This window comes from Micromonospora sp. NPDC007230 (assembly GCF_042869115.1).
In the GTDB taxonomy this organism is placed as follows: Bacteria; Actinomycetota; Actinomycetes; order Mycobacteriales; family Micromonosporaceae; genus Micromonospora.
In genome coordinates this window covers 112,348-166,964 of record NZ_JBIAFE010000005.1, presented here as the reverse complement: position 1 = coordinate 166,964, position 54,617 = coordinate 112,348, and the positions used below count along the sequence as shown (strand labels likewise).

Here is a 54,617-nt window from a genome sequence, read left to right as displayed (position 1 = left end):
GGTACTGCGCGTACGGCAGCACCGCGTGGGTCTCCGCGTCGAAGAAGTCGGTGTACCAGACGTTCAGCAGGCCCAGCAGCGCCGGCACGTTCCGCTCCACCGGCGTGGTCCGGAAGTGCTCGTCCACGGCGTGGTAGCCGGCCAGCATCTCGCGGAACCGGGTCGGCCCGATCGCCAACATCAGCGACAGGCCGACCGCCGACGGCAGCGAGTACCGGCCGCCCACCCAGTCCCAGAAGCCGAACATGTTCTCCGGGTCGATGCCGAAGTCGCGGACCCGCTGCTCGTTGGTGCTGATCGCGACGAAGTGCCGGGCGATCGCGGAGTCGTCGGCGTCCAGCCCGGCGAGCAGCCAGCGGCGCGCCTGATCGGCGTTGGCGAGGGTCTCCTGGGTGGAGAACGACTTGGAGACCACGACGAACAGCGTGCTGGCCGGGTCCAGGTCGGTGGTCTTGTCATGGATGTCGGTCGGGTCGATGTTGGACACGAACCGGCAACTGATCCCGGCGTCCCGGTACGCCTTCAACGCCTCGTACGCCATCACCGGCCCGAGGTCCGAGCCGCCGATGCCGATGTTGACCACGGTGGTGATCCGCTCGCCGGTGTATCCGCGCCAGGCGCCCGACCGGACCCGCTCGGCGAACGCCGACATCCGATCCAGCACCCGGTGCACGTCGGCGACCACGTCCTGCCCGTCCACCACCAGCGACGCGTCGCGGGGCAGGCGCAGCGCGGTGTGCAGGACGGCCCGGTCCTCGGTGGAGTTGATGTGCTCCCCGGCGAACATGGCGGCGATCCGGTCGGTCAGCCGGACCCGCTCGGCGAGCGCGGTGAGCAGGCGCAGCGTCTCGTCGGTGAGCAGGTTCTTGCTGTAGTCCACGTGCAGGTCGGCGACGTCGCCGGTGAGCCGCTCACCCCGTTGCCCGTCGGCGGCGAACAGGTCCCGCAGGTGGGTGCCGCGCAGTTCCTCGGCGTGCTTGCGCAGGGCCTGCCATTCGTCCGTGGTGGTGACGTCCACAGCCATCGGGTCGATCTTCTCCTTCACGACGTGGTCTGCCAGCGGGCCGTTGTCGCCCCGCTGCCGGCGACCACACCAGCCTGCCACCCGGCGCAGGCGCGCGCGACGGGACCGGCCATCACCCATCCCTTGGAACGCGCGCCGCGCCGCGCCGGTTGGGACGCCTGTTCGACACGCCGCTTACGGGGAGACAGCGGGAAGTAGCCGAACGTACGCTCCGATCGCCGGCCGTAGCGGTGAGGAGGCCCCATGACGACGGTGATCGGTCCGCGACCTCCGTCCGACGAGGACGAGCCGGCCGACGGTGGGGCGGAATCCCCGCTGCCGGAGCTGGAGGACGGCCACTGGATGCACCGGGCCACCGAGATCGCCCACACCAGCTTCGGGGCGGTGGCCCGCCGGCTGCCCGCCCTGGTCCGCGAGGCGGTCGCGCTGGCCTGGGCGACCAGCCGCCGGGACACTCTCGCCTCGATCGGGTTGAACGTCGCCGCAGGCGTGCTCACCACGCTGGGGCTGCTCGCCACCACCGGGGTGCTCCGGCAACTCTTCGCCGCCGGTCCGACCCCCGACCGGATCCGCGCCGCCGTGCCGGCCCTGGTCCTCGCCGCGCTGGCGGTGACCGTACGCGGCGCATTGACCGTCGCGGCCGGCTGGGCGCAGGCCCGGCTGATCCCGCAGATCAACTATCAGGTGGAGCTGCGGCTCTTCGAGGCCACCACGGCGATCGAACTGGCCGCCTTCGACGACGCCGGCTTCGCCGAGGAGATGGATCGAGCCCGGGACCGGGGCATCGCGGAGGCCGCCTCGATCGTCGACGACACGGTCAACCTGGTCACCGGGGTGGTGGGCGTGCTCGCCACCGCCGCCGCGGTCACCGTGATCCAGCCGGTGCTGCTGCCGTGTCTGCTGCTCGCCGCTGCGCCGGAGGCAGTGACCGCGGTCCGGATGGCCCGCCGCCGACACCTCGACTGGCTGGGCCGGATCACCCGGCGCCGTCGGATGTGGATGCTCGCCCACCTGATGGCCGACCGGCACACTGCCGTGGAGATCCGCGCGTACCAGATGCGGGAGTTCCTGCTCGCCGAGTACCGCCGGATCATCGGCCTGGAGACCCGGGCCGAGCTGCGGCTGGCCCGCGCGCAGAGCGCCACCCGCGCGGCCGGCCTGTCGGTCACCGGGATTGCCGCATTCGCCCTCTACGCGGTCCTCGGCGGCCTGCTGTTGACCGGAGTGGTGGCCCTCGCGGCCGCCGCGACCGCGTTGCTGGCGTTGCAGTCCGCCCGGGCCGGGCTGCGGACCGCTGTGTTCGCCACCAACTCGCTCTATGAGGACGCGCTCTACTACCAGGACTACCGGGACTTCGTCGACCGCGCCCGGCAGCGGGTGCCGGCCGGCGGCGATCGGGACGTCGACGCCGTCGAACGCATCGAGCTCGACCAGGTCACCATGCGCTACCCGGACACCGATGTCCCGGCCGTGGACGGTGTCAGTCTCACCATCCGCCGGGGAGAGGTGGTCGCCCTGGTGGGCGAGAACGGGTCCGGCAAGACCACCCTCGCCAAGCTCATCGCCGGCCTCTACCGGCCCACCGAGGGGATGATCCGCTGGAACGGTGTGGACCTGGCCGAACTGGACCCAGGGCAGGCCGGCGCCCAGGTGGCGGTGATGAGCCAGGACTGGTGGAAGTTCCCGTTCACCGCCAGGCAGAACATCCGGATCGGCCGGCACGACCGGGCCGCCGACCGTCCCGGCCCGACCGTCGAGGACGCCGCCCACGGCGCCGCCGCCCACGACATGATCACCGGCCTGCCGTTCGGGTACGACACGCTGCTCGACCGGCAGTTCAAGAACGGTCAGGACCTCTCCGGCGGCCAGTGGCAGCGGCTGGTGGCCGCCCGCGGCCTCTACCGGGACGCCCGGCTGCTGATCTGCGACGAACCCTCGGCGGCCCTGGACGCCCGGGCCGAACACGCCCTCTTCCAGCACCTGCGGCGGCACCCCGACCGCGCCGTGGTCCTTATCACCCACCGGCTGGCCAACGTCCGGCACGCCGACCGGATCTTCGTGCTGGACCACGGCCGCCTCATCCAGCAGGGCAACCACGACGAGCTGATGGCGCAGGACGGGCCCTACCGGGAGCTGTTCGAACTCCAGGCCGCCGGCTACCTGGCCGAGGCGGGGGAGGGGCCGGGCTGACCGGTTGACCTCGAGTGCACTCGAACTCCTAGGGTTGCCGGACCGGCCGCCGCCCGGTCAACGCGGCGTACCCCTTCAGGAAGGAACAACCCTGTGCGCTACCGCGTTCTCGGCGGCACCGGCATCCAGGTCAGCACCCACTGTCTCGGCACCATGATGTTCGGCGCGGTCGGCAACCCCGACCACGACGACTGCGTACGCATCGTCCACGCCGCCCTCGACCAGGGCGTGAACTTCGTGGACACCGCCGACATGTACTCCGCCGGCGAGTCGGAGGTCATCGTCGGCAAGGCGCTGCGCGGCCGGCGGGACGACGTGGTCCTGGCGACCAAGGTGCACTTCCCGATGGGGGAGGGACCCAACCGGGGCGGCAACTCCCGGCGCTGGATCGTCCGGGAGGTGGAGGAGAGCCTGCGCCGGCTGGGCACCGAGTGGATCGACCTCTACCAGGTGCACCGGCCCGACCACACCACCGACGTGGAGGAGACCCTCGGGGTGCTCACCGACCTGGTCCGGGCCGGCAAGATCCGTGCCTTCGGCTGCTCGACCTTCCCGGCCGAGGAGATCGTGGAGGCGCACCACGTCGCCGAGCGGCGGGCGCTCGGCCGGTTCCGCACCGAGCAGCCGCCGTACTCGATCCTGGCCCGGGGGATCGAGACCGCGGTGCTCCCGGTCTGCCAGCGGTACGGCATGGGCGTGCTGGTCTGGAGCCCGCTGGCCTCCGGGTTCCTGTCCGGCCACTACCGGCAGGGCCGCACGGTGGACCTCACCGCCGGTCGGCCGGCGCTCACCCCGGCCCGCTTCGATCCGGCGCTGCCCGGCAACGCGGCGAAGTACGCCGCCGTCGAGCAACTCGTCGCGCTCGCCGACGAGGTCGGCTGCACCCTGCCCGAGCTGGCCGTCGCGTTCACCGTCGCGCACCCCGGGGTCACCTCGGCGATCATCGGGCCGCGCACCATGGAGCAGCTCGACGGGCTGCTCAAGGGCGCGTCGCTCACCCTCGACGACGCGGTGCTCGACCGGATCGACGAGATCGTCCCGCCCGGCACCAACCTCTACCAGCCGGACGGCGCCTGGTCGCCGCCCGTCCTCACCGACCCGGCCCGCCGGCGCCGCCCCCTCGCGGATCGCGCCGCCGCCTGACCACCCGGCCGCCGCCGGCTGATATCCATCGACCGGCGCGTCGGCGTGCGCCACACTGACGGTGTGGATCATCGTGATCTGGTCCGGGTGAGCAAGCGGATGTCGCTGGCGCTGCGGCACCGCCCGGACCGGTTCGGCCTGACGCTCGACCGGGCCGGCTGGGTGCCCGTCGCCGACCTGCTCGCCGCGCTGCGGATCAGCCGCGTCGACCTCGACGCCGTGGTCGCCGGCAACGACAAGCAGCGCTTCGCCGTCGAGCGCGGACCCGACGGCGTCGACCGGATCCGGGCCAGCCAGGGCCATTCCGTCCCGGTGGACCTCGGCCTGACACCGACCCCGCCGCCGGACCGGCTCTACCACGGCACGAGCGAGAGCGTCCTGCCGGCGATCCGGGTCGAGGGGCTGCGCCGGGGCCGCCGGCACCACGTACACCTGTCGCCGGACGTGGCGACCGCCCGCCGGGTCGGGGCGCGCCGGGGCGGTGCGGTGGTGGTGCTGACCGTGGACGCCGCCGCCATGGCCGACAACGGCTACCGCTTCTACCGCAGCGCCAACGGCGTCTGGCTGACCGACCTCGTCCCCGCCGCCTACCTCACCGTGTGACCCGAGGTGGCGGTGATGGGGTGGTGGACGACGCCGTCGAAGAGGCAGAGGTCGGCGGCGCCGACGAGGGTCAGGCCGCCCACCGTTCGGCGAGGAAGTCGGCCAGCACCCGGGTGTGCGTGGAGAAGGCCAGCTCGACCGGCTCGGTGAGGACCAGCCACTCGGTGGCCTCCTCGGTCGGCGCCGACGGCGGCAGGTCGCCGACCGCCCGCTCGGGCAGCACGCCGAAGACCATCATGGTGCCGCCGGCCGGCGCGCCGTGCACCGCGAACAGCCGCGCCTGCTCGGCATCGGCCAGCAGGCCGGTCTCCTCCCGCAGCTCCCGGACCAGCGCCTCCGACCACTCCTCGCCGTACTCGATGAAACCGCCGGGCAGGGCGAGCTGCCCGCGGGCCGGCTCGATGTCCCGGCGGACCGCCACCACGCCCAGGCCGGTCGGCGTCCGGACCGGCAGCACCGCCACCGCGACCGGCAGCGGGTTCCGCCACACCGTCCCGCCGCAGGCCGCGCAGACCCGCGGCCAGCCGGCCTCCGCCGAATAGGCGGCGCCGCAGTACGAGCAGTGCGAGTACGGTGTGACGGTCACGCCGCAGCACGTTACCCGCCTGGCTCGTGAGCCGTCAGGCTTCGGCCCCGACGGGGCTGCGGCTGAGGGAGGATCTGGTGGTCGCGGGGCGGGGCGTCCCGGTGAGACGCCCCGCGACGGCGGGTCGGGCCGTCAGCCGCCGAGCCGGGCGGCCACCGCGCTGCGCAGCTCGGGCAGCCGGTCGTGCAGCAGGCCAGGACATTGAGTGTTGTTGAAGTCCTTGTGTCCGTAGATCTCGCTGGACGGGATGCCGTACTGCTGGCAGGTGAACGCGCAGAACCACACCAGGCTGTCCCAGAGTGCCTTCGGTGGCTGCACGTCGAGGTAGATGCCGTCGTTCTCGATGCCGATGGCCTGGCTGTTCTGCCCGACGCAGTGCGCGCCCTGGACCATGGTCTGCCCGTGCAGCAGCGCGTACAGGCTGCCGTGCCGGCCCTCGGTCAGGTAGCCGCCACGGCTGTTGGTGAAGTGCTGCCCGGAGTCGAGCCAGCCGTTGGTGTCCATGTGCAGGTTCTGAATGTCGCGCGAGTTCCGGTAGGCCTGCGCCAGGCTGTAGTCGGTGGTGTTCGGGAACGCCGTGTGATGGATGATGATCTTGTTGGGACGGCTCTGCACGACGCTGACGTTGGTCGAGGGCGGGCGGGCGCCCCAGGTCGCGCAGTTGGCGATATCCGGCTGGTCGACCCGGGTGGCGACGGCGCGCGCGTCGCGGTCGTCGCCGAACTGGGTGAACGCCGTGGCGCCGGCCGCGGCGCCGAGCAGGACCGCGCCGCGCAGCACGGCCCGCCGGGGGACGGGGACGGACATCGGGGCCTCCTCAGGGGTACGGACGCCGGTGGCGGGGCTGCTCCCGGGGCCCGGCGCGGCGTCAGACACGCCGCGCCGAGCGGCCGAAAGGGCGCCCGCCACCGGATCGGGTCAGCAGGGTCCGTTGCAGGCCAGCACCTTGAGCCGGTCCAGGGTGCCGTTCCAGACGTTCTGGTCGCCGGGGAAGACGCCGGAGTCAGCCCACTGCCAGAACGAGTACGTCCCCCAGCCGGCTGGCAGGGTGCCGACGCTGCTGGAGTAGCGCGCGATCCAGAGCGGGTTGTTCGCGGCGAACTGCGAGGTGTTCCCGGTGCAGGTGGTCCACCAGTCGGTGGTGGTGTAGATGGTGGCCCACCGGCCCGTGCGGGCGTAGTACTGGTTGACGAACGAGGCGATCCAGCTGCGCATCGAGGCCTGGCTCAGCCCGTAGCAGGTCGCACCGTACGGGTTGTACTCGATGTCCAGGGCGCCCGGCAGGGTCTTGCCGTCCTTGGACCAGCCGCCGCCGTGGTCGACGAAGTAGTTGGCCTGGGTGGCGCCGCTGGATACGTCCGGCCGGGCGAAGTGGTACGAGCCCCGGATCATGCCGACGTTGTACGAGCCGTTGTACTGCTGAGCGAAGTACGGGTTGGTGTAGCCGGTGCCCTCGGTGGCCTTCACGTACGCGAAGCGGGCGCCGTTGTTCCAGGCGGCGGACCAGTTGACGTTGCCCTGCCAGCTGGAGACGTCCATGCCGGGCAGGCCGGCCGGCGCGGCGCTGGCGGGCGTCGCGCCGAGCAGGGCCGAGGCGGCCAGGGTGACGGTGGCGAGCACGGCCGTGGCGGCCGTACGTAGCGCCGATCGCAGGGGACGGTTCATCTTTCCCTCCCGGGGGGTCTGCCGCTCGCGGCGGCGGGAGTTGGTGAAAGGAACTGTCAGTATTACGTCACAGGATGGAGACAAATTTCAATAGATACATGGAAGATCATCTGTTGAATTTCTCGCGGCGCGGATCCACGGTGGGACGTCCACCTGCTCGACACCACCGATCAGCCGGTCGCGCGGTCCGGCGATCACCGGCTGGCTCATTCGATAGGCGGAGACGGCCGGGGTGCGAGCCGTCGTTGGTCGCATCCGGCGACAACCGACGACCAATGTGCCCCGCGACGTGCCGCTCTAGCGTCGTTCCCATGACTGGTAACGAGATTGACCGAAGGCACCTTCTCCGGCGTACGGCCGGCATGGCCGCCGGCGTGGGGGCGCTGGCCACCGCCGGAGCGCTGGGCTTCAGTGGCGCGGCTGTCGCGGGTGAACGGCCGTCCGCCCACCAGCCGGGCTACCACCCGGTCGTCGGCGCTTGGCGTGGCCTGGTGACGCTACCGCACGAGGTCGAAGTGGGGCTGTTCACCTTTCTCCCCGGCGGCTTCTTCCTGTCGTTCGCTGACGGAATCCACATCGCGACCGGCCGATGGGTCGCCGCCGGACGAAGTACCGTGAGGTTCTCCCTGTGGCAGGTGCTGCCGGAGGATCTGAAGGGGCTGCCACCTCGCTACCACGGGGAGGTCCAGGCAACGCACGAGGCTCAGGTGAACGGCGACACGCTGACCAGCGTCGGTACGTGGCGCGGTCTCGACATCGACGGAAAGGAGACCGGGCGCGGGCCGGTGTATGCCACGGCGATTCGCTTCGGAGTCGAGCCCTTCTGAGGGTGACGCTCCGGCGGCGGACTGACGTGGTCAGCGCACCAGGCCGGCGTGGTGCGCCAAGATCGCCGCCTGGACCCGGTTGGTCAGTTGCAGCTTGGCCAGCACCCGACTGACGTGGCTCTTGACGGTGGCCTCACTGAGGTGCAACCGCTTGCCGATGTCGCCGTTCGACAACCCTTCGCCGACGGCGGTCAGGATTTCCCGTTCCCTGTCCGTGAGGACGTCGATCCGGCGCAGCGCGTCGCGTCGGTGTGGGCTGCTCGGTTCCGCGAACCGGTGCAACAGACGGCGGGTGACCCGCGGCGACAGCATCGCGTCGCCTGCGACGGCGCTGCGTACCGCAGCGGCCATCTGGTCCGCGGTGGCGTCCTTGAGCAGAAAGCCCACCGCGCCGTGGCGCAGCGCCGTCTCCACGTACTCGTCCAGCTCGAACGTCGTCAGCACGACGACCTTCGGCGGGTCCAGGGAGCGGGCGAGCGCCGCGGCGGCGGCGAGGCCGTCGGCGCGCGGCATCCGGATGTCCATCAGCACCACGTCCGGCTGGTGGATTCGCGCCTCTCGGACCGCCTGGTCGCCGTCCTCGGCTTCGCCGACGACCTCGATGTCGTCGTACGCTGCAAAAATGGTCCGCAGCGCAGCCCGGACCAGCCATTCGTCGTCGACGACCAGCAGTCGGATCACCGCTCCACCTCCGCTGCCTCCCTCGCGACCGGGATGCGGGCCCGCACCTCGAAGCCGCCGTCCGGCAGCCGGCGGGTGCTCAGCGTGCCACCGACCAGCCGGACCCGCTCGCTGATTCCGAGCAGGCCGTGCCCGCCGCGGGGGGCGGCCGTGGCGGCCACCGCGCTGGCCCCGTTACGAACTGCGAGGCTCACGCCGTCATCGTCGGACGCCACGACCACCGTGGTCCGCGCGGTGCGTGCGTGCCTGTGCACGTTCGTCAGGGCCTCCTGCACCACCCGGTACACCGCCTGCTCGACCAGCGCTGGCGCCCGTAGGCCGTCCTCGACGGACAACTCGACCGTCAGCCCGAGGGCGCGGGACGCGTCCACCAGGTCCGCCAGGTCGGCGACTCCCGGCTGCGGCCGCAGCGGCGCCTCGCCGCCGTCGCGGAGCACACCGACGAGGGTACGGAGTTCCTCCAACGCCGCCCGGCCGATGTCCTGGATCTGGCCCGCGACCTCCACCGCGCCCCGTCCCTCCGCCGCCGCGAGCGCGGTGGCGTGCAGCACCATGAGCGACACCCGATGGGTGACGACGTCGTGCATGTCCCGGGCGATCAGTGCCCGTTCCTCGGCGCGCGCCTGCTCGACGAGCAGCCGCTCCTGCGCTCGCCGCGATGCCACGAACAGGCCGGCCAGGGTCGGCAGGATGCACATGGCCAGACTGATCGGAAGGCTGGCGTCCGCGCCGTACGCCAGCCACATCGGCATCGACACCGCCGCCACCATCGCGACCGTGAGCGCTACCCGCAGCCGCAATGATCGGACATATGCCCCCACCGCGTATTGCGCCACCGGCACGGCCGGCCAGGCACCCGCGACGAGCCAGCAGGCCACGGCGCCGGCGTACAGCAGTAGTGGCCGGCGCCGGCGGTCGAACACAGCCAGGCCGCTGGCGACCGCCAACGCCACGGCGATCCACAGCGGGGCCGGGCGGTTGAGGACCGGGGAACCGTCGAACAGGCCGGACTGCAGGTCTCGCCACATCCCCGGTAGGACGCACGCCGTGGCGAGCACGCCGTCCACCGCCCGGCCAGGACGCAGCCATGGAGCCCGGCCGGTGAGCATGGCCTGAGTCTAGGCAGGACAGCCGCTGACGGGCTTCCGCCGATCGATGTAGTCGAAAGATGTGCCGCACTGCTGGGCCTACCGACCATGGGTGCGCGGCTCCGGGCACATCGCGCGATGTCGACCCCATCCGTCAAAACCTAGCGTCGGGGCATGAAACCCATCTCCCGCGACCTCGCCCGCCCGCTTCAATGGGCCTTTGCCGCCTTCGCCGCTCTGGCCATCGGGTTGCTCCTGCACGGCTCGGACGCGACCGTCTTCCGGGTGATGGCGCTGATGGGATACGGCGCCGGGGCGATCCTCTCCCTTGTCGCCGCGCTGCGGTGGCACCGTCTGGGCCGGCGGCTGGCGATCGGCCTGCACCTGGCGCTGGCGCCGCTGCAGTTCGTCTTCAGCATTGCCGAGTCGATCGCACTTGTCGGCATCCTGTTCTCGTTGGTGATCCTCGCCCGATGCAGGCCGCGCTTCCCGTTGCTGTCGCCGCGGGCCCGCAGGATCTGGTTGGCCCTGCATGTGGGGTTCAGCGTCGGGTGGCTCGGCGTCGCGCTCACGATGACCGCCCTGGCCGTCATCGGCTGGGTCGCGGATTCCCACGCCATGCGACACGGCGCGTACGAGGTGTTGCATGTGATCGACCTGGCCGTCGCGATTCCGTCGATGGCGCTGTCGATCATCACGGGCCTGGTCGTGTCGCTCGGTACAAAGTGGGGGCTCGTCCGGTACTGGTGGGTGCTGGCCAAGTTCGTCATCGCGGTGAGCATCCCGCTGGTCGCCGGCACCGTCGAGAGCGCACTGGCCGACGACCTGGCTCGCCGTACCGTCGATCCGGTCGGCCAGCCCGGTGCTGTCGGCATCGCGCTGACGGCCTGCCTCGGCAGCTTCACCATCGCGCTGTGGGCCTCGACCGTCCTGTCGGTCGTGAAGCCCTGGGGCCGAACCCGCTGGGGGCGGCGGGCCGTGGCCGTCCGGGCCGACTCCGCATCCTCGCCGCGTCATCCATTGTCGGTCCCGGCACCGCCGAGCCGTGATGCCAGCGTCGCCAGAGTCGACGGCGCGGTGTCGACCGCACCGTGATCGCGGGAGCGAGGGGAACCGCGGCAACACCGGCCATCGACCGATTCCAGCGGGCACTCTCGATGCGTTCGGTGGGAGAAAGGCACGGCCGGCGTGTCGATCCCGGCGCCGGCCGTTCGTATGGAGGGTGAAGGGGCCGACGGTCGCGCTGGCCGAGGTGGCCGGGCCGGCCGCCGCGCTGGCCCAGGTGGACGGCCTGGACCTGGCCGGCTACCACGTCTTCCACGCGGTCCGCGCCGACCTGCTGCGCCGCCTCGGTCGCGCTGGGGAGTCGGTCGCGGCGTACGACGCGGCGATCGCGCGGACCGACAACCACGCCGAGCAGGCCCACCTGCGACGGATCCGCGACCTGCTGCTTCCGTGAGCGCCCCCGGCGCCCCGCAGCCGGTCCGCCGTCCGGACAGGAGGGTGGGGCTGCGCGGGAATCCTCGGCCCCGCAGAATCGTCCGGTGCGGCGCGGCGTGTGGAAATGGAGTCTCGTCACCGTCGTGACCCTGCTGGGCGCCGGCGGCACCGCCTGGGTCTGGCTCCGGTACGACTTCGAGAAGGTCAACTGGCTCTGGGGTGTGGTCGCCGGGGTCATCGCGGTCTACGTGGTGGTGGACCAGCTCTTCGCCGGGCGGGAGGCCGCCCCGCCGACGGCCTGGGTGCACCGGCGGGCCGCCGCCGACGAGCTCGCCGAGCTGATCCGGCGGGAGCCCACCGAGCAGATCCTGCTGCGCGCGGTCGACGAGCCGTACCCGCTGCCGGTGGCCTGGCACAACGCCCCGGAGCGGCTGATGCCGTCCTGGCGCTCGATCGGCCGGTCCGCCGACGCCGGACCCGTCGACCTCACCGGGCGGGACGGGACGCTGTGGGAGTGCTACCGCTCGGTGCCGTCGGGGCGCCTGCTGGTGCTGGGACCACCCGGATCCGGCAAATCGATCATCGCGCTGCGGCTGGTCCGGGAGTTCGCCGCCCGGCGCGACCCGGAGGCGCCGATCCCGGTGCTGCTGCCGGTGGACTCCTGGGACCCGGGCGCCGAGGGGTTCCACGACTGGCTGGCCGACCGGATCACCCGGCGGTACCCGTATCTCGCCGCAGGCCACTCCCGCCGCGAGGCGGTGGTGCGTGACCTGCTGCTGGCCGACCTGGTGGTGCCGGTGCTGGACGGCCTGGACGAGCTGCCCGAGGACCGGCTCAGCGCCTGCCTGGCGGAACTCAACGAGCTGCCGACCCAACGGTTCGTGCTGACCTGCCGCTCCGCCGTCTACGAGACGTACCTGATCCAGGGCGAGCGGCTGCGGGCGACCGCCGTGGTGACCCTCGCGCCGCTGACCGCCGCGCAGGTCGGCCGGTACCTGCGGGACGCCGCGCCGCTGCACCAGGTCGGCAACTGGTCCACGGTGGCCGACCGGCTCGACGCCGACGCCGAGCTGGCCGCGGCGCTGTCCACCCCGTTGCTGGTTGCCCTGGCCCGAACCGCGTTCGACCAGCCCGGCACTGACCCGCGCGAACTGCTTCCGCTGGCCGCCGAGCGCGGCCGGCGTTCGGTGGAGGACGAGGTGCTGTCCCGCGCGGTCGACGCGGCCCTGCGGTCGCGGCGGGGCGGGCAGGGCCTGCGCCGCTGGGAACCGGACCGGTCCCGCCGCTACCTCGCCCAGCTGGCCAGCCACCTGGAGTCCCTGGACAGTCGCGAGTTCCGCTGGTGGCAGCTCCCCGTCGCGCTCCCGCGTCCGTTCTGGGTCGCCTTCGACGGTCTGCGGGCCGCTGTCGCGGCGTGGCTCGCCCTGTCGCCGGTCGGGGAGGCGCTCGGCGCCCTCGCCGCCGTGACCGGTCACGCCCAGGTCCGGGAGCTGCTGCACGGTGTCACCGCCCGGCCGTCCCTGCTGGTGGTCCTGGCGGCCCTGGCGGCGGCCGTCCGGTCGGCGCTCCGCGACGACCCGCACCACGGCGTGCCGCCGGTACGGCCGGTCTTCACCGGCGGGTTTCGGGCCCTCCTCGAGGGACTGGTGGCCGGACTGGTCGGCGGTGCCTTCTGGGGCGCCCTGGCCTGGCCGCTGTTCGTGGCGATCGGGCCGCCGCCACGGCTCGGCACGATGCTCGGCGCCGTACCCGTCGTGGCGGACTGGTCGGTGCCGACCCAGTGCGCCCTGGCCGTGGGGGTCGGCTGGTGCGGGTTCACCGTCGTCCGCTCCGCGCTGCGCGTCGACCTGTCCGCCCCGGCTGCGGAGTTGAGCGCGCTCAGTCCCGCGGGGACGCTGCGGGCGGATCGCGCGGCGACGATCGCGGCGCTGCCGCTGACCGCCGTCCGCGCCGTGGCGCTGTGGTTCCTCGGCCTCGCCGCCCTGTGGCTGGCCGGCCTGTCCGACTTCCCGCCGCCGGTGGCACAGGGGTACGCCGGGCTGGGCCTGGGCCTGGGCTGGTGGCTGTACCGGCGGGGCGGCAGCGCCTGGTTCCGCTTCGGCGTGGCCCGGTTCGTGCTCGCCGCGCGCAACCGGCTCCCGTACCACCTGCTGGCCTTCCTCGATCACGTCGACGCGGTCGGTCTGCTCCGGCACGGCGCGGGTGCCTACCGGTTCCGGCACGGTCGGCTGCAGGCCCGGCTGGCCGCCGGGTCGGTGGCCGGCCGGCGCGGCAGCCGGCTGCGGGAGGACTTCGCCGTCGAACTCGCGGGGGCCGGCTACTGGCCGGAAGCGTTCCAGACGTTGGCCGCCGTCGCCGACACCCGGGCGGCCAACATCGGGCTCGACGACGATCGCACCGGGGTGGCCCTGCGCCGGGCGGTCCTGGTCGGGGCGGCGGCCGGGCACTGGAGCGGCCTGGCCGACCTGCTCGCCCAACTCCCGGCGCCGCCGGCCACCGGGGCGGCCCCTACCCCGGTTGAGGAGCAGCGGCGGGTGATCGCCGAGCTGGTCGGCCGGGACGCCCCGGTGCGGGAACTACTCGCCGCCGCCGACGAACTGGCCACGCGGGAGGAGCGGAGCGGGCGGCCCGAGCCGGCCACCGCGGAACTCCAGGCGGTGCTCCGGTACGCCGCCGGCGACGTGGCGGCGCGGGACGCGTGCGAACGGTTGGTCGACGCCGTGCGGTCCGCCGGACTCGACGCCGAGTGGTCCGCGCCCCTGGCCGCCGGGCTGCTGGCCGGGCTGACCCTCGCCGACGGGCAGCCGACCGAGGCGGTGGCGATCTGCCGGTACGACCTGTACTTCGCCGACCTGCTGCCCGCCGGGTCGGACCTGCTCACGCTCGTCGAGACCTGGCGGTGGTCGGCGGCGGTGCTACGCCGGGTCACCGACGAGCGGGCCGAGACCTTGCGGCGGATCCGGGTCGCGGTCAGCGCCGAGCGCGGGCGCGGCAACCGCCCGGTGCTGACCCGTCGGGAGGTCGCCGAGATCGGCCTGCACGCCTGCCATCGGCTGATCGGGCATCCGATGTTCGGGCCGCTGGCGCTCGGCGTGGCGTACCGGCTCGCCAGGGTGCTCCGGGCCCCGGACATCGTGGCACTCACCCTGCGCCGTGCGGTCCCCATGTGGCACGACGGCTGACGGTCACGCGGCGAATGCTTCGGCAGGAAAACCTGATGTCTAAGACGTGATTCAGATTTCCGCTACGAGTACATTGGCGTGGTGCCCAACGGAGTGCAGGCCCAGGTGCCGGTGTTGTACGTCGCGGACGCCGACGCCGCGCGACGGTTCTACGAGGTCTTCGGCTACGCCGAGCTGCGCACCGGGGGCGACGGTGAGTCCCGCTGGTCCTATCTGCAGTGCGGGGAGCTGACCCTGCTGCTGGCCGCGATCACGCCGCGCCTGGTCACCGTCGAGCTGCCCCTGCTCATCTACCTCTACGTCGACGACCTCACCGCCACGATCGACCGGCTGACCGCCGCCGGGTACGCCGTCGAGCGGTCCGGCTACCCGGAGCACGCCCCCGGCGGTGAGTGCCGCACCACCGACCCGGACGGCAACGTGGTCCTGTTCGGGCAGCGGCGGGCGGTCCCCGAGCAGGCCCGCAGCCCGGCGGCCGACAAAGAGGTCCGGTTCTCGCTGATCCGCGAGGCCGCCGAGCGGGTCCGACAGCACGGCGGCGCGCCGGCCCGCTGCCAGATCGGCGGCCCACGCGGCGAGGCGTGCCCGGAGCCGGCCGAGGTGAAGCTCGCCGACTCGTGGGGCGACACCGTGTGGGGCTGCCTGGCGCACGCCGACGAGGCCCTGCTCAACGCCCGCGGCGCGTTCCTGGCCACCGAGGACGGGCAGGGACTGGGCGCGTTCCTGCGCAACCGGCAGGCGAGCCCGACAGCCCGGACCGGAGCGGCTCGGCGTCAGCGCCGCCCGTCCTGACCCAGCTCCGACGCGCGTTCTGTCGAGGCCGCCTTCGGGGCGGCAGACTCAGTTGACGTCGCGTTCGGGGCGGCCTCGGTCGACGCCGGCTTCGGGGCGGTGGCGTCCGTTGATGTCGTGTTCGCGGTGGCCTCGCTGGACGTCGCCTTCGGTGCGTCGCCTGAGGAGTCGCGGGGGGAGCCGGCTGCCTGCTGCGGGACGATGGGGATGGCGGTGAACGGCTCGAAGATCCGGTCGAAGTTCCGCCGGTCCCGCATGAGCCCCGCGGTCCACTCGGCGGCGGCCCGCTGCTCCGCGGCCATGTGCCGCCGCGCCCGGGCCAGCTCCTCGTTGATCGCCTCCGTCTCCTCGCGTCCCGGGGGATCGTCGACCATTTCGTCGAGGATCGTCATCCACCGCCGGTTCAGCTCCTCGGCGTACCGGGCCCGAGCCAGGTACAGCTCGTACTCGCACTCCAGCTCGATCATGCGGTCCAAGTGCGGCCGCAATGTCTCCCGGACCCGCTCGTCGTGGCGAACCCACCACACCTCCGGCCGGCACTGGATCGTCACGCCACCGTGCGTGTACCGCCATCGCTTCGGATCCTGCTCGGTCAGGGCCTTCTGCAGGGCCACCTCGAGGTCGCCCGCCCGGTGCGGGGCGAAGTCGCGCGCGCAGTCCGCGGCCGTACGTCGCAACTGCTGAATCACCTTGGGCGTGAAATGGCGCACGTACCAGATCGGCACATCGGGCCGCTCGCCCGTGATCGACCAGATGAGCACGGCCCGGACGGTGAACGTGAACACATGCCCCTTGGCCGCGACGGCGATCGGGTGGGACAGCTCCCGGTGCTCGTGCGTCTCATCGGAAGGGTGAGACGGCACATCCCCGTCCGCCGCCGCCCACAACCTCTGCAGCACCGGAAGCAGCCGCGCCCACGTGCTACGCACGCCCGCCTTCAGCCGGGGGCCGGCCCACCCCGCCCAGTCTCGACCCCGGTCGATCCACGGTGGCCGCCGGCCCGGCGAAGGCGCCTTCCCGCCCGACGCGTCGGTCATCTCACCCCTCCTCAGCACCGGGCCGGGCGGCCCGGTGCCACCGTCCGCCTGGCGGTGACTGGTTGAGGGGCGCCGCGCCGTCGGCGCGGACCAGCCGGACGCGTCGACGGTGGCGAACGTCAGCCCACGCTAACAAGGCGGGGGCACAACGGCTCGCAGCCGCGCGGACGGACCGCTCATCGCCCATGAGCTCTCCGCTGCGGGCGCATTCTTCGCCAACATGATCATGGCTTTATGATCATCATCTGTTGGTGCCGTCGGCCGGCAGTGGACGACCAGCGCCGACGAAGGATCGGGGATGGCCGCATTCAACCTCCTCGCCGGGGCTCGAGAGCAGCGGCTCCTGGCCACCGCGTGCCAGGCTTCGAGGTGCGTCTTCTCGGGCGTTCTTGGGGCGGACGGTGCCGGTCAGTCAGCCGAGCCGGGAGGAACCACCCAGGCCGTTGGTTGACCCGTGATCGCCGTGATCATGTCGAAGTCGCCGTCGTAGTGCAGCACGGTAGCGCCATGGCGTTCGGCGGTGGCGGCGACCAGCAGGTCCGCCATCGACAGGGCGCGGTGGTTGCCCTTGTGAAGCGCCTGGACCTGGACGTCGATCGCCCGGTCCCAGATCTCGTCCGGCATGGCCAGCCAGCGGAAGCCGCCGAGCAGCCAACGCGCGCGCTGCGCCTCCTTGGCCGTACGGGCGCTGTGGATCACCTCGATCTCGACCGCGCCGCACACTGCCAGCAGCCCTCTGTCTGACAACTCATCGAGCACGGGAGCGACGGCGGGCTTGGGCCAGCGGGCGAGCGCCGACTTGTCGAGGAGGTAGAGCTCCCGGCTCACGCTGCGTCCGGCTTGGCCGCGCCCGTTCCACCGGTCAGGTCAGGAAGACCGCCGGTCTTGAGCCAGTCGGCGAACTCGCGCCGCTTCTCCCGGTTGACCACCGCCTCAAGAGCGGCGTTGACCGTCGCCTTCTTCGTCGTGGTTCCGAGGATCTTCGCCGCTTCCGCGAGCAGGTCGTCGTCAACGTCCAGGATCGTTCGTGACACGGTACAGACCTCCCTGTCGGCAGCCAGTCAGCGCCGATGATATCAAAACGACCTGCAGTTGATATCAGTGCAGCACTGATTCAGACGAGCGCGTCGTAGTCGGGAACTGGCCAGGGGACGGTGTAGCGGCGCTGCTCTTTTGCCCGTCCGAGCAGCTTCTGGAGGTACGCCAATCGCTCGATTACCGACGATCTCCATCGCTCGCCTCCGTGGCCCCTGTGTGGACAGCAGCGCGTGACGACTTTCGCGCCCGGCCATCGCGAGCTGTTCTGCCGCCACCCTGGTTGTGCCTTGACGTAGCGGGGCGGGTGGCGCGGGAGCGGCTCGTGGTCGGGATGCTGGCGGGGCGGAGGCCGGCGAGCTGGACGTAGATCTCCCGCTTGGCGGTCGCGTTGCCGCGCCGGTTGATGACGTAGCCGGTCAGCCAGACCCAGCCGGCGTACGTCGGGCGGTCGCAGACCGATACGACACGGAAGGTCAGGGCGCGGTCGCCGGCGAACTGCACCGAGGCGCGCCCGTCGATCCGCAGCAGGTCGCCTGGTTCGGGACGCACGGCTACCAGTGGCCCTCGTTGGGCCGGCATTCCCGGGCGTGCATGGTCTGCCAGTCGCGCAGCGCGCGCTTGAGCCGGTCGTTCTCCTCGCTGAGCAGGCGGATCTGCCCGTGCAGGTAGGTCAGCTCGTCGGCGAGTTGGGCCTGGAACTCGCGTACCTGATCGGGGTCGGCGCCACGGCGGCGCGGGTCGAACGTGGGGGTCCGCACCTCGTGCGGGGTCAACCGGGCCGGCTGGCCGGTCCCGTAGAGCTGGCCACCTCGATACACCTGGGCCACGTCAGTCCTTTCCGGAGCAGGCGGGAGCGCGGAGGTCAGTGCGGTGGGTCTGGAAGGGCGGGCCGTCCGCATGCCGGCCGCGCGCGGCCCGCCCGGCTCCGCCGCCGCAGCTCTGATCAGCGGTACGACAGCGGAGCGGTCCGGTGGGTCGGGACGGGCACGCGCACCCGCCCCGACCAGGGGGATGAGCCGAACCCGTTGCCACGCGAGGAGCGGCTCGGGCTCAACACTAACGGCTTAGCCGTTTAAGTCAACCACCGATTGTTGTTGCTCCGGGGCGTTTCGTGATCGAATTGGCAAGCCACGCAAGGAGCGCCATGCCTACAACGCCCGACTACATCCGCATTGCCGACGACATCATCGCTGGTGTCAAGGCGCGAAAGCTCAAGCCTGAGGACAAGCTGCCGTCGATCGCCCAGATGGCGGCGGACTACAAGGTGGGCACCTCCACCATCCAGATGGTCTATGTCCGGCTGGAAGCGCTGCGCGTCATCCGTCGGCACCAGGGCAAGGGCATCTTCATCGCCGACCCGCAGACCTGGATGCGCGAGCCCTGACAGGGCTGTAGGTGACGTGACGGGTAGCTGACAGTATCGACCGCGGTGCCGTTGAGTGTCGGACCCGGGCGGGAGACTTGTCCTCCCGCCGCGGAGGTGTCCATGCCCTACGTCAGGTCGCACACCAGAAGGAACGGCGCCCGGGTCCGGGCGCACTACCGGAAGCGCCGCCGTGCCGGATTGGGGTCGGCTGCTCGTCGGCGTCGACGGTCCCGATCGTCGGGCGTCAACCTGGGGGCCGGGCTCGCCGTCCTGGGGGCGGTGGCACTGGTGGTCCTGATTGTCGACTTCATTGGGCGGCACGCGTACTGGTCGGCGTTCGTGGTCGCCCTCGTCCTGACGGCGGTCGCGGCGGTGATGGCGCTGCTGGCCAGGGAGCGTCGCCGCCGGCGGGCGGAGCAGGCGGAGCGGGACCGGCTGATCGCGGTGACCGACGTGATGAGCGGCGCGGAGTTCGAGCAGTGGTTCGCCCGCCTCCTCGCCGGCTCGGGTTTCCGCCAGGTACGCGTCTGCGGCGGGTCGGGCGACCGGGGTGCGGACGTCACGGCAGTCGCCCCCGACGGCCGGCGGGTGGTGGTGCAGTGCAAGCGGCAGAGCGCCGGCAACCGGGTGGGAAGCGCCGCCATCCAGCGGTTTGCCGGCACCTGCCGGGAGATCCACGGCGGCGAACTCTGCATGATCGTGACCAACGGGTACTTCACCAACGGGGACGGCGTCAACCTTGCTCGCCGGCTCGGGATCAACCTGGTGGACCGGCAGTCTCTGGAGCTGTGGGCCTGGACCGGCCGCCCGCCCCGCGCCCTGGCCTGACTGCGCCGGGGCCACCCGTCGCGAGCGTCCGGCCCGTGGTCGATCATCAATCGTTCACCGGAACGGTGGAAACGGTTTCCGTGCGGGGGCTGTACGCCGGAGCGGATCACCGCCAGACTGGGGCCCGATCGGAAACGAAGCCGATCGATGTCCAGTCGCCCCAGGACAGGGAGGATCCCTTGACCACGCTCGCGACCCCGCTGCGTTCCCCCGCTGCCCGCGTACGTCGCATCTTCGGCGCGTTCGCGCTGCTCACGGCCATGGTCGCCACCGCGCTCGTCGGCCCGTCGGTGGTTTCGCCAACCCTCGCCGACCCCGCTCAGGCGGCCGTCTACAGCTCCTGCACGATGACTCGCTGCGCGGACGCCCGCACCGCGCGCTCCGGTTGGTCCGGCAAGGGCTTCCCGACCAGCCGTGGCTGGTACTCGTGGAGTGGCGGCCAGTGCAACTTCGCCGGTGGCCAGTTCTACAACCGTGAGGGCCAGCTCCCCGCCAACGCCACCTACTACGAGTACGACGTCTACCCGCGCGCCTGCGGCGCAGCGCGGGACGCGTACCGGATCGTGGTCAACAAGAGCACCGGCGTGACCTGGTTCTCGCCCGACCACTACGCGAACTTCTACCGGCTCTGACCAGGGTGTCGCGGGTCGGGCCGTCCGCCGGCCCGACCCACGCGACCGCGAAGGAGGTACGGATGGCGTCAGCGGCGGCGCACCCGCCGGCCTGGCTTACGTTCGACGCCCGGCCGGACGTCGAGCCTGCCGGGCCGGACGCCGAGACCGCTCTGTCGGACGTCGAGCGTGCCGGGGTCGTCCTCGCCGGGGCGGCCGCCCGCACCCGCGCCGGCCTCTTCGACGCGCTGGCCACGGCCCTGCCCCTGCCCGACTACTTCGGGCGCAACTGGGACGCGCTCGCCGACGTGCTGGCCGATCGGCTCGACACCGGTCCGCTGACGCTGGTCGTCCGGGACGCGGGGGAGCTGCTGGCCGAGGAGCCGCCCACACAACTCGGCATCCTGCTCGACGTGCTCGGCGTGACCGCTGCCCGTGGGCACGCGCCGCTGCGCGTGGTGCTGCACGACCATCCGGACCGGCTGCCCGCGCTGCGGCACCGGATCACCACCGCCCTGGCCAACCGGGCTCCCGCCCCGCCACCGGACCCCCACTGACCGGCCCGCCCCCACGCCGCCCCACGGCGCGCCGGCGTGCGCCAGCCGGGCGGCGCCGGCAGGCCCCTGTTTCAGGGAAAGAGGGGCCTCCAGGCGCGAGATGAGAACACTTTCCGTGAACCTGTGCGGATCTTGAGGCGGTGCGCGCGGAAACCGGCGGGGCGGGCGGACGTCAGTTGGGTTGGTCGAGGATGGCGCTGAACCGCTCCTCGGCGAGGTCGAGCTGGGCGAAGATGTGCCGCTTGACCGGCGCGGACAGCGGCGTGTCCGGCCGGGCGATGAGGTCCCGGAACACCGGCACCAGGGGCCGGTACTTGGCGGCCGACCGGGCCACCTTCGGACCCACCGTGTGGATCACGCCCACCCCGTTGTCGGTGAAGTCCGACACCTTGATCACCCGGGCCCAGGGTTCCCGGTCCAGGCTGGCCGCGACGTGTTCCCGGTACTGGACGTGCCGGTCGCGCTCCGGGTCGTACGTCGGGTTGGTGACCGCGCCGACCAGCCGGGCGACCCGCGGGCCGAACCGTTCGGCGAGCGTGGCCAGCGCCGCCGTCGTCGCGTCGCCCCCGACGGCTCCGGGTCGCTGTGCGGTGTCAGACGCGCCGAGCGAAAGTTGTCGTGGGTCCAGGCCGGCCAGCTCTGCCGGGTGGTCCTCGACCGCGTCGTGCAGTAGGCCCGCGACGATCACGTCCACGTCGCGGACCTGGTAGTGGTGCATCATCCGGATCGCCACCCGCAGCAGGTGGTTGAGGTACGGCTCGCGGACCCGTCGGTCGTCGCGGTGCAGCTCGGCGGCGAGGTCGAGGGCCTCGGTCAGCCGCGCCTGCGCGGCGTCGTCGAACGCGCGGATCTCCAGCCGGAACCGCGCCAGCAGGCCCGGCTCGCCGTGGATCTCGGTGATCGCGTGCATCGGCATGGTGGCCAGGTACGCGGGGAACTCCATGGTCCACTTATAACTGATCTTCGCTGCCACCGGGGTCGCGCCGTCGGCCACCCGACGGCCCGCACCGGCCGCCGGAATGCCGGTTGACTGTGCGTACGGCGGGGGCGGCGGCGACAATCGGCGGATGGACCGGCTGCTGAACCTGCTGGTGGCGCTGCCGCCTGCCCTGGTTCTGGCGCTGGTCTTCCTGCTGCCGGCGCTGGAGGCGTCGACCTTCCTCGGGCTGCTCGTGCCGGGGGAGATCGCGGTCCTGGTCGGTGGGGTGCTCGCCCACGAGGGGCGGCTGCCGCTCTGGGCGGTGATTGTGGCCGCGATCGCCGGGGCGGCCCTCGGCGATCAGGTCGGCTACCTGGTCGGCCGCCGCTACGGCCGGCGGCTGCTGGACCGGGCGCCCCGCCGGTTCGTCCGCTCCGGCGAGCTGCAACGGGCGCTGGACCTGTTACGCCGGCGGGGCGCCCTGGCGGTGGTGCTGGGCCGGTGGGCGGCCGCGCTGCGCGCGCTGGTGCCGGGGCTGGCCGGGACGAGCCACATGCCGCACCGGACGTTCACCGTGGCGAACATCGCCGGCGGCACCCTCTGGGCGGTGACGGTGGCCGTGCTCGGCTACCTGGCCGGGGCGTCGTACCGGCTGCTGGAGCGGCGGCTCGGCTGGGGCGGCGAGGTGGTGCTGGCCGTGGTGGTGCTGCTGGTCGTAATCCGGGTGATCCGGTCCCGCCGGGCCGCCCGCCGCGCCCGGCAGCAGTCCTCGCCAGACACCCACGCCGGTTGATCAAGAAGTTTGCGTCGAGATCCCGGCCCTGGCTGACGCAAGCTTCTTGGTCAACAAGGCTGTCCGCCGGTCAGGCTGGGGCGGGGCCGAGGCTGGCGCGGCGGACCAGCTCGGCGGGGAGGGTCTCGATCCGGTCCCCGTCGGCGTCCGGGTCCAGGGCCAGGGTCATCGCCCGGGCGCCGAGCTCGGCCAGCGGCAGCCGGACCGTGGTCAGGGTGGGTGTCACGTCGGCGGCGATCGGCATGTCGTCGAAACCGACCACGGAGACCGCGTCCGGCACGCGTACGCCGCGATCCCGGAGCACGGACAGGGCGCCGACCGCCATCGAGTCGTTCAGCGCCACGACCGCGGTCAGCTCCGGTACGGCGTCCAGCAGCTCCGCCGTGGCCCGGGCCCCGGCGTCGCGGGTGAAGTCGGCGTACCGGATCCGCTCGGTGGGAAGCGCCTCGTCGAGGCCGGCGGCCAGGCCGGCGAGCCGGTCGGTGGTGGTGGTCAGCTGGTCCGGGCCGGCGATCACACCGACCACCCGGTGGCCGAGCCGGCGCAGTTCCGCCCCGACCAGGCGGGCACCCTCCTCGTTGGCCGGCAGGACGGCGTCCCCCCGGTGCCGGTGCCGGCCGACCAGCGCCACTCGCCCGCCAGTGGCCACGTACGCGGTGAGCCGCTCGTCGAGCAGCGCGTTGACGCCCTCGTCGTGGTAGCCGGATCCGGCCAGCACGATCGCGGCCACCTGCTGGGCACGGAGCAGGTCGACGTACTCCAGCTCGCGTTCCGGGTCCCGGTAGCTGTTGCAGATGATGACCAGCCGGCCCTGCTCGGTGGCGACCCGTTGCAGCCCCCGGGTCACCTCGGCGAAGTACGGGTCGGAGACGTCGTGCACCACCACGCCGACCACGCTGCGCTGCGGCCGGGCCAGCAGTTGGGCGTGCGCGTTCGGGACGTACCGCAGCTCGGCGACGGCCCTGAGCACCCGCTCGCGCAGATCGTCCGCGACCGGCTTGCTGCTGCGGTTGATCACCCGCGACGCGGTCGCGGGGGAGACGCCCGCCCGGCGGGCGACGTCGGCCAGCGTCGCCATACCACCCCTTTTCCTACCCGGTCGAGAGGCTACCGCAGGATGGTCGGGAAAGCCCTTGCCCGATCGGCGGACGCCACCCTCTCCCCAACCCCGCGTCATCGGGACGGGACGGTGGGTCGGGAGGTGGTGGCGGTGGTCCGCACCGCCTTGACGATGGCGGGGATGGAGCCGACCAGCAGAACCAGCGCCCAGACCGCCGCCACCACGGCGAAGACCAGCGCGCCGAGGTCGTCGGTGATGCTGACCAGGATCACCGGCACCAGCCGGTGCAGAAACTCGAGCACCACCGTGCAGACCAACGTGGTCAGTGCCAGCAGCACCAGGCCCTTGTTCTGCAGGAAGCGCGGTTGGGCGAGCAGCAGCAGGCCGGCCCAGACCAGTTTGAGCAGCAGCACCAGGCCGAGCAGCACGGCCGCGTCGCCGACCGGGAAGAACCCCCACACCGCCAGGTACGCCAGCGTGCCGAACGGCGCCGCCACGAACAGCGAGACCAGCACGGTCAGCTCGACGAAGGCCACGATCAGCAGGACCACCGAGACGATCAGCAGGACGATCCCGAAGATCAGGGTGGCCACCCCCTGCAGCCGGCCCTGGATCCGGTCCGGCACCACCAGGCTCAGGCTGAACAGCCCGGTGGTCCAGAGCGCCACCACGTCGATCAGCGCGAGGTAGCCGGTGCCCCGGCCGGCCGGCTCGGTGACCGTCCCGACGTCGCCGAGCTCCACGCCCAACTGCCCGGCGCTGTCTTGCAGCGCGCCGCCCGCGTCCCCGCCGCCGGTGAGCAGCGCCGCCCCCACCTCCAGCCCCACCACCAGCGCCACCGCGAGCAGCGCCAGCAGCAGGAACGGTTTGCGCAGCTCACCCATGACGTGCCTCCCTCCCTGGCACGACCCCGGGCGTCCGTCCGATCAGGACCGGGCGACGGTGACCGTGCATCCGTCACCTCCCGGGCAGCTCAGGGCGACCTCGGTGGCCCGGTCGTCGACGGCCACCTTCGCCACCGCCGTACCGCCGTCGCCCGGGCTCACCTCGTCGCGGAGGGTGACCTCGGCGTCCCCCGGCGCGGCCGCCGACACCGCGAACGACGTCGGGCTGCGCAGCACCAGGGTGCGCAGGCCGCCCGGGTCGGCGACCCGTAGCAGGCAGGCGGTGCGGAAGGTGATCACCGTGCCGTCTGGGGACGTGGTCGGCGGCGTGGCGGGCGGCGCGCAGGCGACGGTGACCGTGGCCGGGTCGACCGTGGTGCTGCCGCCGTCGAGCCGGCCCAACCATCCCGGCCGGGCGGCCGGGTCCCCCCGGTCGTGCCGGCCCCCGCCGACCGCGATCATGTAGAGCGCCACCAGCAGCCCGGCCAGGGCCGCCAGCAGCACCTTCTGCCGCCCGCTCATGGCCGATCTCCGCTTCGCTCCGATCGACCATGAGGCATCACCGCGCGGTGCCGGATGATTCGCTCGCTCATGGCTGGATCAGCTGGGTGAACCGGAGCTGGTCGACGCCGGCGAAGTAGCGGTCGGTGCCCTGCGTCTTGCTCACCGCCACCAGGGTGACCTGGTGGGCGCCCTTGCTCAGGGTGAGGGTGCCGACGTCGATCCAGTCGGTCTTCACCACGGTCGGGCTGAAGCCGAAGAAGGTGTCGCCGACCTGCCGGCCGTCCACCAGGAAGATGGTGTTGGCGTAGTCGAATGACGTGGTGCGTACCGTGGAGAAGCGCCAGGTCCCGTCGACCGGCAGGTCCACTGTGACCGTCACCCGGTCGCCGACCGTCCTTCCCTGGAAGAACAGCTGGGCGTCGCCCGACCAGGTGACGAGGCAGCAGTTCTGCTGCTCGACCACCGTCGCCGCCGTCGGGCCGGCCGACTGGACCACCGCGCCCGGCACCAGGCTCTCCGCCTCCAGGGTCACCTCCTGCGCCCGGGGCGGCGGAGGCGGCGGGTCACCGCCGCGGGTCACCAGCCAGCCGACCACCCCGGCCACCACCAGCACCAGCGCCGCCGCGGCCGCGAGCCACGGCCACGGCGGGCGCTTCGGCGGTACGGCGGCCCGCACGTCGTAGGTCACCCGACCGCTGGCGCGGGAACTCTCCTCGGGTGCGGTGTTCGCCGAGTACGCGAAGCCGGTCATGTCGTAGCGCCGGGGCGGGGTGCCGGGCGGCACGGTGAGCCGGACCAGGAAGGAGACCGAGCCCTGCCCGGGCACCGCCCGCTGCGGCTCGGCGACGGTGAACCAGGCGCGCTGGCTGCCCTCGCCGGGCGCCACGTCGAAGACCACGGTGTCCGGTGCGGTGCCCGGGTTGGAGACGGTGAAGGTGAGCTCGCCGCTGTTGCGGGCGTCCAGGGTGAACTGCTCGGCGGCGGCGACGACCGCCCATTCGGTGGTCATGACGGCTCCTCTGGGGACGGCACGGACGGCGGGGACGGGACCTCGGTGACGATCTCGGCGGTGACCGCGGCCGGTTTCTCCGCCTCGACGATGCGGGTGATCACGGCGAGCTGGTCGGCGGCGGCCGGCGGCACCCGGACCACCACGTGGAACGGCCGGTCCGCCGGCTCCTCGAGCAGGAAGCCGCTCACCCCGGTGGCCAGTTCCAGCGCGGTGCGCATCCCGTACGGGGTGCCCCGCCAGCGGGCGAGCAGCGCGCCGTGCGCGACCAGGTCCCGCAGCCGGCCCACCGGCAGCGGCAGTGGCGCGTCGGCCCGGGGCGTGGCGACCACATGGTCCATCGCCACCCAGCGGGTCAGGTACGCGACGAAGCCGTCCCGGGTCCGGTACGGCGCGAAGAGGGCGTCGACGTCGGCGAGCACCGCCTCGTCCGGGGCGTGCAACGCCTCCATCACGTCCAGCAGCGCGCCCAGCACGCTGCCCGGCCCGGCGGCCCGCTGGTACGCGGCGGGCAGCAGCCGCTCAATCGCCGCTCGGCGCATCCTGCCGCACCACCTCGATGTCGTGCTCGCCGGAGCAGAGCAGCCAGGTTCCGGGCACGGTGACCACGTCGGCGGTGGCCTGGTTGGCGCTGGCCGTCCAGTCGGCCGCGTCGCCGCTGCGGTACACCCCGCGCTCCCCGCCGGCGAGGATCAGCCGGGTGGCGCCATCGGCGCCGGCGGACGGCACAGTGGCGGCGATCGCGTCGACCGGGACGAACCGGGTCCGGTCCCGCAGCGGCAGCCCGCAGTTGACCATGACCGGCTGCCACTGCGGCTGGGCGGCGAGGGTGTCCAGCCGGACCACCCCGCCGCTCTGCGTGGCGGCGACCGCCAGGGTGCCGCTGAACGCCAGGTCCCGGCAGGTGCCGCCGATCCAGCCGGCCTGCACGGCCTGCCACTTGACGTCCGACTCGAACAGCCGGGTGCGGTGGCAGCCCTGGCCGGGCTTCCTCGGGTCCGGCTCGCCGGCCCCGCACCACAGCAGGGTCGCCGGGCCGTCGTACTGCACCGCGAGGACCCGGTTGTCCACGTTGGCCAAGCCCACATGGGCGAAGGTGCCGGGGCGGCCGGCCGCGGTGGACAGGTAGACGCCGAAGGCGGCCTGGGCGGCCACCGCCACCCCCGGGGCGCCCCGCTCGGAGACGAACGCGCGGACCGCGTAGAAGCCGCGGTCGGCGTCGGCGGGGTCGACCAGGATCTGCAGCGGCACCGCCCCGGGCAGCAGGGAGACCTCGTACAGGCCGGTGTCGGTGGCGAGCAGCAGGGCACCCGCGCCGTCCCGGTCGATCCAGGCCAGGTCCTGCACCCGGGAGTCCAGGTCGGTCAGCAGGGTCCAGGTCTCGCCGAGGTCGGTGCTCAGGCGGACCCGGGAACCGCCGGAGTCGCGGGCGGTGACCACGGCGACCGAGCCGGCCCGGGGCACGACGCCGGGGCGTACCGGGGCGGGGGCGGGAACCACCCGGACCACGGTCTCGGCGTCGAAGCGACCGGCCGGCTCCCAGCCGGCGCCGGCGTTGGTGGAGCGGAACAGCACCGGGCCGCGGCCCGCGTACCAGGTGCCGGGCTGGTACTGGTCGACGGCGACGGTCCGCACCTGCGCGTCGGGCGCCTCGTCGACCACGAACCGGACCGACTCGACGTACCGCACGCCCGGCTCGGCGTGCTCCAGCATCCGGTACACGTTGGACGCCCGCAGCGGCTCACCGAACGCCCAGCCGGTCGGGTTGAGCGGGGTGGGCAGCGGGCTGAGCGTCTGGTGCAGCCGGTCGTGGATGCGGCGGCGGACGGCGTCGACGTCCTCCTCCCGGCGGACCACCACCCGGGCCCGGATCGACACCGCCTTGTAGCGGGCCCAGCCGGCCCGGACCGCGGTGCCCAGGGCCCGCCGCCGGTCCAGGTCGGCCTCCACCCGGCCGCGGGCCTCCTCCACCTCGTGCTCGCGCAGCACGTCCACCGGCAGCCGGCCGCCGGGGCGGGCCTGCTCCGGCACGTACGGCACCAGCACCACCTCGACCTCGCCGGGGCGGGCGAAGCTGTAGACGGCCGCCCGGGTGAACGCGCGGGCCCGGGCCACCGCCCCGGAGCCGGCGGCGAGGATCTCGTAGTCGCGGGCGGTGACCGCGCGCTGCTGGGCGAAGAACTCGTACGGCCCGCGGGTCAGCGCCGACTCCAGCGACTCCAGGTCCCGGCCCCCGCCGGCCGGCTCGGGGTTGTCCACCCGCAGCCCCGGCAGCGGATCGCGCAGGCTGGTCAGCGTCCCCGCGGCGACGTTCCCGGCCGGCCCGCCGCCGCACCGGTACCAGAGCCGGATCTGCCGGCCGGCCGGCGGCACCGCCGCCACGGTCACCAGGCCGCGCGGGGCCCGTCCCGCCTCGCCCGGGCCGCCGGCCGCCGGCCCCGCGCCGGTCGCCGGGGCGCCCCCGGCCGCTGCGTCGCCGGTCGCCGGGCCGCCGGGCGCCGGGCCGGGCGCCCCCTCGACGCCCGGCCCGGTCTCCGGCCCGGCCGGCGGGCGCAGGTCCAGCGCGGGGGCGAAGGTGACCACCCCGGAGGCGCGGTCGACCAGGTAGACCTTGGCCTGCGGGCCGGCGCCGGCGAAGCTGTCCACCGGCCGCCAGATCTCGTACGTGCGTCCCTCGTGCTCCCGGGCGGCCGCGCCCAGCTCCACCGAGCCGGTCGGCACCTCCACCCCGAGCAGCAGGTCGAGCGCCTCGGCGGTCCGGGTCAGCGGTGCCCGGGCCGCCCGGAACACCTGCCCGGCCTGGCCGGTGCCGACGCCGAGCAGTTCCGCCTCGACCGGCTCGCAGTGGTGCGTGCGTACCGTCACCTCGGTCTCCCCCTCGGGGAGCAGGGCCGGCTCGGTGGTGACGAAGACGACCGGCCGGGGGTCGGCGCCGCGGGCGGCGGCGACCCGGGTGCCGGCCGGGATGCGGACCGCGCCCCGGTCCGGGCCGGTCCGGCTGAACCGGACGTCCGCCCAGGCGGCGGTGGGCGGGTGCCGGGTCACGCCGAGCAGGTTGACGAACGCGACGTACGCCTTCTCCGGCAACTGGTTCAGCCGGTAGATCATCACCTCGGTGAGGTACGCGAACGCCTCCAGCAGCGCGATGCCCGGGTCGTGCGCGGAGAGGTCCGTCCAGTCCGGGCAGGACCGGCGGATCCGTTCCCGCGCCTCGGTGACCAGGTCGAGGAAGGCGCGGTCGTCGAGGTGCGGCACGGGCAGCGTCATGACGTTTCCTCCTCGCCGTCGTCGGCGGGCAGCAGGTCGACGGAGAAGACGAGCTGGCCGGGGGAGAGGCTGGCCCGGACCCGGTAGTCCAGCCGGATCACCAGCCGCCACGGGGCGTCCGGGTCGGGGCCGGCGTCCACGTCGATCACCTCGACCCGGGGCTCCCAGCGCCGGATCGCCTGCCGCACGTAGTGGATGGCCAGGCCGGCGGTGGTGTCGTCGTTGGGCGCGAAGACCAGCCGGTGCAGCCGGGAGCCGTACCCGGGGCGCATCAGCCGCTCGCCCGGCGTGGTCGACAGCAGCAGGTACAGCGCCTGGCGTACCGTCTCGTCGCCCTCGGTCATGGCGAGCCCGCCGGCGGCGGTCAGCGCGAGGCCGCCGGTGCGACCCGCGTCGAAGCCGGCGCCGACGAAGCGGAAGGCCCTCATGCGTCCGCCTCCAGGAAGCTCTGCCGCGGGTCGCGGACGGTGTGGTGGACCAGCCCGGGCGGCGTGCCGTCGGTCAGGCCGTCCAGGTGGGACAGCACGATCCGGTGGCCGTCGGCGCGCAGCCAGGTGCTGTAGCCGACGGTCACCTGGAGGGTCTTGGCGCAGGGCTTGATCGTGGGGCCGTAGTTCGGGCAGGCGGTGATGTCCCGCCCCTCCGGGTCGGTCGCCACCAGCACCGGGACGCCCTCGACGGTGAGCCACTGCTGGGAGGCGCGGTTGGCGACCCGGCCGTCGTGGTCGCAGGTGATCAGCGAGTCGCGGTGGATCCAGCGCATCAGCCACCTCCGTGGGCGCGGGCGAGGGTGCGGGCCTGCGTGGCGGCGGTGTCCGCGTCCTCGGCCGCGTCGGCGTGCAGGAAGTCGACGGTCCGGGCGCGGACCACCATGGCCCGGCCCGGCGCGGAGAGCACCAGGTCGCCGGCCGCGTGCACGGTGGTCAGCTCGGGTTGCAGCTCCACGAAGCTGCCGGCGTCGGTGGCCAGGCGCAGGGTGCGTCCGTCGTCGTCGATGACGATCGACTGGCCGGTGCCGGTCCGCATCGACCAGCGTCGGGACCGCCCGGCCACGATCCCCGCGTCGTACGGCTCGACCGCCCCGAAGAGCGAACCGAGCACGACACCCGCGGTCGGTTCGCCGCCGGGCAGCGCCACCAGCACGGTGTCGTCCGGGTCGGGCAGCGCCACGATGCCCTTGCCCCGGCCGGCGCCCGGGCAGAGCACGGCGAGCCAGCCGGCGTCCAGATCCCCGTACGCGGGCAGCGTCACCCGGGCCCGGCCGAGCCGGTCGGGGTCGTCCACGTCGGTGACCGTGCCGAGGGTGACCGTGGCCGGGGCGGGCGCGGCGGCCGGCGGCGGCTCCGGCGGGACGGTGGAGAACCGGGTCAGGTGGCCGTTCGCGTCGACCGTGTGCACCACCTCGGTGAGCACGTACACCCCGGCGACGGGCGCGGGCACGCCGGCCAGGGCGATCCGTCGACCGGGGCGCAGTGCCGGGTCGCCCTCGGCCGTCCCCTCCGCGGTGACCAGCGCCGCCACCCGCGCGTCCAGCCCGGCCTGGGCCAGCGCGGCCAACTCGTCGTCGCTGCGCCCCGGCTGGTCCACGGCGGTCCGTACCCCGTCCGCGCCCACCTCACCCGGCTCGGGACGCAGCGGGATGCGCCGTCCGGAGCGGGCCGCGTCGACCTGCTGGCGCAGCGGCTCGGCGCGCTGCGGGTGCCAGCCGAGGGCGGCGCACTCCGCGCCGGCCCGGTCCAGGTTCTCCGCGACGCGGAGCGCGTGGACGGTGTCGCCGAGGGTCAGCGGGACGGGCTCGCCGTAGCCGTCGAGGGTCAGCAGCCGCAGCCGGTCGCCGTCCACGGCCAGGTGCAGGCCGGCCCGGCCGGCGACCTCGCGGAGCAGCTCCAGGTCGCTGTGCCGGTGCTGGAGCAGCCGGTCCAGCCGTGGCCCGTCGGTCTCCGCGTCGACGGTGAGCCCGAGGTCGGCGCAGAGCGCCCCGGCCAGCTCCGCTGCGGTCACCGCCTCGAACACCCGTAGCTCCTGCCGCTTGCGCAGCCGGTGCAGCGGGTCGTACGCCCGGATCCGCAGCAGGGCGACGCCGTCGGCGGCGTACTCCACCTCGACGGCGGTGACCTCGCCGGTGAACAGGGCGTCCGGCTGGCCGTCGAGGCGCAGGTCGAGGGCGGCGCCGGGGCGTACCGGGGGATCGAGGGCGGCGGTGCCCGGCCCGGCGGCGAGGGTGAGCTCGCACTGGGTCGGCTGGTCGAGGCGGGCGGCCACCCGTACGCCCCGCAGCCGCCGGGGGTCGGCCAGCGGGGTGCCGTCGATCGTCACGGTGACAGCCCGGTTCACGCCGCACCACCCCTCGCGTCGCCGCGTTCCCTCGGGGCGTGGCGCCCGGCCGGGCCGGCGAGCCGGGGTGCGGTCGTGGCGCGGCGTGCTTTCGTGGCCGCCGGCTGGGGTGTGGTCACGGCGCGGCGTGTGGTGGCGGGCTGGGGCGTGGTCACGGCGTGGTCCCTCCCGTCCCGCCACCGGTCGGGGTCGCGGTCGTCGCGGTGGCCGGCGGCACGGCCAGCGCGGTGCCGGCCGGCACGGTCAGCGGGTCGCTGATCCGGTTGTGCTCGGCGAGCAGCCGCCAGCGCAGCGGCGACCCGAGCGCGTCGTGGGCGAGCAGGTCGAAGCGCACCCCGGACCAGCCCGGCTCGGCCGCGCCGTCCGCCGCGGCGACCACCGCCGACCCGGGCGGCAACGGGGTGCTCGCCGCCGCGAGCTCCTCCTCGAAGCCCGCCTGGGCCGCCTCGGCGGACTCGGCCACCCGGACCAGCTTCAACCGCAGCCAGGAGCGGCGGGGCGTGCCGGTGAGGGCGAACGCGTCGAAGCGTTCCGCGATCGCCACGATGACTCCGGGCACGTTCCAGGTCTTGCCCCACACCAGCCGCACCAGCGGGGGCCGCAGCCAGCCGTGCTCGGTGGCCGAGTTCTCCGCCAGCATCCACAGCGGACGGGTGAGCGTGCGGACGTCCTCGGGGCGTACCTGGGACTCGACGAGGTCGGTGTCGAAGAGCAGGTCCAGCACCAGTTCGGTGCGCCCGCCGCCGGTGAACAGCAGCGGGTCGTCGGCCAGGCCGGCCCCGGTGAGCCGGCCGTCGGCGGTGCCCCGCGGGCGTACCCCGGCCAGCCGGGTGACCTGCACGGTCTCCGGGTTGAGCAGGCAGTCCACCCGGGCGCCGGATTCGTCCACGAGGAAGGCCACGCGTTCCATCAGAAACCTGCCTGTTCCCGGTCCAGCCGGCGCAGCCGCGCGGCGTCGACCGTGGTGGCCGCCGGCAGCCACAGCTCCCGGTCGTCGGGCAGCGCCGGCCACTGGTCCCGCCGGCCCCGGCCATCGGGTACGGCGCCGGGGGCCCCGGCGGGGAGTGCGCCCCGGGTCTCGTCGGGCAGCGCCGGCCACGGCCCCGCGGTGGCGTGCGGCGGCCGTTGCCGGGCGGCGGACGCCGCGGCCTGCTCGCTCCACTCCGCGGCGGCCGCCGCCGGTCCGCTCGCCGCGCCGGAGCCGTCGGCCCGCGCTGCCGTCCGGCCCGCGCCGCCGTTCGGGTGCATCTGTTGTCCTCCCAGCGACGACAGACGCACCCGAAGGCCCGCGGCCCGAACGGGATCGGCGCGGTCCGGGCCGAGCGGTCCACCGTCGCGCGGTGGCGGTACGGCATCAGGCGCATTCCCGTCGGTGCCCCGATCCGCCCGAGGCGCGGGCGCATCGCGGTACCCGGCAACGGGCGGCCCGTCACCCTGGCCGGGCCACCCGGTGATCGTCGGGGGCCCGGCGCTCAGGCTGGGGCTCAGGCTGGACCCGGTCGGGGTGGTGCGTTCGCCGGGCCCGGTCGGGGCGGCCTGCTCGCCGGGCCCGGGCCGGGTGGTGCGCTCGCCGGGGCGGGGCCGGATCTGCCGGCCACGGCCCGGGTGAGTGCCGCGTACCGTGGCGGATTGCTCGTCCGGTCCGGGGGCACGGCTGGTCCCGGCGGTGGCGCCTGACCTCCGCTCGCCAGTGGTCGATTCGGTGTGGTCCGGGAAGCCGGTGGGCGCCGGGTCGGACCGGTTGCCCGAGGCCGTCCCGGCGGTGTCGCCGCGGTGGCCGAACGGGGACAGCCCCTGCTGCCCGGCGGTCCCGGCACGGCGCTGCGAGCCACCGGCAGGAGCCAGCCGTTCCCCGTCATTGTGCTGGCCGGACGCCGTGCCCCGGCCCGGCCGGTCCGGCCCGGCCGTCGAGTCCGCGTCGGGGCGCCTCCACCGGCGCCGGACGTCGCGCCCGGACCGCACCGGCCGCCGCCACCCGCCCCCAGTCCCGACCACCGGCCGGTCCCCCCGTCGCCCCGACCCACCGTCGCACCCGCCCTCTCCCGGCGCCCCGTCCGCACCCGCCCCGCCCTCCGGCCCGTCGATCAAGAGGTTTGCGTCGTCCGACGCTGCGGATCCGACCGAAACTTCTTGATCAACAGGGGGGAGGTCGGCAGGGGCCGGTTCGCCGACCTCATCGACTCGCTGACGCCGGAACAAAAGGGGGGCTGGGGAGAGGTCGTGGAGGAGGCCGGGGGCGTGCGCGGTGACCAGGCGTAACCAGTGCTCGGGGGGCTCGCCGGGGCGGCGGGACGCGGTTCCGTCCGCCGCCCCGGCGAGGCGGTCGGGGGGCGGGGCGGAGAGGCGGTCGGCCGCGACGCGCAGCGCCCGGGCCAGCCAGTCACGGGGTCGTCGGGGCGGCCGCACTGCCGGACTCCAGTTCCAGTCCCTCGTACGCAAGGGTCAGCGCCTCGATGGCGATCTCCTGGGCGAGGGTGTTCAGGTGGGCGCCCCGCCACCGGGTGGGCCACGCGTTGATCATGTTCCAGCGCAGCACCTCGGCGGTGCCGGCCGGGTCGAGCAGCACCACCGAGACGTTGCGCCGGCTCACCGTCCCCTTCGCCGCCGCGTTCACCCAGTCCCACAGCTCCCGCGACGAGGTGAGCCCGAAGCGGAGGGTGACCGGGGCGTACTCGACCTGCCCGGGGACGGCCCGGATCCGCTCATTGCCGGCCTCCCGGTACGCCAGCGACGGGATGTTCACCTCGAAGCCGCTGACCTCGGTGAAGTGCCCGTTGGTGATGCCGTTGATCAGCAGCTTGAAGTGGTACGCCCGGTAGGGGTCGACCGGGGCGCCCGGCTGCGGGGTGGCCGTGGTCGGCATGTCAGCCTCCGATCGTCTCGGTCTCGGTGCCGCCGGCCCACTGGCTCAGCTTGAACACCACGAACTCCGCGGGCTTGACCACCGCGATGCCGATGTGCGCCACGACCATGCCGGCGTCGCGGACGTCGGCCGGGTTGGTCTCCTCGTCGCACTTGACGAAGAACGCCTCCTCCGGCGTACGCCCGAGCAGCGCGCCGTCGCGCCAGACCCGGGTGAGGAACGCGCCGATGTCCCGCCGGATCGAGCGCCAGAGCGTGTAGTCGTTCGGCTCGAAGACCATCCACCGGGTGCCGTTGGCGATGGCCTGCTCGATGGCGATGGACAGCCGCCGGACGTTGAGGTAGCGCCACTCGCTGGCCTCGGCCGCGAGCGTACGGGCACCCCAGAGCCGGATGCCCTCGCCGGCGAAGTAGCGGATCACGTTGACGCCCTTGGGGTTGAGCACGTCGTGCTCGGGGCGGGTGACCAGGCAGGCCAGGTCGACGGCGCCGCGTACCGGCTCGTTGGCCGGGGCCTTGTGCACGCCGCGCAGCGCGTCGGTGCGGGCCCAGATGCCGGCCACGTGCCCGCTGGGCGGGGTGAGCACGAGCTCGCCGCTGAGCGGATCGCGTACCCGGATCCACGGGAAGTAGAAGGTGGCGAAATCCGACTGCCGGGGCCGGTGCGCGCCCGGGCCGTCGTCGTCGGCGGGTTTCGGCGGGCCGTCGGTGGGCTTGCCGGGCGGCTTGCCCGGCGTGGCGACCCGGGTCAGCGTGGACACGTCGTCCACGTCCGGCGGCGGATCGCAGATCGCCACCATGGTGCGCAGCCGCTCCGCCATGCTGATCAGCGCCTCGTGGGACACCGGGTCGTGGTAGCCGGGGGCGGCGAGGATGGAGATCTCGTCGACGGCCTCCAGCAGTTGCAGGCCGCTGCGCCGCCCGCCGGTGCCGGTGAGCTGGCCGCCCTCGCCGACGTTGACCACCCAGCAGCGGGTGCCGCCGTTGTCGAGGAAGCCGAACACCGCCTGGGCGAGGTCCGTGCTCGCCAGGTCCTCGCCGTCGGCGTACAGCCGGAGGAACTCCGACCAGCTGTTCACCGCGAGTGCCTGGTCGACGTGGGCGGTGCGGTTCGGCGCGACCCCGACGAAGGCGGCGGTGCTGGTGCCGACCGGGCCGATCGGGCGGGCACCGCTGGGGACCTCCTCGACGTAGATGCCGGGGGAGAAGTAGGTGGGCATCGGGTCCTCCTTGCCAGACGGCTCAGTCGGGGGCGCAGACGATGACGAGGTCGGGGTCGCCGGGGTCGAGGTCGGCGGTGAGGGTGCGGCCCCGGCCGATCAGGCGGACCCGGACCGGCCGGCCGGGGGCGTCGGGGTCGTGCGGGACACCGACCAGCCGGAACCGGCCGGCGTGGTCGGTCTGCGTGGCGTACGGGGTGCCGACCACCTCGACCCGCATGGCGGCTAGCGGCTGCCGCTCCGGCCCGACCACCCGGCCGTCGAGGGTGAGCATGTCCAGCTGGCGCAGCCGCAGCGGGTGCCGCACCGGCGGTGCGGGCGGCCGCGGCCGGACGATCTGCGCGGGCACGTCGACCAGCAGCGCCGGCCGGGGCGCCACGCCGAAGGCCCGCCACAGGGCGGGGTCGCCGGCGGTCAGCACCACCTCCGGCGTGCCGGCCGTCGCGGCGGCGGCGAGCACCCGGTCCAGCGCGGGGAGCGCGGCCGGCCCGGCGCCGCTGACCAGCAGCCGGACCACGAACCGGTACGGCTCGCGGGCCCCGCCGCTGCCCACGGTCTGCCGCGCCGGCCGCAGCTCCAGCGGCCAGACGGTCAGCCCGTCCGCCGGGTCGTCGCGGGGCGGGCCGACCGGGACGGGGTCGCCCGCCGCCCCGGTCAGCCAGGCCGCGAGGTCCGCGACGGCCGCCTCGATCGCGCCGGTCATCGCGGCGGGGTCCCCTGGATCCGGTACGCGATGGCCTCGTTCCACACGTGCGGGTAGACGCCGATCTCGAAGTACCGGGTGAACCTGTTGATCGGCGCGTTGGTGTGGTCGTGCCAGAGCAGCCACACCGGGGCGATGGTGAACAGCGCGTAGTTGAGCACCACCAGCGGTAGGTAGAGCGGGCCGAGCAGCCGGGCCTGCAGGATGTGCACGTCCTCGTGCCGCTGGATGCCCGGACTGGACCCGGCGCAGACGGTGCCGATGGTGGTGGCGTAGCGGGGCGAGACCCCCTCGACCACGTTGACCCGGCCGCTGGCGGCGGAGACCACCCGGTCGAGCTGGTGCCCGAAGACCAGGTGCAGGGCCAGGTAGACCGCCCCGACCACGGTGTTGAGCAGGCTCCAGGTGTGGTCGACCACGAAGAGGAAGATCCCCTTCGGGTCCGCCCCGTACGTGCCGGCGGCGGCGACCGCCCAGCCGAAGGGCGCGCCGACGAGCAGCCCCACCACCGCGCCGATCACCAGGCCGAGGGTGCCGCCGGCCCACTGGCCGAGCAGAGCGCCGAGGACGATGTGGACGGCGGCGCTGACGATGCCGAAAACCATCCGACCCACCTCCTTCAGACCCACGAGCGGATGTAGCGGGGCTCGCGTCCCTGCGCGAGCTGGGTCGGCGACGCGCTCGTCGCCTGCCGGTTGCCGGGCGGCAGCTGGTTGACGCCGAGCGCGGCGGAGAAGATGACCAGCCCGTTGAAGAACGCGACGATCCACTTCTCCGGGCCGGCATCGGCGAACGCCGCGGCGACGTACGACAGCGCGAGGGCGATGCCCAGCGCGACCCACTTGCGTGCCTTGTCGCCGCTCGGGCCGATCAGACCGCCGATGACGTTGGCGGCCAGCAGGGTGGCGGCGCTGGCGCCGGTCAGGGTGCCCAGGGCGGCAAAGGTGAAGAGATCGTTCACGGCGATCTCCCTTCGGATGGTGCGGTGGTGCGGGTCGGGGTGGGTGGTGCGGCGGCCAGGTCCGTCCGGGCCGGGGCCGCCCGGGTGGCGGTGTCGCGCCGGATCAGACCGGCCCCGGATGGTCGGCCGGGGGCGCCGGCGCGGGGGTGGTGGCGGTGGGGGCGGCGGCCGGGCCGCGGGTGCGGCGGAGCAGGAGTACGACGACCCCGGCGACCAGCAGCAGGACGACCACCCCGCCGACGAGCAGGAGCCAGGGGGAGCCGCCGCCGGAGGCCGGCTCGGCGGCGCCGGTGGCCGACGGCCTCGCGGGCGCCTCCGCCTCGGCGACCAGCTCCGCGGGTTTGGGCTGGTTGGCGTCCACCTTCCAGGTCACCGACCGGCCGGTGACCGTGCCGTTGGAGGTGAGTACCCGGCCCGGGAAGGTCACCGATATCTCGAACGACATCAACCGCACGAACAGCTGCCGATTCCGCGGATCCCGTTCGGGGATCTTCCCGGCGTATTTCTCCGGGTCCAGCGGAAACGAGAAGCGGTAGCGGTCGCCGGTGCGGACCAGTTTCACGCTGTCGCTGGTGAATTGCGACAGCGGCTTTTTCCGGTACACCACCTGCACGCCGTAGAACCGGGTGTCCTCGTAGCGGCTCTCGTCGCCGGCGGGGAGCGTGGGCAGTTGCCGTCGCATGTCGGTGAAGGCCGTCTCGACGTCCGGGTTCCGGTCCCTGAGCAGGGCTTTGTCGGCGGTCACCAGGAGTTGGCCGGTGACCGTGTCGTCGGCGTTGACGGTCAGCCCGAGGTTGAGCTGCATGCAGCCGGTCAACGCCGCCACGAGGGCGAGACACACCGCGAGGCGGAATGCCCGACCGCGGTGGAGTCTCCTGTTCATGCGCACAGTGTGTGTGATCGCTATCACATCCAGCAGTCAGCGATCAGTCACAAGCCTGTCGCCGATCTTACCGGCCACCTCTCCCATTCGGCCGACCCCGAAAAGCCAGGCGATCGATATCCTGAAAGGTTGACCATTCCGCAGTTTTCCGCCGGTGATCCGGCGTCGCCGTCGACCGGCGACAGCCCCAACCCGGTCCGTGCCGCCGAGGCCCGGCAGATGCTCGACGCCGTCCTCACCGAGTACGCCGAATCCACGGGGGAGTGAGCGGCCGGGCGCGGCGTACTAGGTTGGCCGGATGCACCCGATCGCCTGTGTCCTGCTGGTCGACCGCGCCGGCCGGCTGCTGCTGCAACTCCGCGACGGGCACGCCCCGCGCCACCCGAACGTGTGGGGCCTGCCCGGCGGGCACTGGGAGCCGGGCGAGACCATCGAGGAGACGGCGCTGCGCGAGCTGTGGGAGGAGTCCGGCCTGCGGCCGGCGGGCCCGCTGCGGCCCTTCGCCACCCAGGAGCTGCCCGAGATCGGGCGGATCAAGCACTACTTCCACGGCGTGACCACCGCCGGGCAGGAGGACGTGGTGCTCGGCGAGGGCGCCGCGCTCGTCTTCACCGCCCCGGCGGAGGTCCTGGACGGCCGCCCGTACACCCCCGGCACGGCCGACGTGCTCGCCCGCTTCCTGGCCTCCCCCGAGTATCCCCGCCCAACCCCCTGACCTCTCGCCTCCCCGCCTCGGGCGCAGGTTCACGGAGAGGGTGGCTGCTCCGCGCGGAACCGCCACGCTGTCCGTGAAAGAGGCCACTCGCCGGCGGCGTTCAAAGGGTGAGCCGGGCCGCTGCGGCCGGGGCGGTCGCGGCGCACCATAGGTGGGTCCAGGCGGCGACGGGAGGCGACGATGGTGCGGTGGGGCAGGGCCGGAGCACTCCGGCTCCGCGGGTCTGACGCCACGCCGCGACCCCGAGCAGCCGTCCGGGAGGCCGCGGGACGGCTGCGGCGGGGCTGGCTGCCGGTGCTCGAGGCGACCCTCGCCGCCACCGTCGCCTGGGTCCTCGCCACCCGGCTGGTCGGCCACCCGCAGCCGTTCTTCGCGCCGGCCGCCGCGCTGATCGTGCTCGGCCAGGCTCGCGGCCAACGGCTGCGCCGGGCCGTCGAGGTGGTGCTGGGGGTGGCCGCCGGGGTGCTCGTCGCCGACCTGGTCGTGCAGGCGCTCGGCCCGCACACCAGCTGGACCGTGTTCACCGTCATCCTGCTCACCGTGGCCCTCGCGGTGGCGGTCGGCGCCAGTTCGGTCACCGTGGTGCAGGCCGCCGTGTCCGCCCTCTACCTGGTGGTCGTGGCGCCGCCCACCGAGACGCTGGTCCCGTTCCGGTTCGTCGACGCGCTGATCGGGGGTGGGGTGGCCATCGTGGCGAGCCTGCTGATCGACGCCCGCCGCCCGCTCGCCCCGCTGGTCGCCGAGTTCCGGCACACGTTCGAGGAGCTGGCCGGGGTGCTCGACGAGATCGCGACAGCGCTCGACCGGACCGACGACGAAGCGGCGCTCGCCGCGCTGGAACGGGCCCGGCACGCCGACGCCGGGGTGGAACGGCTGCGCGGGGCGGTGCAGGCCGCCGGCGAGGCGCTCTGGCTCCACGTACGCCGCCGCCAGCACCTCGGGCGGCTGCGCTCGGTGCAGAGCTCGATCCGGCAGATCGACTACGCGGTCCGCAACGTGCGGGTGCTGGCCCGCGCCGCGGTGACCCTCACCCGGGTCCCGGCGCCGGTGCCACCCGAGCTGGGTGCCGCCGTGCGGACCCTGGCCGAGGCGGTCCGCTCGGCCGGGGACGCGCTCGCCGCCGACCTGACCGGGCAGGACGAGATCGCCGACCGGCACGCCGAGCGGGTGGACGCCGCCGCGCTGGAGGCGGTCCGGGCGGCCGGACGGCTCTTCACCCCGGGCCAGACACTGCCCCTCGCCATGATCATCGGCCAGGTCCGGGCCACCGCGATCGACCTGATGCGCGGGGTCGGCGCCGACGACGACGCCTCGGTGCTCACCCGGGTCGACACGGCGGTCGCCGGGCCGCCGCACTGACCCCGGACCAGAGATCGTCGGGGCCCTCGGGGCTGCGAGTCCCCCGACAGTCGTTTCAGCCGACCAGCCAGTCCACCGCCCGCTGCCGGATCTCCGCCGGCACCTCGTGGCCGCCGGGAAACTCGGCGTACTCGGCCGGATAGCCGAGGCTGTGCAGGCGGGGGACCAGCCGCCGGCTGCACACGTCCACCGGCAGCACCCGGTCGTCGGTGCCGTGCGAGACGAACACCCGCGGCCGGCCGTGGGTGACCAGCGGCGCGGCGAACCCGGGGGAGAAGGCCACGATCGCGTCGACCAGGTCGCCGTTGGTCAGGCCCAGCGAGAGGGCGTACGACGCCCCGTCGGAGAAGCCGCCCAGGGTCACCCCGGTCACCGGGTACGCCGCGAGGACCGCGCCCAGCAGCGCGTCGATCCGGCGGACGTCCGGGCCGTACCCCTCGGCGATCAGGTCCCAACTGCTCGCGGTGGCCGGTGGGGCGACCAGCAGCAGCCGGTGCGCGTCGGCCAGCGGGAGCAGCAGGTCCAGCCCCTGTTGGGCCGAGCCGCCGGCGCCGTGCAGCAGCACCACCACCCGGTACGGCCCGGTGCCGTCGGCCGGCGCGTACCGCAGGGCCGGCGTCCCGCCCTCCGGATCGGGGACCGAGGTCAGCCCGGTCGGGCCGGGCGCGGTCACCGCGGCCGGGCGGGCGGTCAGCCGGCCGTGCCGGTGCCCCTCCTCGGGCTGCCGGTGCGGCGGCGCGGGCTCGGTCAATGCTCGCCCCTCGGTCGTTTGGTTGGTCCGGCGGCGCATACCCGGCTGGTGCCGGCTCAACCGCCGCGCGCCGGCGCCCGCCGGGCCACTCGCTTCCGGCGGGCGCGTCGGCGCGGACCGGTGGCCGGGTCAGGCGCTCTCCCGGGCGGCCAGCGTCGACGGGAACGCGGTGACCGGCGGCACCCGCCGGGCCTCCAGCACCGCCGTGGCCGCCGCCGTGGCGATCCCCGCGACCGGGTGGGTGGCGGTGGTCAACGCCGGGCTGCTGACCGCCGCGTACGGGATGTCGTCGAAGCCGGCCACCGCCACGTCGTGCGGCACCCGGATCCCGCGCCCGCGCAGCGCGGCGATCGCGCCCAGCGCGGTGGTGTCGCTGGCCGCGTAGATCGCGTCGGTGTCCGGCCAGCGGGTGAGCGCCTCCACCGCCGCCCGGCCGCCCCGCGCGGCGGAGAAGTCGCCGGTCACCAGGCGCACCGGCAGCCCGGCCGACCGCATCAGCGCCTGGTACACGGTCACCGACCGCTCCGCACAGCTGAGCCAGCGGGGGCCGGTGACCATGACGATCCGGCGGCGACCGCTGGCGTGCAGGTGGCGCAGCACCGCGTCGGCGCCCGCGGCGTTGTCCACGTCGAAGGAGGGGACGGCCGCCGAACCGATGCCGATCGAGGCGACCCGGCCGCGAAGCGTGGCGGGCACCGCGTCGAGCATCCGCTCGGTCGTGTTGATCAGCAGCACCCCGCAGACGCTGCGGTCGTCGCCGAGCCGGCGCAGGCGGGCCGGGGCGCTCAGCGGCAGCCACTCCAGCGCCACCCCGACCCCGTGCGCGGCGCAGAGCCGGGCCGCCGCGCTCACCACCCGGTCCACGTACGGGTCGTCGAGGATCGCGGCGTCGGTGCCGGCAACGGCCACCACCAGCCGTACCCCGCCACCCCGGACCAGCGCGCGGGCGGCGGTGTTCGGCACGTAGCCGAGGCGGTCGGCGGCGGCGGTGACCCGGTCCCGGGCGGCCGGCGAGGCGAACCCGTAGCCGCCCAGCACCCGGGACGCGGTGGCCCGCGACACCCCGGCCGCCCGGGCGACGTCGTCGAGGGTGGCGGGACGTGCCGTCGGCGTGTCCATGAGTCGTCCTCCCATACCGGCCGCGCCCCCCGCGCCGGCCACTGTCGGCATCATGCCGCGTCAGGGCCGCCGTCGGTAAGGGTGATAGCGCTTGCCGTGAGAGCGCTCCCAGGTATGGGATGATCGGCGGGCAGCCCTCGGGGGAGAGGAAGACATCGCGTGAGCAGCACCATCGACGCGTCGAGCGTCGACCGGCCGGTCGTGCCCCGGGCGGTCCTGGCCGCCCGGACCGGGGTTGCGGTCGTGTTCGCCCTCAACGGGCTCGCGGTGGGCACCTGGTTCTCCCGGGTGCCCGCGGTACGCGAGGCGCTCGAGCTCAGCGCGGGGCGGCTCGGCCTGCTGCTGATGGCCTTGTCGGCCGGCGCGGTGCTGGCGATGCCGACGGCCGGGCTCGTCACCCAACGGCTCGGACCGGCCCGCACGGTGGCGGCGTCGGTCCTGCTCGTCGCGCTCGGCACGGTCGTCGCCGGCCTCTCCGCCGGCCTGGCCGGGTCGGTGATGGGGGTCGCCGTGGGCCTCTTCGCGTTCGGCTACGGCTCCGGCACCTGGGACGTGGCGATGAACGTCGAGGGCGCGGCGGTGGAGAAGCGCCTCGGCCGGACCATCATGCCCCGGTTCCATGCCGCGTGGAGCCTCGGCTCGGTGGCCGGGGCCGGAATCGGCGCCGGGGCGGCCCGGCTCGGCGTACCGGTGGGGGTGCACCTGCCCGCGCTCGCGGTCGTGGTCCTGGTCGGCGCGCTGCTCGGTGCCCGCGCCTTCCTGCCGGCCCCCGCCGAGGCGGAGGGTACGGCGGACCCGGCGGCCCGGCGGCGGGCGCTGCTGGCCACCTGGCGGGAGCCGCGCACTCTGCTCATCGGCCTGCTGGTGCTGGTCATGGCATTCACCGAGGGCAGCGCCAACGACTGGCTGGCGGTGGCGTTCGTCGACGGGTACGGCGTCAGCGAGGCGGTCGGCGCGACCGTCTTCGGCGTCTTCGTGGTCGGCATGACGCTCGGCCGGACGGCCGGCACGATCGCCATCGACCGGTGGGGACGGGTGCGGGTGCTGTTCGCCACCATCGGGCTGGCCGCCGCCGGTGCCGCCCTGGCCGTGCTGGCCGGCTCCGGGCCGCTCGCCGTGGTCGGCGTGGCGCTCTGGGGGATCGGGGCGTCGCTCGGCTTCCCGGTCGGGATGAGCGCCGCCGCCGACGACGAGGACCGGGCCCCGGCCCGGGTCAGCGTGGTCGCCGTGATCGGCTACACCGCCTTCCTGGGCGGGCCGCCGCTGCTCGGCTTCCTCGGCGACCACCTGGGCATTCTGTCCGCCCTCGGTGTCGTGCCACTCCTGCTGCTGCCCACCCTGGCGCTGGTCCCGGTGCTCCGCCCGCCCGCTCCGGCGACCCCGCCCGGCCAGGACTGATCGACCCCGCCCGGCCAAGGCTGATCGACCCCGCCCGGCCAGGGCTGATCGACCCGGGCCACGGCTTGTCGCGGTGCCCGGACGGGCCGGACCCGACAGGAACCGGGTGATCACGGCCGGTCAGCGGACTCGCACGGCGCTCCCAGCCACCTGCCAGGTGATGTTGCTGCACTGGGAGCGACGCCGAGGAGAGGAGGCGGGCATGGGCTGGTTCAGCCGACGGGGCGCCGACCGGACGACCCCGACCAAGCTCGACCGCGAGGCCACCGCGGAGGACCTGGCCGCGCTGGAGGCCTTCGTGACCAGCCGCCGCGGGGTGGAGTTCTACCTGGAGCCGGAGACCACCGCCACCGACACCACGGTGGTCGCCATCGCCGACGACGGCGAGTGGATCCGCCGCCGCACCGGCTCGCCCCGGGCCGCCGGGAAGATCGCCCAACGGCACGCGATCCCGCTGTACGAGGCGGCCCGCACCGGCTACCCCGAGCGGATGCGGGCCTGGAACCGGGCCCACCCGGAGCGCCGGGCCCGCTGACCGGCCGCCGGCCGGGGTCAGCGGTGCGCGCGGAACGCCGCCGCCAGCTCGTCGTCGTAGGTGGCGATCGGGCGTCCGTCGGCCGCGTACGCGACCAGCCGGCCGTGCGTCATGGTCGCGGCGCGGAACGAGAAGATCCGGGACCCTGGGTAGGCGTCGAGCAATGGGATGGCCCGGGGTGCCCCGCCCGGCGCCGAGTAGTAGGCCAACCGGGCCACCTGCTCGGAGACCACCCCGTTGACCCGGACCTTCGTCGGCTCGACGGCCGTGCCGAAGGAGACCGCCGTGTCCCCGCCGTACGCGGCGCACTCGGCGGCCCCACGGCAGACGAAGAAGTATCGCGGGTTCGCCACGTCGTCGAGGGCGTACGCCTTGAACGTGGGGTCCGCGCCGGCCGGGAGCGGCTGCACGGCGAAGAACGCCAGCGCCGCGGCGGCGGCCACGCCCACCCGCAGCCAGGCCCGGCCGGCGGTGGCCCGGCGGTGTGCCCGGGTGGCGGTGACCGCGACGCCGCCGAACCCGACGAGGCAGAGCGCGCCGACGCCGAGCGCCCGGGCGTTCTCCAGTAGGAACTGCACGCCGGGCCGGGCGGACACCGGGCCCAGCGCCGCGCCGAGGGATACCACCATGGCCACCAGCAGGGCGGCGCCGGCCACCCGGCGGGCCACCCCGGACGCGCCGACCAGCAGCATGGCAGCCAGCACCGGCCAGATCTGGTGGTGGGTCCAGGACACCGGGGAGGCGGCCACGGTGGCGCAGCCGACCAGCACGGCGGCGTGCCCCGGCCGGCCGAGCCCGGTGAGCTGCCGGGCCCGCAGCAGCGCCACCGCGCAGATGACGCCCACCAGCGCGGCCCAGAGCAGCGGCAGGGTGGCCGGGGCGACGCCGACGCGGAGCAGCATCCCGTGCAGCGACTGGTTGCCCAGCGACGCGAGGTCGCCGATCCGGGAGGTCTGCAGCACCGTCCCGGTCCAGTAGGTCCAGCTCTCCGCCGGTAACACCGCCGCGGCGACCCCCGCCGCCACCAGGAACGCAGCTGCCGCCCGACCGGCGTCCCGGTAGCGGCCACTGACCAGGAAGTACGCCACGAAGAGCAGCGGGGTCAGCTTGATCGCGGCGGCCAGCCCGACCAGCACGCCGCGCCAGCGGGGCGGTGTGATCCCCATGCCGTCCAGCAGGGCCAGCAGCACGATGAAGATGCTCACCTGACCGAAGCGCAGGTTGCTCTGCACGGGCGCGGAGAGCATCAGCGCCGTGGCGACCGCGGCCACGGCCAGCGGCCGTCGGGACCGTTCGGGCGCCAGCACCCCACCGACCGGTACGGCGATGGCGACCACGGCCACGACCGTCAGCAGCAGCCAGAGCACGCCCAGTGCGGGCTCCGGGAGCACGGTGATCGGCGTGAGCACGAGCGCCGCGAACGGAGGATAGGTGAACGGGCCCCCGTTCTCCGCGACGTACCCGTACAGCGGCCGCCCGGCCCGCAGGTCGGTCAGCGCCCCGTAGTAGATGTGCAGGTCGGAGAGGTGGTCCGGGCGCCGTGCCACCAGCCCGACGGAGACCACGGCGGCCAGCGCGAACCCGGTCCACAGGAGAGTCACCCGGCGATCCCGCATCGATCGAGGATAGGACGGACGGCTGCGTCGCGCGGCCCCGTGCGCCGTGGTGGCGGTCAACCGGCCAGCGCGGTTCGCGCCTCGGCCAGCCGCACCGCCCGGTCGGGCGAGGCGCGGCCGTGCCTCCGGTAGCGGTCAGCCGGTCAACGCGCGGGCGAGCGCGTACCCCAGGGTGGCCGCAGCCAGCCCGGCGACCACGCTGGCCAGCACGTTCGCCAAGGCGTGCAGGCGGGCGCCCGTTCGGGTCAGCCGCAGTGTCTCGTAGCTGAGCGTGGACCACGTGGTCAGCGCGCCGCAGAAGCCGGTACCGATCAGCGTGGTCACCGCCGGGTCCGCCGGCACCGCCACCACCGCGCCGAGCAGCAGCGACCCGAACACATTGACGGTCAGCGTGCCCCACGGGAAGGGGGAGTCGTGCCGGGCCTGCACCGCCCGGTCGGTCAGGTAGCGCAGCGGGGCGCCGAGCGCGGCCCCGATCGCGATCAGCAGCACGGTCATCGGGACCCCCGGTCACCGGCCCGGGCCAGCACCCGGCCGGCCAGCGCGTCCCCCAGCCAGACGGCCAGGAGCGCCCCGACCAGGGTCGCCGCCAGGTACGCGAGTGCGGTGCCCGGCGCCCCGGCGGCCACCGCCCGCTGCACGTCCACCACGTACGTGGAGAACGTGGTGTAACCGCCGAGTACCCCGACGCCGAGGAACGGCCGGACCAGCGGGGCGGCCGGACGGGCGGAGATCACCGCCATCAGCACGCCGATCAGCAGGCAGCCGGTGACGTTGACGCCGAAGGTGGCCCACGGAAAGCCGGTGGGCGGGTGCGGGAAGGCCGTCTGGAGGCCCGCCCGGGCCAGCGCGCCGAGCACGCCCCCGGCTGCGATGACGCCGAGCACCGCGGCCGGGTGGGCGGTCAACTCCCCCCGGTCGGCGGGTACGCGCAGGTCGACGTCCGGGTCGACGCGGCGTTCGGGTGGTCGTGTCACCGGTGCCGAGCATAACGGGGCCTGCCGCCTCCCCTGACCGGTCCTCCCGCAGGCCCCTGACCTGGCAGGACCCACGGTACGGGCGTACGGTGTGCGGCATCGCCCGGCGCGCGGCGGCGTCGGGGCTTGTCGCGCAGGAGGCAACCGTGCAGGACCGCACCCCTCGTCCCGATGAGCTGGAACCCGTCGAGCGGGTGTCCGTGGACGAGCTGCGGGCGGTGCAGTTGGACCGGCTGCGCCGGTCGCTGCGGCACGCGTACGACAACGTGCCGCACTACCGCCGGGCCTTCGAGGCGGCCGGGGTCCACCCGGACGACCTGCGCGAGCTGGCCGACCTGGCCCGCTTCCCGTTCACCGGGAAGGCCGAGCTGCGGGAGAACTACCCGTTCGGGATGTTCGCGGTGCCCCGGGAGCGGATCGCCCGGCTGCACGCCTCCTCCGGCACCACCGGCCGCCCCACCGTGGTCGGCTACACCCGCAACGACGTCAGTACGTGGGCGAAGCTGATGGCCCGCTCCATCCGGGCCGCCGGCGGACGCCCCGGCGACCGGGTGCACGTCGCCTACGGGTACGGGCTGTTCACCGGTGGGCTCGGCGCGCACTATGGCGCCGAGGAGCTGGGCTGCACGGTCATCCCGGTCTCCGGCGGGATGACCGAGCGGCAGGTGATGCTGATCCGCGACTTCGAGCCGGAGGTCATCATGGTCACCCCCAGCTACCTGCTGGCGATCGTGGACGAGATGGAACGCCAGGGCGTCGACCCGAGGTCCACCTCGCTGCAGGTCGGCATCTTCGGTGCCGAGCCGTGGACCGAGGACATGCGCCGGGAGATGGAGCAGCGCCTCGACATGCACGCGGTCGACATCTACGGCCTGTCCGAGGTGATGGGGCCCGGGGTGGCCGTCGAGTGCGTGGAGACCAAGGACGGCCTGCACCTGTGGGAGGACCACTTCTATCCGGAGATCATCGACCCGGTCAGCGGGGAGGTGCTGCCCGACGGTGAGCAGGGGGAGCTGGTGCTCACCTCGCTCACCAAGGAGGCCATGCCGGTGGTCCGCTACCGCACCCGCGACCTGACCCGGCTGCTGCCCGGCACCGCCCGGACGATGCGGCGGATCGAGAAGATCACCGGCCGGACCGACGACATGATGATCGTCCGCGGGGTGAACGTTTTCCCCACGCAGATCGAGGAGCTGATCCTGCGTACGCCCGCGCTGTCGCCGCACTTTCAGTGCGTGCTGGACCGGCAGGGCCGGATGGACACCCTCACCGTCAAGGTGGAGCGGCGGGCCGGGGTGCCGGCCGACGAGGCGGAGCGGGCCGGGGCGGCACTGGTGCAGCAGGTCAAGGACACGATCGGGGTGAGCGTGGCGGTGCGGGTCGTGGAGCCCGACGGGGTGGAACGGTCGATGGGCAAGATGCGCCGGATCGTCGACCAGCGGCGGGGGTGTTGAGGTGGGGGAGCAGGACGGCCGCACCGCGGCCCACGACATGTTCGACGCCGACGTGGCCTCCAAGGGGCTCGGCATCGAGCTGGTCTCGGCCGGCGACGGCGCGGCGGTGGCCCGGATGCGGGTCACCGCGGCCATGCTGAACGGCCACGCGATCGGTCACGGCGGCTTCGTCTTCCTGCTCGCCGACACCGCGTTCGCGCTGGCCTGCAACAGCCACGGCCCGGCCACGGTGGCCGCCGGCGGGGAGATCAGTTTCCTCCGGCCGGTGCGCGAGGGCGACCTGCTGGAGGCTCGGGCCACCGAGCGGGTCCGCTACGGCCGCAGCGGCATCTACGACGTCACGGTCTGGCGGGACGACGAGGTGGTCGCCGAGTTCCGCGGCCGCAGCCGCACCCTGTCCCGGGACGCGCGGGGCGGCGCGGCCGGCTGAGCCCCGCCGGTGTCCCCACCGGACGGTGGACCCGGCCTAAGATCGGGGCATGCGTGTGCTGGTGGCGTCCGCGCCCCTGATCGGTCACGTGTTCCCGCTGCTGCCGCTCGCCCTCGCCCTGCGCGACGCCGGGCACGAGGTGCTGGTCGCCACGGCGGCCGACGGCCTCGCCGCGGCCCGGTCCGGCCTGCCGGTCCGCGACGTCGCGCCGGCGTTCGACTTCGGCCGGATCGCCCGCGGCGTCCTGCTGCGGCATCCGCTGATCGCGCGGGCCGAGCTGGCCGGTACGGCCGGCACCCGCGGCGCCGCCCTCCTCTTCGGACAGGTCAACGACGAACTGGCCGACGGCCTGGTCGCCCTGGCCCGGGAATGGTCCCCCGACGTGGTGATGTACGAGCCGTTCGCGGCGGCCGGCGCGCTCGCGGCCGTCCGGGTCGGCGTCCCGGCGGTACGCCACGAGAACTCGCTCTTCGACGGGCGCGAGCTGGTCCGGGTCACCACGGCACGGCTGACCCGGGCACTGCGCCGGCACCACGTCGCCGCGATCCCGCCACCCGCCGGGGCGATCGCCGTCGCCCCGCCCAGCGTGGTGACCCAGGACGGCTGGCCGATGAGATACGAGCCGTACGGCGGCGGTGAGCTGCCGGCCTGGTTGCGCGAGCCCGGGGAGCGGCCGCGGGTGCTGGTCAGCCGGAGCACCGTGGCCGGTCCCGGCGGGGCGGGCCCGATGCGCGCCGTGGTCGCCGCCGCCGACCGGGTGGACGCCGAGTTCGTCCTGGTCCGGCCGCACGGGCGGCTGGCCCGCTCGGCGTTGCCGGCCAACGTCCGTACCGTCGACTGGATCCCGCTCAACGCCGCCCTGCCGGCCAGCGCGGCGCTGGTCCACCATGGCGGCGCGGGCAGCGTGCTCGGCGCGCTGGTCGCCGGGGTGCCGCAACTCGCCACCACCGGTGCGGGCGACCGTCGGTACAACGCCACCCTGGCGGCGGACCGGGGCGCCGGCATCGCCGCGCCGGCCGGGGGGATCACCGCCAACACCCTGACCCAGCTGGTCACCGACGCCGAGCTGTCCGCCGCCGCCCGGCAGGTGAGCGGGGAGATCGCGGCGATGCCGCCACCGGCCGAGCTGGTGGCCCGGATCGAGTCCCTGGGCTGAGCTTCCACCGGCGCGGCTGCCCGGTCTGCCGGTGGCCCAGCAGCACGATGAACCGGTGGCACACATCCTGCTGTTGCACTCCGTCTTCGGGCTGCGGCCCGCCGTGCTGGCCGCCGCCGCCCGGCTGCGCGCCGCCGGGCACGAGGTCACCACCCCCGACCTGTACGGGCTGCCGGCGGCGGACACCGTCCAGGACGGTTTCGCCCTGCTCGACAAGGTCGGCCGGGACAGCGTGCTGGAGCGAGCCCGCGCGGCGGCCCACGATCTCCCGGCCGAGGCGGTGCTGGCCGGCTTCTCGATGGGCGCCGGGGTGGCCGGGGCGCTGCTCGCCGAGCGGCCGCAGGCGGCGGCGCTGCTCCTGCTGCACGGCACCGGGGGCGCCCCGGAGTCGGTACGCCCCGGGCTGCCGGTGCAGCTGCACCTCGCCGACCCTGACGAGTACGAGCCGCCGGACGAGCTGGACGAGTGGCGGCGGGCGATGACCGGCGCCGGCGCCGAGCTGTCCGTGTACCGCTATCCCGGGCCCGGCCACCTCTACACGGATCCCGATGTGCCCGACCACGACGCTCTGGCGGCCGCGCTCACCTGGGACCGTGCCCTGGCGTTCCTCGCCGGTTGAGCCGCGGCGCCGCTCCACCGATCAGCGGGCATGGTGTTCTCCGCCGTCGCGCGCGGCCGGCCGCCCGGGCCGGGTGTTCCGCCGCTGGCGCTATGGACGTGATGACGTGAATGGATCGGCCCGGCGGAGGTGGTGCTCGTCGGGCCCTTTCGAGCTGATGGCGTGCCCGACTCATCCCACGCCAGACGGGCTTGAATCGTTTACGCCATCAGGTCTGTAGGCAGCGAGGAGGACGTGGTGCGGCGCGACGGACACACCGGGCAGCCGCCACGGCAGGCGCGGACCGGGGCGACGCCGGGGGCGGAGCAGCCCCGTGCCCGCTCCGCCCCTGACGCCGGGCTCAGGCCACGGCGAGCGCCGGCGACCCGGCGAAACCGCCGGTCCGACGGCGTCCCCGTGCTCGCGCCCGGGTCGCGGCCCGGTGCGCCGGTTCCCGGTCCCGTCCTGTCAGGGCTGGCGGGCCGACGGCCGGCAGGGCCTGCCGGCGACCGTCCACCGGTGCGCCCGCTCCCCGTGCCAATCCGATGTGCGGCAGGCCGGCGTACCGGGACGGGGAGCGCGGCAGCGAGACCGTGGGCGAGCCGTCGAACGAACGGGCAGCATCCACCAGTCCGGACAGCGGCCCCCTCGCCCCACCGTCGCCCGGCGACGACCCGGAACCCGGCCGGGCCGGGCAGCTCGCCACCGTCGGGCCGGTCGCCGGATCGCCGGCCCGGGGACCGGCGCTCGGCCGACCCGCGAACCCTGCCGTGGCGGCCACGCGGTCCATGCGCGTCCCCGCGCCGGTCGCGGCTGCCGCGCGGTCCGGGCGCGTCCGCGCGCCGGTCGCGGCGGCCACCGCGGGTTGGTGGGCGGTCCGCGCCCGCCCGGCGAACTCCGCCCGCAGCGCGCGGGGCAGCCGGTGCCGCGCCACCCGGGCCACCGTGGGCTCGGCGACGGCGTACCCGCCGAGGCCGGTCCGGCGCAGCAGGCCGGCCGCGACCAGGCTGCCCAGCATCCGCTCCGCCCGACCGTCGGTCCAGCCGAGCAGCCGGTCCATCGTCGCGGCCGGGAACTCCGCACCGTGGGCCGCGCCGGCCATCAGCACCGCCCGCTGGTCGCCGTCGAGCCGGTCCAGCCGGGCGTCGACCCGGCGGCGCACGGCGTCCGGCACCGCACCCGGGTCGCCGTCCTCGGCGAGCGCCCGGACGTACGCCTGCGCGGCGGCCGGGTTCCCGCCGGTCAGCGGCAGCAGCTCCCCGGCCAGCGCGGCCGGTCGGCCGGCCCGGTCGAGCAGATGCCGGAGCAGCCGGCCGGTGTCCACCGCGCCCAGCGCGGGCAGCGGCACCCGGCGACGCCGGCCGGCGGCCCCGGGCAGCAGGTCGGCCCAGCCCGGTCCGTGGGTGGTCACCACGGCCAGGGGCAGTCCCCGCTCGCTCGCCGTGGCGAAGAGCCGGTGCAGAAAGCGGTTCAACGCCGGGGCCGCCCGGTCCAGGTCGTCCACCGCCACCACGGTCGGCTGGTCGGCGGCCAGGTCGAGGAGGACCTCCCGCCAGACCTCGGCGCCGCGGCCCGCCGCGTCCGCGTCCTGCGGCGCCAAGACGAAGTCCGCCAGCGCGTGCACCGCCGCGGCGCGGTGGGCCGGCGGCAGCAGCCCGGCCAGGGCCGTGGCCAGCCGGCGGCGTACGGTCGGGGCGGGGTCGGTGTCGTGGACCCGGGCGAACGCGCGGACCGTGTCGGCCAGCGGCGCCAGCTCTCCCTCCGGGTACGGCGGGCAGTGCGCCACGCACCAGCGAACCGGCGCACCGTCGACTGTCGACACCGCACGGGTCAGCTCGTGCAGAATCCGGCTGCGGCCACTGCCGGCCGGGCCGACCAGGGAGACCCAGCGCGGCCGCCGGTCCCGGACGGCCCGGGCGATCTCGTCGCCGGCGGTGGCCAGCTCGCGGCGCCGACCGACCAGCGGGCCCTGGTGGCGGGTCGGCCGGGGCCGGGCTGCCCCCAGCACCCGCCAGACGTCCAGCGGCAGCGCCTTCCCGGCCACCGTCAACGCCGCCAGCGGGCGCTGGTCGACCAGCCCGTCGGTGGCCCGCCGGGTGGCCGCGCAGACCGCCACCCCGCCCGGTGGGGCGTACTCCTGGATGCGGGCCGCGGTGGTGATGACGGCGCCGCTGGCGGTGCCGTGTCCGCCGTCGCGGGTGGCGGCCAGGTCGACCAGGGCCTCACCGGTCGCCACGCCGACGCGGACCCGCAGCCGGACGCCGGCCGGTGCCCGCCGGTCCAGCGCGTCCTGGATCTCCAGCCCGGCCCGCACCGCCCGGTACGCGTCGAACCCGTCAGACCCGTGCGCCCCGAACAGCGCCATCACCGCGTCGCCGATGTACTTCTCCACCACGCCGTTCCACCGGCGCAGCACACCGGCGACCGTGTTGAAGTACGCGCGTTGCAGCTCCCGGACATCCTCCGGGTCGAGCCGCTCCACCAGCGCGGTCGAGCCGACGATGTCGGCGAAGAGCACGGTGACGGTGCGTCTCTCCTCGGGCACCGGCCAGTGCGCGGCGGTGACGGGTTTCCGACTTCTCACGATCGTGGTCATGGGCCTCGCACCCACCCTTTCCCCCGCCCGGTGCCTGACGACCTCCGGAGACTTTCACCACCGGGTCCTCGGGGGATCGGTAGGACGACGTATGTCGACCACCCGCAACCTTTAGTCGTAATGTCGACGCGAGATGTACCACCACCGGCTCTCGCCCGTAGAACGGTGGGGGAACGTGTGACTAGGCTGCGAGCCATGGCCAGCGATGTGGACACCGCACCGCTTGTCGGCCGTGCCGACACCGTGACGGCGCTCCGGTCGGCCCTGCTCGACGACGTCGCGCCCGGGCACACCGCGGCGGTCTTCCTCACCGGTGAGAGCGGGGTGGGCAAGACCCGGCTGCTGGCCGAGGTCAGCGAGCGGCTGCGGGAGGCGGGCGCGCTCGTGCTGACCGGTTCCTGTCTCGACATCGGCGACGCCTCCCCGCTGCATCCGCTGCGGCAGGCGTTGCGCCGCTTCGACGCCGAGGCGACCGAGGCCCGCCTCGCCTCGGCGGTCCGCGGCCTGCTCCAGGTCTTCGACGAGGAGACCCCGGGCCCGGACGGCGCGGGCACCCTGCTGGAACGGGTCTCCCGCGGGTTGCAGCTGGTCGCCGGGGGGCGTCCGCTGGTCCTGGTCCTGGACGACTTCCAGTGGGTCGACCGGAGCACCCGCCAGCTCCTGCTCTATCTGCTCGCCGGCCTCGGTGACCTGCAGCTGTCGGTGCTCGCCGCGATCCGGGCCGAGTCGTTGCAGGGCGCGCACCCGTTGCGCCGGGTGCTCACCGAGCTGCGCCGGCTGCGGTCGGTCCGGGTGGTCGACCTGGCGCCGCTGGACCGCGCCGGCACCGACGAGCTGGCCGCCGCGATCGTCGGCGCGCCGCTGAACCCGGACGCGGCCGACCAGATGTGGCAGCGCAGCGGCGGCAACCCGTTCGTGGTCGAGGAGCTGGCCCGGGACCTGCGCGACGGCCGCGACGGCCTCTCCGACACCGTACGCGAGGTCTTCCTGGCCCGGGTGGACGCGCTGCCGCAGCACTCGCACGCGGTGGTGCACGCGGTCGCCGCGGGTGTCGAACCGGTCGAGCACTGGCTGCTCGCCCAGGTGGTCCGGTTGCCGGAGGAGGAGCTGATCGACGCGGTCCGGGCCGCGGCGGCGCACCGGCTGTTGGTCGGCGCCGACGACGGCTACCGGCTGCGGCACCGGCTGGTGGCCGAGGTGCTGGCGCACGAGCTGCTGCCCGCCGAACGCGCCGCGCTGCACCGGCGCTACGCCGAGGCGCTGACCTCGGCCACCGCCGAGCTGCACCAGGCCCGGCTGGCCCACCACTGGCGGTTGGCCGGCGAGCCGGGCCGGGCGTTGCCGGCGGCGATGGCCGCGGCCCGCGAGGCCGAGCGGCTGCAGGGGTACGCCGAGGCGCACCGGCACTGGTCGGCGGCGTTGCAGCTGGCGAACACCCCGCACGCGGTGTCGCCGGACGGCGACCGACCGGACCCGGTCGAGGTGAACCGCACCGAGCTGCTGGAGCACGCGGCCGAGACGGCGCACCACTGCGGCGAGCACGCCCGGGCCCTGGCCCTGCTGGAGGAGCTGGCCGCGGACCCGGCCGGGCCGGCGACCTGCGCCCTGCACATCCGGCGGGCCCGCTACCTGGCCGCCGCCGGCCGGTCGGCGCCGGCGGAGGCCGAGTACCGGCGGGCCCTGGAGGCCGCCGACTGCACCCCCCGGGAGCGGGCCACCGCCGCCGCCCACCTGGCCGAGCTGCTGCTGCACCTGGGCCGGTACGGCGAGGCCGGTGACCAGGCCCGGGAGGCGCTGGAGCTGGCCGCGGCGGTCGAGGGCTCCACCTCGGAGCTGGTGCTGGCCAGCGCCGCGCT

Annotated in this window: 58 protein-coding genes (2 of these 58 only partly in view); 23 read left to right on the top strand and 35 right to left on the bottom strand. The window is 74.4% G+C overall.

Translation table 11 applies throughout. The features are described from left to right. Positions 1-1,024: the 5' portion of a glucose-6-phosphate isomerase gene (pgi, locus tag ACFYML_RS09600; protein WP_387420163.1), read on the bottom strand. It extends 611 nt beyond the left edge of the window; only the first 1,024 of its 1,635 coding nucleotides appear in the window; it begins with the start codon at positions 1,022-1,024; the stop codon falls past the left edge of the window. A gap of 243 nt (positions 1,025-1,267) precedes the next feature. On the opposite strand from pgi, the gene ACFYML_RS09595 reads away from it, so the two are divergent. The 3 genes from ACFYML_RS09595 to ACFYML_RS09585 all read left to right on the top strand — a co-directional run bounded on the left by ACFYML_RS09595 (position 1,268) and on the right by ACFYML_RS09585 (position 4,960). After that, complete coding sequence (locus ACFYML_RS09595; protein WP_387420162.1) at positions 1,268-3,214, top strand: ABC transporter ATP-binding protein; 1,947 nt, start codon at positions 1,268-1,270, stop codon at positions 3,212-3,214. 93 nt (positions 3,215-3,307) lie between these two features. Then, positions 3,308-4,357, top strand: a complete 1,050-nt coding sequence (locus ACFYML_RS09590) for an aldo/keto reductase (protein WP_387420161.1) — start codon at positions 3,308-3,310, stop codon at positions 4,355-4,357. A 63-nt stretch (positions 4,358-4,420) separates the two neighbouring features. After that, entirely contained in the window at positions 4,421-4,960 is a 540-nt protein-coding gene (locus tag ACFYML_RS09585; protein WP_387420160.1) for an RNA 2'-phosphotransferase, read from the top strand. A gap of 70 nt (positions 4,961-5,030) precedes the next feature. Here ACFYML_RS09585 and ACFYML_RS09580 read toward each other — a convergent pair whose 3' ends face one another. The 3 genes from ACFYML_RS09580 to ACFYML_RS09570 form a co-directional block, all read right to left on the bottom strand. Continuing rightward, on the bottom strand, positions 5,031-5,546 hold the full coding sequence (locus ACFYML_RS09580) for an NUDIX domain-containing protein (protein ID WP_387420159.1): 516 nt from the start codon (positions 5,544-5,546) through the stop codon (positions 5,031-5,033). 132 nt (positions 5,547-5,678) lie between these two features. Next, complete coding sequence (locus ACFYML_RS09575; RefSeq protein WP_387420158.1) at positions 5,679-6,353, bottom strand: peptidoglycan recognition family protein; 675 nt, start codon at positions 6,351-6,353, stop codon at positions 5,679-5,681. Between the two features lie 111 nt (positions 6,354-6,464). After that, the gene (locus tag ACFYML_RS09570) at positions 6,465-7,211 is read right to left on the bottom strand and encodes a lysozyme (RefSeq protein ID WP_073836200.1); all 747 of its coding nucleotides are present in this window, start codon (positions 7,209-7,211) and stop codon (positions 6,465-6,467) included. Between the two features lie 311 nt (positions 7,212-7,522). On the opposite strand from ACFYML_RS09570, the gene ACFYML_RS09565 reads away from it, so the two are divergent. Continuing rightward, the gene (locus ACFYML_RS09565; RefSeq protein ID WP_387420157.1) at positions 7,523-8,038 is read left to right on the top strand and encodes a hypothetical protein; all 516 of its coding nucleotides are present in this window, start codon (positions 7,523-7,525) and stop codon (positions 8,036-8,038) included. Positions 8,039-8,068: 30 nt separating this feature from the next. Here the strand turns inward: ACFYML_RS09565 and ACFYML_RS09560 are convergent, their stop codons facing one another. Together ACFYML_RS09560 and ACFYML_RS09555 are read right to left on the bottom strand one after the other, a co-directional pair. Continuing rightward, complete coding sequence (locus tag ACFYML_RS09560) at positions 8,069-8,719, bottom strand: response regulator (RefSeq protein WP_387420156.1); 651 nt, start codon at positions 8,717-8,719, stop codon at positions 8,069-8,071. Beyond that, positions 8,716-9,828, bottom strand: a complete 1,113-nt coding sequence (locus tag ACFYML_RS09555) for a sensor histidine kinase (RefSeq protein ID WP_387420155.1) — start codon at positions 9,826-9,828, stop codon at positions 8,716-8,718. The genes ACFYML_RS09560 and ACFYML_RS09555 overlap by 4 nt, the downstream gene beginning before the upstream one ends. 153 nt (positions 9,829-9,981) lie before the next feature. On the opposite strand from ACFYML_RS09555, the gene ACFYML_RS09550 reads away from it, so the two are divergent. From ACFYML_RS09550 to ACFYML_RS09535, 4 genes are all read left to right on the top strand, one after another. Continuing rightward, positions 9,982-10,902 carry a hypothetical protein gene (locus ACFYML_RS09550; RefSeq protein ID WP_387420154.1) on the top strand — a complete coding sequence of 307 codons (921 nt, stop codon included), beginning with the start codon at positions 9,982-9,984 and terminating at the stop codon, positions 10,900-10,902. A 127-nt stretch (positions 10,903-11,029) separates the two neighbouring features. After that, complete coding sequence (locus tag ACFYML_RS09545) at positions 11,030-11,266, top strand: hypothetical protein (RefSeq protein ID WP_387420153.1); 237 nt, start codon at positions 11,030-11,032, stop codon at positions 11,264-11,266. Positions 11,267-11,351: 85 nt separating this feature from the next. Continuing rightward, positions 11,352-14,429, top strand: a complete 3,078-nt coding sequence (locus ACFYML_RS09540; RefSeq protein ID WP_387420152.1) for an NACHT domain-containing protein — start codon at positions 11,352-11,354, stop codon at positions 14,427-14,429. An 81-nt stretch (positions 14,430-14,510) separates the two neighbouring features. Beyond that, the gene (locus ACFYML_RS09535) at positions 14,511-15,221 is read left to right on the top strand and encodes a VOC family protein (RefSeq protein WP_387420151.1); all 711 of its coding nucleotides are present in this window, start codon (positions 14,511-14,513) and stop codon (positions 15,219-15,221) included. Here the strand turns inward: ACFYML_RS09535 and ACFYML_RS09530 are convergent. The 5 genes from ACFYML_RS09530 to ACFYML_RS09510 form a co-directional block, all read right to left on the bottom strand. Further along, positions 15,203-16,150, bottom strand: a complete 948-nt coding sequence (locus ACFYML_RS09530) for a hypothetical protein (protein ID WP_387420150.1) — start codon at positions 16,148-16,150, stop codon at positions 15,203-15,205. The two genes, ACFYML_RS09535 and ACFYML_RS09530, sit on opposite strands and share 19 nt — an antisense overlap. Positions 16,151-16,666: 516 nt before the next feature. After that, positions 16,667-17,086, bottom strand: coding sequence for a PIN domain nuclease (locus ACFYML_RS09525; protein ID WP_387420149.1), 420 nt, complete (start codon positions 17,084-17,086; stop codon positions 16,667-16,669). Further along, complete coding sequence (locus tag ACFYML_RS09520) at positions 17,083-17,292, bottom strand: type II toxin-antitoxin system VapB family antitoxin (protein ID WP_387420148.1); 210 nt, start codon at positions 17,290-17,292, stop codon at positions 17,083-17,085. Before ACFYML_RS09520 ends, ACFYML_RS09525 begins: the two co-directional genes overlap by 4 nt. 181 nt (positions 17,293-17,473) lie before the next feature. Continuing rightward, on the bottom strand, positions 17,474-17,845 hold the full coding sequence (locus tag ACFYML_RS09515) for a hypothetical protein (protein WP_387420147.1): 372 nt from the start codon (positions 17,843-17,845) through the stop codon (positions 17,474-17,476). Positions 17,846-17,847: 2 nt separating this feature from the next. After that, the gene (locus ACFYML_RS09510) at positions 17,848-18,123 is read right to left on the bottom strand and encodes a DivIVA domain-containing protein (RefSeq protein WP_387420146.1); all 276 of its coding nucleotides are present in this window, start codon (positions 18,121-18,123) and stop codon (positions 17,848-17,850) included. A 317-nt stretch (positions 18,124-18,440) separates the two neighbouring features. Here ACFYML_RS09510 and ACFYML_RS09505 point away from each other — a divergent pair, with 317 nt between their 5' ends. From ACFYML_RS09505 to ACFYML_RS09490, 4 genes are all read left to right on the top strand, one after another. After that, the gene (locus tag ACFYML_RS09505; RefSeq protein WP_387420145.1) at positions 18,441-18,680 is read left to right on the top strand and encodes a winged helix-turn-helix domain-containing protein; all 240 of its coding nucleotides are present in this window, start codon (positions 18,441-18,443) and stop codon (positions 18,678-18,680) included. Positions 18,681-18,941: 261 nt separating this feature from the next. Further along, entirely contained in the window at positions 18,942-19,490 is a 549-nt protein-coding gene (locus ACFYML_RS09500) for a restriction endonuclease (protein WP_387420144.1), read from the top strand. Positions 19,491-19,750: 260 nt separating this feature from the next. Further along, positions 19,751-20,122 carry a ribonuclease domain-containing protein gene (locus ACFYML_RS09495; RefSeq protein WP_357435985.1) on the top strand — a complete coding sequence of 124 codons (372 nt, stop codon included), beginning with the start codon at positions 19,751-19,753 and terminating at the stop codon, positions 20,120-20,122. 62 nt (positions 20,123-20,184) lie between these two features. Beyond that, entirely contained in the window at positions 20,185-20,658 is a 474-nt protein-coding gene (locus ACFYML_RS09490) for a barstar family protein (RefSeq protein WP_387420142.1), read from the top strand. A 172-nt stretch (positions 20,659-20,830) separates the two neighbouring features. Here the strand turns inward: ACFYML_RS09490 and ACFYML_RS09485 are convergent, their stop codons facing one another. Then, a complete protein-coding gene (locus tag ACFYML_RS09485) occupies positions 20,831-21,601 on the bottom strand; it encodes an HD domain-containing protein (RefSeq protein ID WP_387420141.1) in 771 nt (256 codons plus the stop codon). Between the two features lie 124 nt (positions 21,602-21,725). Between ACFYML_RS09485 and ACFYML_RS09480 the strand changes: the two genes are divergently transcribed. Then, positions 21,726-22,370, top strand: a complete 645-nt coding sequence (locus ACFYML_RS09480) for a DedA family protein (protein ID WP_387420140.1) — start codon at positions 21,726-21,728, stop codon at positions 22,368-22,370. 70 nt (positions 22,371-22,440) lie between these two features. On the opposite strand, the gene ACFYML_RS09475 is transcribed toward ACFYML_RS09480, so the two are convergent. The 17 genes from ACFYML_RS09475 to ACFYML_RS09395 all read right to left on the bottom strand — a co-directional run bounded on the left by ACFYML_RS09475 (position 22,441) and on the right by ACFYML_RS09395 (position 38,057). Further along, on the bottom strand, positions 22,441-23,448 hold the full coding sequence (locus ACFYML_RS09475) for a LacI family DNA-binding transcriptional regulator (protein WP_387420139.1): 1,008 nt from the start codon (positions 23,446-23,448) through the stop codon (positions 22,441-22,443). A gap of 95 nt (positions 23,449-23,543) precedes the next feature. Further along, complete coding sequence (locus tag ACFYML_RS09470; RefSeq protein WP_387420138.1) at positions 23,544-24,314, bottom strand: hypothetical protein; 771 nt, start codon at positions 24,312-24,314, stop codon at positions 23,544-23,546. A gap of 42 nt (positions 24,315-24,356) precedes the next feature. Beyond that, on the bottom strand, positions 24,357-24,836 hold the full coding sequence (locus tag ACFYML_RS09465; RefSeq protein WP_387420137.1) for a hypothetical protein: 480 nt from the start codon (positions 24,834-24,836) through the stop codon (positions 24,357-24,359). 67 nt (positions 24,837-24,903) lie between these two features. Then, the gene (locus ACFYML_RS09460; protein WP_387420136.1) at positions 24,904-25,827 is read right to left on the bottom strand and encodes a hypothetical protein; all 924 of its coding nucleotides are present in this window, start codon (positions 25,825-25,827) and stop codon (positions 24,904-24,906) included. Beyond that, complete coding sequence (locus ACFYML_RS09455) at positions 25,824-26,369, bottom strand: phage tail protein (RefSeq protein ID WP_387420135.1); 546 nt, start codon at positions 26,367-26,369, stop codon at positions 25,824-25,826. Before ACFYML_RS09455 ends, ACFYML_RS09460 begins: the two co-directional genes overlap by 4 nt. Then, positions 26,350-29,094: a putative baseplate assembly protein gene (locus tag ACFYML_RS09450; protein WP_387420134.1), complete on the bottom strand. Its 2,745-nt coding sequence runs from the start codon at positions 29,092-29,094 to the stop codon at positions 26,350-26,352. Before ACFYML_RS09450 ends, ACFYML_RS09455 begins: the two co-directional genes overlap by 20 nt. Continuing rightward, the gene (locus ACFYML_RS09445; protein ID WP_387420133.1) at positions 29,091-29,522 is read right to left on the bottom strand and encodes a GPW/gp25 family protein; all 432 of its coding nucleotides are present in this window, start codon (positions 29,520-29,522) and stop codon (positions 29,091-29,093) included. The genes ACFYML_RS09450 and ACFYML_RS09445 overlap by 4 nt, the downstream gene beginning before the upstream one ends. After that, positions 29,519-29,857, bottom strand: a complete 339-nt coding sequence (locus tag ACFYML_RS09440; RefSeq protein ID WP_387420132.1) for a hypothetical protein — start codon at positions 29,855-29,857, stop codon at positions 29,519-29,521. Before ACFYML_RS09440 ends, ACFYML_RS09445 begins: the two co-directional genes overlap by 4 nt. Beyond that, entirely contained in the window at positions 29,857-31,428 is a 1,572-nt protein-coding gene (locus tag ACFYML_RS09435) for a phage baseplate assembly protein V (RefSeq protein ID WP_387420131.1), read from the bottom strand. The genes ACFYML_RS09440 and ACFYML_RS09435 overlap by 1 nt, the downstream gene beginning before the upstream one ends. Before the next feature lie 151 nt (positions 31,429-31,579). Then, positions 31,580-32,338, bottom strand: coding sequence for a hypothetical protein (locus tag ACFYML_RS09430; protein WP_387420130.1), 759 nt, complete (start codon positions 32,336-32,338; stop codon positions 31,580-31,582). Then, a complete protein-coding gene (locus ACFYML_RS09425; RefSeq protein WP_387420129.1) occupies positions 32,338-32,676 on the bottom strand; it encodes a hypothetical protein in 339 nt (112 codons plus the stop codon). Before ACFYML_RS09425 ends, ACFYML_RS09430 begins: the two co-directional genes overlap by 1 nt. Before the next feature lie 1,132 nt (positions 32,677-33,808). Beyond that, positions 33,809-34,291: a phage tail protein gene (locus ACFYML_RS09420; protein WP_148801047.1), complete on the bottom strand. Its 483-nt coding sequence runs from the start codon at positions 34,289-34,291 to the stop codon at positions 33,809-33,811. 1 nt (position 34,292) lies between these two features. Beyond that, on the bottom strand, positions 34,293-35,510 hold the full coding sequence (locus tag ACFYML_RS09415; RefSeq protein ID WP_387420128.1) for a phage tail sheath family protein: 1,218 nt from the start codon (positions 35,508-35,510) through the stop codon (positions 34,293-34,295). 22 nt (positions 35,511-35,532) lie between these two features. Beyond that, positions 35,533-36,213 (bottom strand): carboxypeptidase regulatory-like domain-containing protein, encoded by a 681-nt coding sequence (locus ACFYML_RS09410; protein WP_387420127.1) that lies wholly within the window; start codon positions 36,211-36,213, stop codon positions 35,533-35,535. Further along, positions 36,210-36,818, bottom strand: coding sequence for a glycine zipper family protein (locus ACFYML_RS09405; protein ID WP_387420126.1), 609 nt, complete (start codon positions 36,816-36,818; stop codon positions 36,210-36,212). The genes ACFYML_RS09410 and ACFYML_RS09405 overlap by 4 nt, the downstream gene beginning before the upstream one ends. Positions 36,819-36,832: 14 nt before the next feature. Further along, a complete protein-coding gene (locus tag ACFYML_RS09400) occupies positions 36,833-37,174 on the bottom strand; it encodes a hypothetical protein (protein WP_387420125.1) in 342 nt (113 codons plus the stop codon). A gap of 103 nt (positions 37,175-37,277) precedes the next feature. Further along, a complete protein-coding gene (locus tag ACFYML_RS09395) occupies positions 37,278-38,057 on the bottom strand; it encodes an LppM family (lipo)protein (protein WP_387420124.1) in 780 nt (259 codons plus the stop codon). A 129-nt stretch (positions 38,058-38,186) separates the two neighbouring features. On the opposite strand from ACFYML_RS09395, the gene ACFYML_RS09390 reads away from it, so the two are divergent. From ACFYML_RS09390 to ACFYML_RS09380, 3 genes are all read left to right on the top strand, one after another. Beyond that, entirely contained in the window at positions 38,187-38,324 is a 138-nt protein-coding gene (locus ACFYML_RS09390) for a hypothetical protein (protein ID WP_387420122.1), read from the top strand. 31 nt (positions 38,325-38,355) lie between these two features. After that, complete coding sequence (locus ACFYML_RS09385) at positions 38,356-38,772, top strand: NUDIX domain-containing protein (RefSeq protein WP_387420121.1); 417 nt, start codon at positions 38,356-38,358, stop codon at positions 38,770-38,772. A 294-nt stretch (positions 38,773-39,066) separates the two neighbouring features. Continuing rightward, the gene (locus tag ACFYML_RS09380) at positions 39,067-40,131 is read left to right on the top strand and encodes an aromatic acid exporter family protein (RefSeq protein ID WP_387420120.1); all 1,065 of its coding nucleotides are present in this window, start codon (positions 39,067-39,069) and stop codon (positions 40,129-40,131) included. A gap of 55 nt (positions 40,132-40,186) precedes the next feature. On the opposite strand, the gene ACFYML_RS09375 is transcribed toward ACFYML_RS09380, so the two are convergent. Next, positions 40,187-40,882, bottom strand: coding sequence for an alpha/beta hydrolase (locus tag ACFYML_RS09375; protein ID WP_387420119.1), 696 nt, complete (start codon positions 40,880-40,882; stop codon positions 40,187-40,189). A 129-nt stretch (positions 40,883-41,011) separates the two neighbouring features. Next, the gene (locus ACFYML_RS09370; protein ID WP_387420117.1) at positions 41,012-42,001 is read right to left on the bottom strand and encodes a LacI family DNA-binding transcriptional regulator; all 990 of its coding nucleotides are present in this window, start codon (positions 41,999-42,001) and stop codon (positions 41,012-41,014) included. A 159-nt stretch (positions 42,002-42,160) separates the two neighbouring features. Between ACFYML_RS09370 and ACFYML_RS09365 the strand changes: the two genes are divergently transcribed. Next, entirely contained in the window at positions 42,161-43,399 is a 1,239-nt protein-coding gene (locus ACFYML_RS09365; protein ID WP_387420116.1) for an MFS transporter, read from the top strand. A 202-nt stretch (positions 43,400-43,601) separates the two neighbouring features. After that, entirely contained in the window at positions 43,602-43,934 is a 333-nt protein-coding gene (locus ACFYML_RS09360) for a hypothetical protein (protein WP_387420115.1), read from the top strand. A gap of 17 nt (positions 43,935-43,951) precedes the next feature. On the opposite strand, the gene ACFYML_RS09355 is transcribed toward ACFYML_RS09360, so the two are convergent. From ACFYML_RS09355 to ACFYML_RS09345, 3 genes are all read right to left on the bottom strand, one after another. Then, positions 43,952-45,550 (bottom strand): glycosyltransferase 87 family protein, encoded by a 1,599-nt coding sequence (locus tag ACFYML_RS09355; protein ID WP_387420114.1) that lies wholly within the window; start codon positions 45,548-45,550, stop codon positions 43,952-43,954. A gap of 135 nt (positions 45,551-45,685) precedes the next feature. Then, the gene (gene crcB / locus ACFYML_RS09350; RefSeq protein ID WP_387420113.1) at positions 45,686-46,048 is read right to left on the bottom strand and encodes a fluoride efflux transporter CrcB; all 363 of its coding nucleotides are present in this window, start codon (positions 46,046-46,048) and stop codon (positions 45,686-45,688) included. Then, entirely contained in the window at positions 46,045-46,527 is a 483-nt protein-coding gene (locus ACFYML_RS09345; RefSeq protein WP_387420112.1) for a CrcB family protein, read from the bottom strand. The genes crcB and ACFYML_RS09345 overlap by 4 nt, the downstream gene beginning before the upstream one ends. Positions 46,528-46,673: 146 nt before the next feature. Between ACFYML_RS09345 and paaK the strand changes: the two genes are divergently transcribed. From paaK to ACFYML_RS09325, 4 genes are read left to right on the top strand one after another with little or no spacing between them, the layout of a single operon-like run. After that, a complete protein-coding gene (paaK, locus tag ACFYML_RS09340; protein WP_387420111.1) occupies positions 46,674-47,981 on the top strand; it encodes a phenylacetate--CoA ligase PaaK in 1,308 nt (435 codons plus the stop codon). 37 nt (positions 47,982-48,018) lie between these two features. Next, entirely contained in the window at positions 48,019-48,411 is a 393-nt protein-coding gene (paaI, locus tag ACFYML_RS09335) for a hydroxyphenylacetyl-CoA thioesterase PaaI (RefSeq protein WP_387420312.1), read from the top strand. A 49-nt stretch (positions 48,412-48,460) separates the two neighbouring features. Beyond that, positions 48,461-49,567, top strand: coding sequence for a nucleotide disphospho-sugar-binding domain-containing protein (locus tag ACFYML_RS09330; RefSeq protein WP_387420110.1), 1,107 nt, complete (start codon positions 48,461-48,463; stop codon positions 49,565-49,567). Positions 49,568-49,598: 31 nt separating this feature from the next. Further along, a complete protein-coding gene (locus tag ACFYML_RS09325; protein ID WP_387420109.1) occupies positions 49,599-50,186 on the top strand; it encodes a dienelactone hydrolase family protein in 588 nt (195 codons plus the stop codon). 340 nt (positions 50,187-50,526) lie between these two features. On the opposite strand, the gene ACFYML_RS09320 is transcribed toward ACFYML_RS09325, so the two are convergent. Beyond that, positions 50,527-52,761: an AAA family ATPase gene (locus ACFYML_RS09320; protein WP_387420108.1), complete on the bottom strand. Its 2,235-nt coding sequence runs from the start codon at positions 52,759-52,761 to the stop codon at positions 50,527-50,529. A gap of 195 nt (positions 52,762-52,956) precedes the next feature. Here ACFYML_RS09320 and ACFYML_RS09315 point away from each other — a divergent pair, with 195 nt between their 5' ends. Then, positions 52,957-54,617: the 5' portion of a helix-turn-helix transcriptional regulator gene (locus tag ACFYML_RS09315; RefSeq protein ID WP_387420107.1), read on the top strand. 1,282 nt of this gene lie beyond the right edge of the window; only the first 1,661 of its 2,943 coding nucleotides appear in the window; its start codon is at positions 52,957-52,959; the stop codon falls past the right edge of the window.

What these genes read in the sequence shown, in the direction of transcription:
- paaI (WP_387420312.1), top strand. Translation starts at nt 48,019, where the DNA reads ATGTTCGACGCCGACGTGGCCTCCAAGGGGCTCGGCATCGAGCTGGTC.
- ACFYML_RS09430 (WP_387420130.1), bottom strand. Translation starts at nt 32,338, where the DNA reads ATGGAACGCGTGGCCTTCCTCGTGGACGAATCCGGCGCCCGGGTGGAC.
- crcB (WP_387420113.1), bottom strand. Translation starts at nt 46,048, where the DNA reads ATGACCGTGCTGCTGATCGCGATCGGGGCCGCGCTCGGCGCCCCGCTG.
- ACFYML_RS09450 (WP_387420134.1), bottom strand. Translation starts at nt 29,094, where the DNA reads ATGACGCTGCCCGTGCCGCACCTCGACGACCGCGCCTTCCTCGACCTG.
- ACFYML_RS09395 (WP_387420124.1), bottom strand. Translation starts at nt 38,057, where the DNA reads ATGAACAGGAGACTCCACCGCGGTCGGGCATTCCGCCTCGCGGTGTGT.
- ACFYML_RS09555 (WP_387420155.1), bottom strand. Translation starts at nt 9,828, where the DNA reads ATGCTCACCGGCCGGGCTCCATGGCTGCGTCCTGGCCGGGCGGTGGAC.
- ACFYML_RS09490 (WP_387420142.1), top strand. Translation starts at nt 20,185, where the DNA reads ATGGCGTCAGCGGCGGCGCACCCGCCGGCCTGGCTTACGTTCGACGCC.
- ACFYML_RS09595 (WP_387420162.1), top strand. Translation starts at nt 1,268, where the DNA reads ATGACGACGGTGATCGGTCCGCGACCTCCGTCCGACGAGGACGAGCCG.
- ACFYML_RS09320 (WP_387420108.1), bottom strand. Translation starts at nt 52,761, where the DNA reads ATGACCACGATCGTGAGAAGTCGGAAACCCGTCACCGCCGCGCACTGG.
- ACFYML_RS09470 (WP_387420138.1), bottom strand. Translation starts at nt 24,314, where the DNA reads ATGGGTGAGCTGCGCAAACCGTTCCTGCTGCTGGCGCTGCTCGCGGTG.
- ACFYML_RS09420 (WP_148801047.1), bottom strand. Translation starts at nt 34,291, where the DNA reads ATGCCGACCACGGCCACCCCGCAGCCGGGCGCCCCGGTCGACCCCTAC.
- ACFYML_RS09460 (WP_387420136.1), bottom strand. Translation starts at nt 25,827, where the DNA reads ATGACCACCGAATGGGCGGTCGTCGCCGCCGCCGAGCAGTTCACCCTG.
- ACFYML_RS09330 (WP_387420110.1), top strand. Translation starts at nt 48,461, where the DNA reads ATGCGTGTGCTGGTGGCGTCCGCGCCCCTGATCGGTCACGTGTTCCCG.
- ACFYML_RS09410 (WP_387420127.1), bottom strand. Translation starts at nt 36,213, where the DNA reads ATGACCGGCGCGATCGAGGCGGCCGTCGCGGACCTCGCGGCCTGGCTG.
- ACFYML_RS09445 (WP_387420133.1), bottom strand. Translation starts at nt 29,522, where the DNA reads ATGAGGGCCTTCCGCTTCGTCGGCGCCGGCTTCGACGCGGGTCGCACC.
- ACFYML_RS09465 (WP_387420137.1), bottom strand. Translation starts at nt 24,836, where the DNA reads ATGAGCGGGCGGCAGAAGGTGCTGCTGGCGGCCCTGGCCGGGCTGCTG.
- ACFYML_RS09355 (WP_387420114.1), bottom strand. Translation starts at nt 45,550, where the DNA reads ATGCGGGATCGCCGGGTGACTCTCCTGTGGACCGGGTTCGCGCTGGCC.
- ACFYML_RS09505 (WP_387420145.1), top strand. Translation starts at nt 18,441, where the DNA reads ATGCCTACAACGCCCGACTACATCCGCATTGCCGACGACATCATCGCT.
- ACFYML_RS09370 (WP_387420117.1), bottom strand. Translation starts at nt 42,001, where the DNA reads ATGGACACGCCGACGGCACGTCCCGCCACCCTCGACGACGTCGCCCGG.
- ACFYML_RS09415 (WP_387420128.1), bottom strand. Translation starts at nt 35,510, where the DNA reads ATGCCCACCTACTTCTCCCCCGGCATCTACGTCGAGGAGGTCCCCAGC.
- ACFYML_RS09575 (WP_387420158.1), bottom strand. Translation starts at nt 6,353, where the DNA reads ATGTCCGTCCCCGTCCCCCGGCGGGCCGTGCTGCGCGGCGCGGTCCTG.
- ACFYML_RS09550 (WP_387420154.1), top strand. Translation starts at nt 9,982, where the DNA reads ATGAAACCCATCTCCCGCGACCTCGCCCGCCCGCTTCAATGGGCCTTT.
- ACFYML_RS09440 (WP_387420132.1), bottom strand. Translation starts at nt 29,857, where the DNA reads ATGCGCTGGATCCACCGCGACTCGCTGATCACCTGCGACCACGACGGC.
- ACFYML_RS09425 (WP_387420129.1), bottom strand. Translation starts at nt 32,676, where the DNA reads ATGCACCCGAACGGCGGCGCGGGCCGGACGGCAGCGCGGGCCGACGGC.
- ACFYML_RS09475 (WP_387420139.1), bottom strand. Translation starts at nt 23,448, where the DNA reads ATGGCGACGCTGGCCGACGTCGCCCGCCGGGCGGGCGTCTCCCCCGCG.
- ACFYML_RS09405 (WP_387420126.1), bottom strand. Translation starts at nt 36,818, where the DNA reads ATGGTTTTCGGCATCGTCAGCGCCGCCGTCCACATCGTCCTCGGCGCT.
- ACFYML_RS09565 (WP_387420157.1), top strand. Translation starts at nt 7,523, where the DNA reads ATGACTGGTAACGAGATTGACCGAAGGCACCTTCTCCGGCGTACGGCC.
- ACFYML_RS09480 (WP_387420140.1), top strand. Translation starts at nt 21,726, where the DNA reads ATGGACCGGCTGCTGAACCTGCTGGTGGCGCTGCCGCCTGCCCTGGTT.
- ACFYML_RS09485 (WP_387420141.1), bottom strand. Translation starts at nt 21,601, where the DNA reads ATGGAGTTCCCCGCGTACCTGGCCACCATGCCGATGCACGCGATCACC.
- ACFYML_RS09495 (WP_357435985.1), top strand. Translation starts at nt 19,751, where the DNA reads ATGGTCGCCACCGCGCTCGTCGGCCCGTCGGTGGTTTCGCCAACCCTC.
- ACFYML_RS09570 (WP_073836200.1), bottom strand. Translation starts at nt 7,211, where the DNA reads ATGAACCGTCCCCTGCGATCGGCGCTACGTACGGCCGCCACGGCCGTG.
- ACFYML_RS09385 (WP_387420121.1), top strand. Translation starts at nt 38,356, where the DNA reads ATGCACCCGATCGCCTGTGTCCTGCTGGTCGACCGCGCCGGCCGGCTG.
- ACFYML_RS09360 (WP_387420115.1), top strand. Translation starts at nt 43,602, where the DNA reads ATGGGCTGGTTCAGCCGACGGGGCGCCGACCGGACGACCCCGACCAAG.
- ACFYML_RS09455 (WP_387420135.1), bottom strand. Translation starts at nt 26,369, where the DNA reads ATGCGCCGAGCGGCGATTGAGCGGCTGCTGCCCGCCGCGTACCAGCGG.